The following is a 56695-nucleotide window of genomic DNA, read 5'->3' as shown; positions in this document are numbered from 1 at the left end:
CAGTTCGGTGACGGTGATCCGGGATCTGGGCGATGCCGCCGACGACGTGGCCGAGCAGATCCTGGCGATGGCCGCCCAACCCCATCCCGACGCCGCGCTGGTGCTGGTGCCCTCAGCGGGCAACAAGGGACGCGGCGTGCTCACCAAGCTCAAGAAGGCCAAGGTCAAGGAGATCGCCTGCCCGAAACCGAAGCACTACGAGGTGCCGAAGTTCGTTCAGCAGGAGGTGCGCTCGGCCGGCGGACGCATCGACTCCGAGGCCGCGGTGGCCTTGGTGGACGCGGCCGGCACCGACCTGCGCACCCTGGCCAGTGCGGTCAGCCAACTCGTGGCCGACGCGGACGGGAACGTCATCAGCGAGCACTTCGTGCACCGGTATTTCGCCGGGCGGGCCGAGGTGACCAGCTTCGCGATCGCCGATGCCGCGATCAACGGACGCCCCCAGCAGGCGCTGGGTCAGTTGCGCTGGGCGTTGGCCACCGGGGTGGCGCCGGTGCTGGTGACCAGCGCCTGTGCGTCCGGACTGCGCGGGTTGGCCAAACTTGCCGGGGCACGCCGCGGCGGCCGCGATGCCGATGTCGCCGCCGAGGTCGGGGTGCCCCCGTGGAAGCTGAAGACGATGCGCCAGCAACTGCGCGGCTGGCAACCCGACACCCTGGCCAAGGCACTGCTGATCACCGCCAGTGCCGATGCCGACATCAAGGGTGCCGCCAACGACCCCGAGTACGCCCTGGAACGAATGGTGTTGCAGATCAGCGGCCTGGTGCGGCGCTGACCTTCGCCCCGGGTGCCGGCGCCTGGCGCTTGTGCAGCAGCCAAGCCGCCAGGACGCCACCGAGTGCCCCACCCAGGTGTGCCTGCCAGGACACCCCGGCGGTGGTCGGCAGCACGCCCAGCAGCACCGAGCCGTAGGCGATGAAGACCACTACGGCGACCAGTATCTGACCGATGTCGCGGCTGAAGATGCCGCGGGCCAGTAGGTAGGTGAGATATCCGAAGATCACCCCGCTGGCGCCGGCCACGATCGTGTACAGCGGGGAGAGCAGCCAGGCCGTCAATCCCGAGACCACCGCGGTGATCACGGTGGTGATCAGCCACCGCCCGAAGGAGGTGGTCACCCGAATCAGGAAACCCAGCACCGCGAACGGAATCGTGTTCGCCAGCAGGTGGGACCAGCCGAAATGCAGCCACGGCGCGACCAGGATCATCGGCAGCGAGGAGGGCTGCCAGGAGCGAATGCCGAACTGGTCGAGGAAGCCGAAGGTGACGGTGTCGATCAGTTCGAGGGCATACATAGCCAGCACCAAGCCGCCGATCAGCAGGGCGGCCCGCTTGGGCTGTTCCCAGCGTGAGGGGGTGGTGACGGGGGAGTGGCTCATATCGTCCATTGTCCCCGCCGGCAGGTCAGGCACAAGTCGTGCGCGGGGCCGGGGTACGGGCCGCTGCGGGTGGACGCCAAAAACCGGCGTCCCCGAAGGGAACGCCGGTCAACCCGAAGTAGGTTCGTGGGCGGCGGAGGTCGCCGATCAGATCAGAGCGCGGCGGCCTTGCTGGCGATGGTCGACTTGCGGTTCGCGGCCTGGTTGCGGTGGATGACACCCTTGCTCGCGGCACGATCCAGCGCACGGGTGGCGACGCGGGCCAGCTCCTGGGCCTTCTCGGTCTCGCCGGCCTCGACGGCCTCGTTGAACCGACGGGCGTGGGTACGCAGGGCCGACTTCACGGCCTTGTTGCGCAGCCGCGCCTTCTCGTTGGTCTTGTTGCGCTTGATCTGGGACTTGATATTCGCCACGGGGCAAGCCTCTGCTTCGTTGGTTTCTTCGGGTCTGGTGCGTCCTGGAGGCAAGCACGCGGGCTCGCCGTCTCGCGACGCGACGACCTACTTTAACAACCCGCCCCCGGATGCGCCAATCGGATGTGACAGCCTGACAACCATGAGCGAGCAAGCCATCGTGGTGCGGCGCCGGGGGGCATTTCCTCGGGGAGGCGTGACGCTGCGGGGTTTCGCCGTGTTGTTCACCCTCACCGCCCCGGACGGAACCGTACTGGCCGAGGCCGATGAGGTTGCCCGACCCGGCAGTGACGATGTGATCTTCCGCGACCGTTCCGGTGCCGAACTCCTGGCCGTGCGATGGGCGCCGGATGAGCAGCGCATCAGTATCGGCGGCGAGGAGCGGGCGGTCTTCACCCGCAACGGCCGGGCGATGCAGGTGCATCTTGCGGGTGAGCCGGACGACATCGTCCTGCGCGGTGGGCCGGTGCGCCCGCCGTGGTGGAGTCTGCGCCGGCAGATGCGGGTGCCGGGCGACACCCGGTGGAAACTCGACGATCCCACCGGTCGGGCCGCGCTCGGCATCGAACTGCGCCGCAACAACTTCCACGCCCGGTTCAGCGGGATGGACCACCTCATGGCCGCGGGCCTCACCGTTGCGGTGACCCGCAGCCGCTGAACGAGTCGGACACGCCCGCTGACCGGGTCGGACACACCCGCTGCCTGCGAGGGCCCAGCGGCCCGGCCCCGTCCCCTCCCATCCCGCAGATGCAACCCGGACTCGTTCCTGCACCACGTAGTAGGCCACGCAGGAACGAGTCCGGGTTGCATGTCGGAGATTGTGGGTTTCGGGGACAGCGCTTTCAGGCTTCAGCGCATCCGAGCTACCGCCGGGGTTTGGTGCGGGCGGTGGCCGGTGCCGACCAGGGGTCCTCCGGCCAGGGGTGTTTGGGGTAGCGGCCGCGCATTTCGGCGCGCACCTGGGCATAGGGCCCGGCCCAGAAGGACGCCAGATCATCGGTGATCGCCAGGGGCCTGCCCGCCGGTGAGAGCAGGTGGAACAGCACCCGCACCCGACCGTCGACCAGGGTCGGTGAGGACGCCAGCCCGAAGCACTCCTGCAACTTCACCGCACACACCACTGCGGCATCGTCGCCGACCGGGGGATAGTCCAGTCGGATCTTCGACCCACTCGGCACCTCCAGCCTCTCGGGGACGAGATCGTCGAGCCGGTGTGCCTGCTGCCAGGGCACCAGCCGGCGCAGTGGCCCGGCCAGATCGATACCCGCCAGGCGTCCGGTGCGGGCTGCCTCGGCCAGTTCCGGGGCCAGCCAATCGTCCAGCCGACCCAGCAGCGACGCATCGTCGACCGCCGGCCAGGGCTCACCGAGTTCACTGTTTTTGCCGAGCACGCGGTGGAGCAGGGCGAGTCGGCGCCGGAGCCCCTCGGCGGCGGGCGACCAACCGATCACCGACAGGCCGCGGTCTTGCAGCACCGCACGGACGGCATCGGCGCCGAGCTGCTCGGCCGGCACCGGCGTGGAAGTCAGTTCGATCGCACCCAGAGCGGTGACCCGTCGCGCCCGCAGCCTGCCCTCGGTCAGTTCGGCGCGCACCTCGTCGGTCAGCAGGTGACCGGCAGCGGCCCGGGCTGTGGCTTCGTCGATGGCCATCGCCGACCTGATCACCGCGCCGGTTCCGGCCGCGGCGGCGCCGGACGCCCTGGACACATCAGCCACCGCCAGCCACTCCGAACCGGCCAGCCCCGCCGGTGCCGCGGCCCGGGTGCCGGAGGCGAGCAGGTGGGAGTCGCCGACCTTGCGGGCGATCCGTTCCGGATGGGCCAGCGCCACCACGGTGCCGGGTTCGGCGCCGTCGCCTCCTCGCCCGGCCCCGACGAGCCGCTCCAACCGGTCGGCCTCGGCAGCCCAACGCCGTGACTCCGCGGTGCCCCGACGCAGCGCGGGCAGCACCGCGGCCAAGTCACCGTCGATATCCAGTTCCGCGGCAGCGACGATCTCGGCGGCGAGTCGGCCACCCACCTGTTCGGCGCCGTCCAGCAATGCTCGGGCCCAGCGTGGGGCGGCCGGGATCTCGACCAGTCGGCGTCCCTGGGCGGTGATCCGGCCGTCGGCATCGACCGCATCCAGCATCCGCAGCACCTCTTCGTCCTCACGCACCGCCGCGGTCGGCAGTGGGCCGGGCAGGCGCAGGCCCGCACCCCGTGGGGCACCCCAGGCCGCCAGGGTGAGCAGGGCGCCGGTGAGATCGGCCGACTGGGCCTCCGGAGTCGCCTGGGCGCGAAGACCGGAAAAAGTGGTCTCGTCGTAGCACCGCCACACCGTGCCGGGCCCCTGGCGGGCGGCACGTCCGGCCCGCTGCTCGGCCGACGACTTGGAGCAGCGCACCGTCACCAGCCCGGCCATCCCGCGTCCGGAATCGCGGCGGGGTTCGCGGGCCAGCCCGGCATCGACCACCACCCGCACGCCGTCGATGGTCAGCGACGACTCTGCGATATTGGTCGCCACCACCACCCGGGGCGGGTCGCCCGCCTCTCGACCCGACACGGCGCGGTCCTGCTCGCGGGCCCCGATGCGGCCGTGCAACTCCAGCACCTCGGCCGACAACCGACCACGCAGCGCCTCGGCAACGACCCGTACCTCCCGCATTCCGGGCAGGAAGACCAACACATCACCACCGTCGCGACGTTCGTCGACAGCGCGCACAGTGGTGGCTGCGACATGGTCGAGAAAGTCGCGCGCGGTACCTCGGGCATCCAGCGGCGCGGGCCCCGGGGCCCACCGCACCTCCAGGGGATGCAACACCGCCGGTACCCCGACCACCGGTGCCGGGGCATCGCCACCGAGCAGCCCGGCGAATCCGGCGGCATCGAGTGAGGCCGACATCGCGACCACCACCAGGTCATCGCGCAGCGAACGCACTTCGGTCAGCAGACCGCTCAACAGGTCGGTGTCCAGGCTGCGTTCGTGCACCTCGTCCAAAATCACCGCGCCCACCCCGTCCAGGGCCGGGTCACGCAACAGTCTGCGCAGCAGCACCCCGGGGGTGACCATCTCGACCCGCGCGCCGGCTTCGACGACCCGCTCCCCGCGCACGGTGAAACCGGCCACCTCGCCGACCCGGGTGCCGGTCAGCGAGGCGAGTCGACGGGCGGCAGCCCTGGCGGCAACCCGGCGGGGTTGGGTGACCACCACCCGTCCGCTCACCTGCTCGGCCACCACCGCCGGGGCCAGGGTTGTCTTGCCGGTGCCCGGTGGGGCCTCCACCACCGCCACCCCGGCGTCGATCACCGCCGCGCGCAACGCATCGGTCGCCGCGGCGAACGGCAGCCCACAACCGTCGGCGACCACCTGGGCGAGAGAGGGCATTGCTCCACGCTACTGGACCGGCCGCTGCCGACCGCCGAGCCGCGGTGATCGGGCGATACGCGCTTTTCGGTGCAACATGCGAGAATGTGCATTCCGCACCCAATCGACCCGATGGATCCGCATGAGTTCACCGCTTCCCGGTCATACCGACCCGGCGATCATCCGCAACTTCTGCATCATTGCCCACATCGACCACGGCAAATCGACCCTGGCCGACCGGATGTTGCAACTGACCGAACTCGTCGACGACCGGACGATGCGTGCCCAGTACCTCGACCGGATGGACATCGAGCGCGAACGCGGTATCACCATCAAATCCCAGGCCGTCCGGATGCCGTGGACGGTCGACGGCAGCACCCACGTGCTGAACATGATCGACACCCCCGGTCACGTCGACTTCACCTATGAGGTGTCCCGGTCGCTGGCCGCCTGCGAGGGCGCGATCCTGCTGGTGGACGCCGCTCAGGGCATCGAGGCGCAGACCCTGGCGAACCTGTATCTGGCGATCGACGCCGACCTGAGCATCATTCCGGTGCTGAACAAGATCGACCTGCCCAGCGCCCAGCCGGAGAAGTTCGCCGAGGAACTCGCCGGCATCATCGGCTGCGACCCCGACGACGTGCTGCGGGTGTCGGCCAAGACCGGTGTCGGCGTGCCCGAACTGCTGGACGCGATCGTGGAGCAGATCCCCGCCCCGGTCGGCGATCCGCAGGCCCCGGCGCGGGCGATGATCTTCGACTCGGTCTACGACACCTACCGGGGTGTGGTCACCTACGTGCGGGTGGTGGACGGTGAGCTGTCGCACCGCGAGAAGGTGCTGATGATGTCCACCGGCGCCACCCACGAAACCCTCGAGGTCGGGGTGATCGCCCCCGAACCGACGAAGAGTTCGGCTCTCGGGGTCGGTGAGGTGGGATACCTGATCACCGGGGTGAAGGAGGTGCGCCAGTCGCGGGTCGGTGACACCGTGACCAGCGCCGCCCACCCGGCCGAGAAGGATCTGGGCGGCTACCAGCCGCCGAACCCGATGGTCTACGCCGGGCTGTACCCGATCGACGGGGACGACTTTTCGCTCTTGCGCGAGGCACTCGACAAACTGCAGCTCAACGACGCCGCGCTGACCTATGAACCGGAGACCTCCGGTGCGTTGGGCTTCGGATTTCGGATCGGCTTCCTCGGTCTGTTGCACATGGAGATCGTCCGGGAGCGGTTGGAGCGGGAGTTCAATCTCGACCTGATCTCGACCGCCCCGAACGTGGTGTACCGGGTGGTGCTCGAGGACGGTACGGAGCACACCGTGACCAATCCCTCGGAGTACCCGACCAGCGGCAAGATCGCCGAGGTCTACGAGCCGATGGTGAAGGCCACGATCCTGGCCCCGGCGGAGTACATCGGCACCATCCTCGAGCTGTGTCAGACCCGGCGCGGGGTGCAGTTGGGCCTCGACTACCTGTCGGAGGACCGGGTCGAGATCCGCTACAGCCTGCCGCTGGCCGAGATCGTGTTCGACTTCTTCGACCAGTTGAAGTCGCGGACGAAGGGCTATGCCTCCCTCGACTACGACGAGGCCGGTGAGGAGGCCTCCGATCTGGTGAAGGTCGACATCCTGCTGCACGGCGATGCGGTGGATGCCTTCTCCGCGATCGTGCACCGCGACAACGCGTACTCCTACGGGCTGATGATGGCCGGCAAGTTGAAGGACCTGATTCCGCGCCAGCAGTTCGAGGTGCCGATCCAGGCCGCCATCGGGTCGCGGGTGATCGCCCGCGAAACCATTCGGGCGCTGCGCAAGGATGTGTTGAGCAAGTGCTACGGCGGTGACATTTCGCGTAAGCGCAAGCTGCTGGAGAAGCAGAAGGAAGGCAAGAAGCGGATGAAGATGGTCGGCCGGGTCGAGGTGCCCCAGGAGGCCTTCGTCGCCGCCCTGTCGACAACCGAGGTCAAGAAGCGCGACTGAACGGGCGGAGCGTCCGCGTCCGACTCGGTACCTCCGAGCGACTCAATACTTCCGAAACAACTCAGGGCCGCACGGTATTCGCGCGGCCCTGAGTTGTTCGTTCGCGCGACCTCAGCCCTTCATCGCCTCGTTGGCGGCCGACTGGGCGCTGGCCAGACCCTGCTCGACCGGGGTGCGACCCAGGAAGATCTCGTCGAAGACCGGCTTGAAAGCCTCCACCGCGGCGCCGTAGTTCTCACCGGACGGGGCGCCGATCGACTCCTCGTTGCCCTGCTTGACGAACTGGCTCGGATCGACCTTCTGCTCTTCCCAGTACTTGTTGTAAGCGTCCTGGGCGCTGATCACAGCGGGCAATGCCGCCCCGGATTCACCCAGGTACTTCGCGCCGTCGCTACCCAACCAGCGCAGCACCCGCTTGGTTTCCTCGGGGGAGTCGCTGCCGGCGTTACCGGCCACCACCACGGTGTTGACCACCGACACCCGGCCCTTGGGTCCGGCCGGGATCGGGGCGATACCCCACGTGAAGTCGGCGCCGTCGGCGACGTTCTTCAGGTTGTAGATGCCCGACTGGAAGAGCACGATCTTGCCCTGCAGGAACTGGTCGCGGGTGAAGTCACCGTTGTTGTTGGTGTTGGACGCGGCCGGGGCGACCTTGTGCTTGTTGATCAGGTCGACCAGGTACTGGAAGGCACCGGCGGCCTCGGGGGAGTCGAAGACGAAGTTGCCGTCGTCGTCCTGGAACTTGCCGCCGTTGGAGCCGACGAAGTTGTAGTAGATGCCCTGCAGGTCCTGGGCGGCGGAGTATCCCCACACCCCGGGCTTCGAACCGTCGAAGCCGGACTCGTCCCCGCGCTTGCCGGAAGCATCCTTGGTGAGCTTCTGGGCCACCGGCAGGAAGGTGTCACCCTGGCCGTCGGGGTTCCAGGTGAGATCGGCCAGATCCTCGGGGGTGAGCCCGGCCTCGGTGAGCAGGTCTTCGTTGTAGTAGACCGCGATCCCACCGTCGGTGAGCGCCGGCACCCCCCACAACTTGTCGTCGTGGGTGTACTGCTCGACTGCGGCCGGTACCCAGTCTTCCTTCAGGTCGTCGAAATCGGAGCCGATCTCGACCAGGTTGTTGTTCTTGATATACGGCTGGATGTACGAGCTGTTGATCATGAACAGGTCGTCGGCATTGTTGCCCGACATGTCGGTGCGCAGCTTGGTGAAGTAGTCCGCCCACGGCACCAACACGGTGCGCACGTCGATGTCGTCGTTCTGCTTCTCGAATTCCTCGAAGCTCTTGTCGTAGGCCTTCTTGATCTGCTCGTCCCACAGTCGAACCGTGACCACGGTCTTCTCACCGTCGGAGCCGCCGCCTCCGTTGTTGCCCGAGGGTGAGCACGCGCTCAGGGCCAGCCCGGTGGCGATCGCCACCGCAGCCAGTGCCTTGGGTCGAATCATGGGTATTCTCCTTGTTGGATGGGCTTCTACTTGAAGCCGGTGAGGGAAATCGAGTTGATGATGTGGCGCTGGAAAATCGCGTAGAGCACCAGCAACGGAGCCATCGCCACGGTGGTCGCGGCCATCACCAGCGTCCAGTTCGCGTTGTGCTGGGTCTGCAGGGAGGCGGTCGCGACGGTGATCACCTGCCAGGTATCACCGGTGGTGATGATCAGCGGCCACATGAAGTTGTTCCAGTGGGTGACGATCGTGATGATCACCAGCGTCGAAATGATCGGACGCGACATCGGCACCACGATCTGCCACAGGATGCGCCAGGTACCGGCGCCGTCGATCCGGGCGGCGGCGATCAGGTCGTCGGGGATGCCCTTGAAGTACTGGCGCAGCAGGAATACCGCATAGGGCGAGGCGAACATCCACGGCAGCACCAGGGCCCAGAAGGTGTTGCGCAGATCCATCTGGGTGAACATCGTGAACAGCGGGACGACCAGCACCACCTGGGGCACCATCAAGGTGGCCAGATACAGCCAGAACAGGGTGTCGCGCAGCGGGAACTGCAGCTTCGCGAAGGCGAAGGCCGCCATGATCGAGAACACCATCTGCCCGATCAGCACCACCAACACGACCTGGGCGGTGACCGCCACCGGGGTGATGAAGTTGTGGTCGGTGACCAGCCGGGTGAAGTTCTCGAAGGTCACCGGGTTGGGGGCGGCCAGAGCCGGTTCGTTCGCCATCTGCCGTGGGGTCTTGAAGGCGGTCATGAAGCTGAGTGCGAACGGGGCCAGGGTCAGCGCGGCCGCACCGAGCAGCAGCAGGTAGGTGGCCACGATGCCGGCGGTGCGGCGCAACCGGTGGCTTCCGGCATGACGCAGCGTGGCCGAGCCGGTCAGGGTCGGGGCGCTGATCGAGGTATCGAGCGAGGTGTCAAGAAAGGTCATAGGTCACCCGCTTGTTGAAGAACCGCTGCTGCAGCAGGGTGATCACGATCAGGATCGCGAACAACACCAGAGCCATCACCGAGGCCCGTCCGATCTGGTAGCTGCCGCCGAAGGCCTCCAGGTAGATGCGGGTGGCGATCACGTCGGTGGCGAACTGGGGGCCACCGTTGGGGGTGAGGGCGTAGATGTGGTCGAAGGCCTGGAAGCTGGCGATCACCCCGGTGACCAGGACGAAGAACATCGTCGGGCCCAGCAGCGGAACCTTGATCCGCCAGAAGATCTGCCAGGCGTTCGCACCGTCGATCTCGGCGGCCTCGACCACCTCCTGGGGAATGCCGCTGAGGCCGGCGATGAAGAACAAGGTGGTGTAGCCCACCTGTGACCAGATGCTGACGAAGGCCACCGCGGGCAGGGCCAGATTCGGGTTGGTGAGCCACTCGACGTTGGTACCCAGCAGGGTGTTCAGGGCGCCGTTGTGGGGGGCCAGGATCCACTTCCAGACCACACCCAGCGCCAGCGGTGCGGCCACCCATGGGATCACGAAGATCACCCGGAACAGGGTGGAGCCGGGCAGGCCTCGGGTCAGCAGGGTGGCCAGTAGCAGCCCCAGCGCGGTCTGCAGCGGGATCACCATCGCGACGAAGAGCAGAGTCACCAGCAGGGAATGACCCATCCGTCCGTCGGTCAGCACGCGGGTCCAGTTGTCCAGGCCCACGAACCGCATCGGACCCAACATGTCCCAGTGATGGAAGGACAGGAAGATCACGACCAGGGTCGGCACCACCAGGAATACCAACAGCCCGAGCAGGCTCGGGGCCAGATAAGCCCAGCCCACGGCGGCTGTTCGCAGTTTCCTGCCAGATGACATGTCGGCAGCATAGTTGAAATTTCTACACTCACCGCAAGGGTTCGGGTCACAATTCCGCCACGGCAGGGATGTGGCCGGTACGGCCCGCCGGGGACGGGGCCGGTCACCCGAACCGCGTCCCGTTCCACGGGATCAGAAGCCGGGGAAGGGCATCTCCGGGGCGCGGGCGATCATCATCGCCTCCGGCGGGGCGGCCCGGCTGTCGGAGCTGACCTCCAACTCGGTACGAATCACATCGCCATCGACCTCGGGCGTGGCGGCCTGCACGTCCGGGCTGTTCGGCTTGATCGTCGCTGCCAGCTCTTCGGCCTGTCCGGGGGCGTGGATGCACGACCAGGCCTCGGCCGTGCCGTCGGAATCGACCTTGACCGCCAGAGCGGTTGTGAAGTCGCGGTTCGGCGTCGACACCAAGACCATCATGTGCGGGTTGTCGAGGCACTTCAGCAGTGCCTGCACCCGCGAGTCGTCCAGCGCCGAACGCTCGGCGTCGGGCTCGACGGTGATCGATCCGTCCTTCGGCAGCACCTGGATGTCGGTGTCGGTGATTCGCATACCGAACTTCTGCCAGCCGGGATGCTCGTCGGTGTGCCACAGGTCGCCGTCGGCCGACCAGCCGGCTTCGGTGAGGGCGTCCTCGGCCGTCTTCGCATCGGGGGTGTCGTGCACGATCGCGGCCCGTCCGAAGTAGTCGAGCGACCACGCCATCGTGGGGCCGTTCAGTACCGGCGGCAGGTTGGGCCGGTTCAACGACATCGGCACCGCTTGGCGGGTGGCGGCCAGACCCCAGGCCACGCTCGGGTCGGTGTTGCCCGGTTCGCTCTTCTCGGTGCCGTCGCCCTCGTAGCCGACGGTCTCCCGGATTCCGGCCACGTCGTGGAAGGTGATCGCGAAGCGCTCCTCGTCCTGAACCCCGCCCAGTGATCCCAGGGCGGTCTCGAAGGGTGAATCGTTCTGGTTCGAACAGGCGGCCAGACCGAGACCGAGGGACAGGACGGAGATGACGGTGAACAGGCGCTTCATGGGGCGCAGGGTAACCGACCTGAGTTTCGGCAATCGGTACCGACGGTTACCTCGACCGGCCGTGCGGGTGGGGCATCTACGATCGGGGCATGCCATCTCTGCCGCCACCAGGTGAACCCGTGCCCGATGACGGGGCACTGCCCGAGATGGCACTGGCCGAGGCGCCCGACCGGGACTTCGGGATCTACCTGCACGTACCGTTCTGCGCCTCCCGGTGCGGGTACTGCGACTTCAACACCTACACCTCCGACGAACTCGGGCCCGGGGCCGACCGGGGTTCCTATCCCGCAACGGTGTTGGCCGAGATCGCCCTGGCCCGGCGCGTGGTGGCAGACCGGGTGCCTGCGGTGTCGACGGTTTTCGTCGGTGGCGGCACCCCCACCCTGCTGCCGTCCGCGGCGCTGGTCGAGATGCTCGCTGCGATCGACGACACCTTCGGGCTCGCCCCCGACGCCGAGGTGACCACCGAGGCCAATCCCGAATCGGTCACCGAGGAATCCATGGCCGAACTGGTGGCAGGCGGTTTCACCCGGATCTCCTTCGGCATGCAGTCGGCCCGGTCACACGTGCTGCGGGTGCTCGATCGCGAACACACCCCCGGCCGGGCGGTGGCCGCAGTGGCCGAGGCCCGGGCCGCCGGATTCGGTCAGGTCAGCCTCGATCTGATCCATGGCACTCCCGGGGAAACCCTCGACGACTGGCGGGCCAGCCTGGAGGTGGCGATCGAGGCCCGGCCCGATCACATCTCGGCCTATTCGCTGATCGTGGAGGAGGGCACCCGGCTCGGAGCTCTGGTGCGCCGGGGTGAGCTGCCCGCCCCCGATGAGGACGAACAGGCCGACAAGTACCTGCTGGCCGAAGAACTGCTCACCGCCGGGGGCTACCACGCCTACGAGATCAGCAACTGGGCGTCCGGCCCCGACACCCGGTGCCGGCACAATCTGGCCTACTGGCGGGGTGAGCACTGGTGGGGTTTCGGCCCCGGCGCGCACAGCCACATCGGGGGAGTGCGCTGGTGGAATGTGCGTCACCCGGCCCGCTATGCCGAACGTCTGGCCGAGGGGCTGTCCCCGGCCGAAGGACGGGAGTTGCTGGACACCGAAACCCGCCGGATCGAACGGGTGCTGTTGGAACTGCGCCTCGACACCGGTTTGCCCCTGGCAGTGCTCACCGCGACCGAACGGGCCCGGGTGCCCGAACTGGTGCGCGAAGGCCTGGCCACCGTCGCCGAGGAGCGGCTGCGGCTGACCCTGCGCGGCAGGCTGCTGGCCGATGCGATCATCCGCGATCTGCTCGATTGACCGACTCACCCGACGACCTTCGGTGCGGCCTGCCGAGCGACGGCCGCCGGACCCGCCATGACCCCGGCGTGCCGTCGGGGCGGACGGGACAGTGTCGCCTACAGTCTGGGCCCATGCGTTACGACCGTGACCCGCTCGCCCCGGGCTGGCAACAAGCCGGCCGCCCGAAATCGGCTCCGGTCACCATCGAGAAGGGTCTGGTCGTTGAGGACCCGACCACCGGATTCGTCGGCGCGGTCACCAGTTGGGAACATGGCGCCTTCGTGCTGGAGGACCGCCGCGGCAAGATCCGATCCTTTCCCTTCGGGCCGGGCTTCTGGATCGACGGCAAGCCGGTGGCCATCACCCCGGCGAACAAGGCCGCCCCCAGGAAACCCACCCACACCCGCTCGGGATCGCGGGTCGGGCCGAGCACCCCGGCCCGGGTGGCGCTACCCAGCCGCATCTACGTCGAGGGCCGCCACGACGCCGAACTGATCGAGAAGGTGTGGGGCGACGACCTGCGCCATGTCGGCGTGGTGGTGGAGTTTCTCGGCGGCATCGACGACCTCGACCAGATCATCAACGACTTCCGCCCCGGCCCCGGCCGCCGGCTGGGAGTGCTGGTCGATCACCTGGTGCCCGGCAGCAAGGAGTCCCGGATCATCGCCGAAGCCGGGCGCGGCTACACCGAGTACCTGATGGTGACCGGGCACGAATACATCGATATCTGGCAGGCGGTGGACCCCAGCCGGATCGGGATCAAGGCCTGGCCACAGATCCCCAAGGGGCAGGACTGGAAGACCGGCACCTGCCGGGCATTGGGCTGGCCGCACGGCTCCCAGGCGGATATCGCCCGGGCCTGGCAGCACATCCTGTCGCGGGTCGACTCCTGGACCGACCTCGACCGGCGGCTGTGCACCGAGGTGGAGAAGCTGATCGACTTCGTCACCGCCGACCACCCGATGCCCTGAGGCCGATCGAATACCTCAAGATCGTGTGACATCCTGCTCGCCTGCCGGACAAGAAATCACACGATCTTAAGGGGCTCACAGCGAGCTTTTGCGTACCCGAGGTCGAGGTCTTCGGTCCCTGCTGCTGCAACCAGCCTGATTTCGGGCCACCACGCTGCATACGTCGATGCCGGCCCACGATCAGGCCGGTTGCAGCAGGGATGGTGACCAACCCCCGGGGATCAGGGGCGGGATGGGGCCGAAGGCCACTGGGCGCAGCGACCCGGGAACTCCCAGCGACCCGGGCACTCTCAGTGCCCGGCGAGCTTGGCCTTCGCCCGTTCTTCGAAGGCCACCCGGCCGTAATCGGTGCCCAACCGGAAGCGGATCCGGCTGATCGCCCCGGTGAAGGCATTGCCCGGGCCCTCGACGTAATCGCGACTCACCGCGGTGCCGCGATCGGCACCGAAATCCATCGTTTCGTCGATCGAGAAGGTGAACTTCAAGGTCTTCGGTAGTCGACCGGAGGCGACCTCGGCCCCGTCGACCAGCAGGGTCACATCGGCCCCCAACCCCAGATCACCACCGTCGTAGTCGAAGCGCAGCTCCGCCTCGTGGCGGCCGGCACCGATCGGTTGCTCGGCGGCGACCGTGTAATGCTCCAGGTCGACGTAGTTGTAGGCATACCGCAGGCAGCCATCGACCAGGTACAACGACCAACCCCCGAAGCGGCCACCCTGGGCGACCAGCACCCCGTTCGCGCTCTCGCCGGCCTCGAAGTCCACCGTCATGGTGAAGCTGCGGTTCTTCACATTCGGCGCGACATCCTCGGTCAGCGCACCGATATTGGGGGTGAAGGACACATCGGTGCGATCACCCAGCAGGGTGTGCCGGTTCGCCAGCGAGGGCACGAAACGCTCATTGAGCCGGTCGTCCAGCGGAAAGACGTGGTACTTCTCGGCCTCGGTGCGGAACAGCTCCTGCAACTCCGCGAGTTTGTCGGGGTACTCCTGCGACAGGTCGCGCAACTGTGCCCAGTCCTCCTCGACGTTGTACAACTCCCACTGATCCTGGTCGAAGGGCGGCAACTCCACCCCACGGATCCACGGGATCTTGTGCACCGTGACCGCTGTCCAGCCCCGGTGGTAGACACCCCGGTTGCCGAAGATCTCGAAGTACTGGGTGGTGTGCTGGTCGGGGGCATCGGCCTCGTTGAAGGAGTAGTTCATCGCGGTGCCCTCGATCGGATCCTGCGGGTGGCCGTCGACCACCTCGGGGGCGGGCAGTCCCGCGGCCTGCAGAATCGTGGGCACCACGTCGATCACGTGATGCCATTGGTGGCGCAACTCCCCGCCGGCGCTGATGCCGGCCGGCCAATGCACGATCAACCCGTTGCGCGTACCGCCGTAATGGGACGCGACCTGTTTGGCGAAGCGGTACGGGGTGTTCAACGCCAGGGCCCAACCGGTGGGGTAGTGGCAGTAGGAATCCGGGCCGCCGATCTCGTCCAGCCGTTGATGAATGCGCTCAGCATTGTCGGTGAGGTGGTTCATGTGGATCACCTGGTTCAAGGTGCCCTCCAGGCCACCCTCGGCCGAGGCCCCGTTGTCGCCGAGCACGTAGAAGATCAGGGTGTTGTCTAGCTGTCCGAGTCGTTCCAGGGTGTCGATCAGGCGCCCGGTCTGCACATCGGAGTGCTCGGCCATCGCCGCATAGGTCTCCATCAACCGCTCGGCGACCACCCGCTGGGTCTCGTCCAGGTCATCCCAGTGCGGAACCCCGTCGTACCAGTCGCTCAGCGTGGTGTGCTCCGGCACCAGACCGAGTTCCTTCTGCCGGGCCAGGATCCGTTCCCGCTGCACATCCCAGCCCTCGGCGAACCGGCCCTGGTACTTCTCCCGCCACCCCGGCGGCACCTGCAGGGGGTCGTGCACCGCACCGTAGGAGACATAGGCGAACCACGGACGACCCGGCTCCAAGGTGTGCAGCGACTCGATCCAGTCGTTCGCACGTTCCACGATGTCCTCGGAGAAGTGGTAGCCCTCCTCGGGAGTCTTCGGCGGTTCGATCCGGGTGGTGCCGTCGATCAGATTCGGACGGAACTGGTTCGTCTCCGCGCCCAGGAAGCCGTAGAACCGGTCGAAGCCCTCACCGGTCGGCCACCGGTGGAAGGGGCCCTGGGCCGAGGTCTCCCAGGCCGGGGTCTGATGCATCTTGCCGAAGGCACCGGTGGCATACCCATTGGCCTGCAGGGTGCGCGCGATCGTGGCCATCGAATCGGGACGAATCGAGTGGTACCCCCGGTCGGAGGTCGCCAACTCCGGAATCGCCCCCATGCCGACACTGTGGTGGTTGCGTCCGGTCATCAAAGCCGCCCGGGTGGGGGCACACAGGGCGGCGGTGTGGAAACGCGTGTACCGCAACCCACCGGCGGCCAGCCGGTCGGCGGCCGGCATCTCACACGGCCCACCGAAGGCCGAGGACGCCGAGTAGCCCATGTCGTCGAACAACACGATGAGCACATTCGGCGCACCTTCGGGCGTGGCGGCCGCGCTCGGTGAGGTGAAGCGGCCATCGGCGGTACCGGGGCTGGGAGGCAGCGTCGTGCGGTCCATGGATCCTCCTGGGTCGAGACCAGCGCATCAACCGGCGCATTCCCCAGTGATACGGGCCACTCCTGCGCAGGTGGCGGGAGCTTCCGGTGAGTGGGCTGCGACCCCCACCGGAGGCACCCGTCGGTCCGCTGACCGCAAACCCCAACCCCGCTTCGAATTCCGAGGCCTAGACTGGGCACATGGATTCGGCTGACGTGCTCGGCATGCTGCAGGAAGTTGCGGCGCAAATCATCACCCCCCACTTCCGTTCCCTCGCCGACGACGAGGTGTTCGAGAAGGCCCCCGGCGACCTGGTCACGGTCGCCGACCGGCAGGCCGAACAGGAGCTGACGCGCAAACTGCGCGAGGCCTTCCCACGGGCGGTGATCGTCGGTGAGGAGGCAAGCGCTGCCGACCCCTCGTTGTTGGAAGGGCTCACCGAACCCGAACAACTCTTCCTGATCGACCCGATCGACGGCACCCGCAACTACGTCCAGGGTCATGACGATCATGCGGTGATGGTCGCCGAGGTACACCGGGGCGAAACGGTGCGCTCCTGGATCTGGCAGCCGATGCACAAGCTGGGCTACGTCGCCGAACGCGGCGCGGGCCTGTGGTGCAACGGGGAACGGGTCACCCGTCCCGAATCCGGTACCGATCCGGCCGACTGGGCCGGGGTGGCCCCGCACAGCGACACCCTCAACGAGGTGAACCACGGCCTGGCGCCGGTGCGCCGCGCGGCCTGGTGCTGCGGGGTCGACTACCCGCGGCTGGCCACCGGTGAGACCGACTACCTGATTTACCGCGGCTCCAAGCCCTGGGATCACCTGCCCGGCGTGCTGATGGTCACCGAAACCGGTGGGGTCGCCCGACGCATCGACGGCGCCCCGTACTCGATCGATACCCGGGGTGGGGGACTGCTCGCGGCCGCCAATGCCGACATCTGGCAGCGGGTGCACGACGGATTGTTCGCCGACTCCGGCATCGGTCCGAAGGATCTCTGAGCTAAATTCTGTCGACATGACGAATGTGCCGCTCACCTCCGGCTGGCAGGTCAACGAGGCGTACGGCCTCGAGGACGAAGCCTTCGGCCCGTTGTTGGTGGCATCGGATGTCACCGTGAGCGAGGTGAACCGCCGCGCCGCCCTCGACGATGCGATCGACGCGGTGAACACCGGGGAGACCACCGACCCGGCGATCCTGTGGGCCGCGGTGCAGGTCGTGGCGCTGATGCGCACCGGACTGGAACCGCTGGACGAGAACGCAGCCGCCGCGGTCGAGAACTGGCTGGTCGAGGGCGAGATCGGCCCACCGCTGACGATGAGCGCACGCACCTTCGGCGAGATCAGCGACCCGGAGGAACGCGCCGGGGTGCTCGCGGCCGTGATCGCTTTCGGGGCCGACGACCCCGCCATCGAGGCCTGGGTGCAGGAGCACGTCTTCGGTGCGGCGCAGTTGGATGTCGCCGCGGCCTGCCTGTGGCTGGAACACGCACAGGACGAGGGCATCGCCGAACGGCTCGATCAACTCGCCCCGATCCTGGGTGGCCTGCTGGACGACTGGGCCCGCTGGTCGGTGGCCCACCGGTTGTACGACGTGGACTTCCCGATCGACCGGGTGCTGGATCAACTGCGCCTGGCCGAGCATCCCGACTACCCGGCCGCGGTCGCGCTGTGCATCACCCACCCTTACGGTCAGCAGGCCGCCGCCCTCTCGTTGACCGAGGATTCCTCCCCGCAGGCGCCGGCCACCCTGCGTGAACTCGTCTTCGCCGGGGTACCGGCCGCCCCGATCGGGCTGGTCGCCAATATCGCCGACCGCTATGACATCAGCCTCGCCCGGGCGATCGTTCCGGCCGCCGAGGGGGCCGACCGGGCCTTCGTGTACGTGCTGGCCGAGGCGGTGCTGGAACAGGAGATGCTCAACGACGCGGCCGTGGACGAGGAAGCCGGTGAGGAGACCCTGATCGACGTGGCCGAGGACGAGTCGGTCGATCCGATGATCCGGGGTGTGATCGCCGGTCTGCTGGTGTCGAACCTGATGGACCTCACCCAGGCCCACGAACTGTCCGACTCGGTGGCCGGCGTGTCGGCCCAGGTCGAGAACATCCTGGACAAACTCGGTGTCGACCGCTCCCAGATTCCGGGTCTACCCGGCCTGCCCGGTATCCCCGATGTCGCTGCCCAGCAGGCCCGGTTGAACAAACTGGCCACCGAGGTGACCGCCTTCATGCCCGGGGCGGTGCCGGATTGGTTCACCGGACGCTGGGACGATCTCTACCCACCGGAAGCCCTGGCCGTGGAGGTCGGGGAGGCCCAATCCGTCCTGGCCGCTGCGGAGGACGACCGGGTGGGCGAGCCGAGCACCGAGATGTTGACCCCCGAGGTGCTGAACGCCGAGAACCCCGAGGGCACCGATCAGACCGGGCCCAGCGGAAGCTGACGGCGCCGGCGCAGGGTCGGCAACTCCCGCTCGACATAGGCCCGCACCCGCTCGTAATCCCAGGGCCAGTGCCCGGCCTCGGCCGCCTCGTCCACGCCGACACCCTCGCGGCCCAACCGGTGGGTCTCACCGTGCACCACCGCATGCAGGCCGCGCTGCCAGGAGACCTCCTCCTTGTCGAGCAGCGGGCCGTGACCCGGTACCGCGCGCCAACCCGGCTTGGTCATTGCGCTGACCACCGCATCGACCGCCAGCGACCAGGGTTCGGCCTGCGAATCCGGCCCGTATTCGGGTGCCGGACGATTCTGTGAGTCCGGCGTGCCCTCCACGACATCGCCGGCGAAGACCAACTGCTCGGCGCCGACCACCACGATCACATCGTGCGGTGAATGCCCGGGCCCGACATGCAATGCCTCGATCCACTGATTGCCCAGGTCGATCCCGGCGACCAGCGACAGCGGCCGGGAGGGGACGCGCAACTCCTCGGCCGCGACTCCGAGGTCGGCGGCGTCGGCGAGCAGAGCGGCATCCTCGCGGGCCTCGGCCAGACCTTCGTGACCCCAACTGTCCAGGTCGTCGAAGGCCGCCAGCCCGAACCAGTGATCGCGGTGGGCGTGGGTGACGATCACCCCACGCAGCGGCCGGTCGGTGACCTCGGCGACAGCTTGGCGGATCTGGCGGCCTTGGGCCGGGGTGGAGCCGCAATCGATCAACACACAGCCCTCATCGCCGGCCACCAATCCGATGTTGACGCTGTCCGGCTCGGCCACCGCCAGCCAGGTACGGTCGCTCAGTTGTTGCCAGGGGCTCAGGCTGAACTGGGTCATGATCACCAAGGGTAGCGGCTACACTGGCACTCGGGTGTTGTGAGTGCCAACGGGGCGAGAAGGGGAGGGACCGTCCATGGATGACCGCAAGATGCAGGTGCTCCGGGCGATCGTCACCGACTACGTCTCCAGCCAGGAGCCCGTCGGGTCGAAGGCGCTGGTGGAGCGCCACCGCCTCGGGGTCTCGCCGGCGACCGTGCGCAATGACATGGCCGTGCTGGAGGAAGAGGGCTACATCACCCAGCCGCACACCAGTGCCGGACGCATCCCCACCGACAAGGGCTACCGACTCTTCGTCGACCGGATCGCCCAGGTCAAACCCCTCTCGGTGGCCGAACGCCGCGCGATCGGCACCTTCTTGTCCGGCGCGGCCGATCTCGACGACGTCGTGGCGCGCACCGTCCGGCTGCTGGCGCAGGTCACCCACCAGGTCGCGATCGTGCAGTATCCGATCGTGTCCTCGGAATCGCTGCGCCACGTCGAACTGGTGGAGTTGCATCCCGAGCGGTTGATGGTGATCGCGGTGAGTTCCTCCGGACGGGTCGATCAGCGCAGCATCGAGGTGCCCCGGGCCACCGAGGACGACGTGGCCGAGGTCAAGAACCGGATCAACGCCGCGGCGGTCGACCGTCCCGTCCAGGAGGTCGCCGGCCTGCTCGCACCCCTGGTCGACGAGCTGCCCGCGCACCTGACCGCGCTGGGTAGTGCGGTGATCACCGCCCTGCTGCAACTGGTCAGCGCGGAACAGGAAACCCGCGTCGTGGTCGGCGGGGTCACCAACCTGGCCCGCTTCGGCGCCGACTTCGAATCGACCATCGCCCCGGTGCTGGAGGCCCTCGAGGAACAGGTGGTGTTGTTGCGGTTGCTCGGTGAGGCCGCCACGGGTGGTGAGTTGACGGTTCGGATCGGTCAGGAGAATCCTTACGAACAACTGCAGGCCACCTCGTTGATCGCCACCTCCTACGGCTCGCCCGACGACGTGTGGGCCTCGCTGGGAATCGTCGGACCGACCCGGATGGACTACCCGTCCACGATGGCCTCGGTGCGTGCGGTTGCCCGCTACGTCAGTCGTTTTCTAGCCCAAGGATGAGAACCACAACCAGATGAGCAACTACTACGACATTTTGGGTGTCTCCCGCGATGCGTCGGCCGACGAGATCAAGAAGGCCTACCGCAAGATGGCGATGAAGGTGCATCCCGACGTGGCCCCCGGCGAGGACGCAGCCGCCAAGTTCAAGGAGATCAACGAGGCCTACGAGGTACTCAAGGATCCGCACAAGCGCGACATCTACGACCGCGGTGGCGACCCGATGAACGCCGGCGGCATGGGTGGCGGCTTCGGCGGCGGGTTCGGCGGGGCGGCCGGTTTCGACCTGGGCGACCTGATGGGCGCGATGTTCGGTCAGGCCGCCGGGGGCGGGCGTGGCCCCCGCTCCCGGGTGCGCCGCGGCCAGGACGCCCTGGTGCGCACCACCCTGACCCTCGCCCAGGCGGCCTTCGGTGCCACCGTGCCGATCCGGGTCGATACCGCGGTGCTGTGCTCGCACTGCTCGGGCTCCGGTGCCGCCGACGGGGCGACCCCGGTGCGCTGTGCCACTTGTGCCGGCCGCGGTGAGGTGCAGCAGGTGCAACGGTCCTTCCTCGGTGACATCCGTACCCTGTCGACCTGCCCGGCCTGTCGCGGCTACGGCTCGACCATCGCCCACCCCTGCGGTGAATGTGCCGGCGAGGGCCGGGTGCGTTCGGCACGCACCCTGAACGTCAAGATCCCCGCCGGGGTTTCCACCGGCAACCGGATTCATCTGGCCTCCCAGGGCGAGGTCGGCCCCGGCGGCGGCCCGGCCGGAGACATCTACGTCGAACTGGCGGTGGCCGAGCACGACGTCTTCCGCCGCGACGGCGACAATCTCGAGATGGTGGTCAAGGTGCCGATGACCCAGGCGGCGCTGGGCACCGAGGTACGGGTGCCGACCCTGGAGGCCGATCTGGAGGACGCCGACCCCGAGGACACCTCGGTGCTGATCGAGGTGCCCTCCGGCACCCAGTCGGGCACCCGGATCGCGGTCGACGACCGCGGCGTTCCCCGGCTGCGGGGCCGCGGCCGCGGCCAGTTGGGTGTCACCCTGCTGGTGCAGACCCCGACCAAGCTGGACGACGAGCAGCGGGAACTGCTTCGTCAGCTCGCCGATCTGCGTGCTGAGGAGGGGGCCGAGAAGGAGCAGCACAGCCGCGGGTTCTGGGACCGGCTCAAGGGCGCCTTCCACGATCGCTGAGCGTTCGGGACGGGCCGGGGCACGGGATCCGGGGGCGCCGTCTCACTGGGCAAGGAGATGGTTGCACGGACCGCTCGTTGGGATTAGGTTACCCTTACCTTACTTCACCCGAGGAGTTCTTTGATGACGTTCGCCACGTCCCGGCGCCCGCTCGCCGCCCTGAGCGCGCTGCTGCTCGGCCTGTCGCTGGCCGCCTGCAGTAATAACGACACCACCACCGACACCCCTGAGGGGGAAAGCGACAAGAAGCTCACGATCTACAGTGGCCGCGACGAAAAGTTGGTCCAGCCGCTGATCGACGAGTTCAGCGAGAAGTCCGGCATCACCGTCGAGGTGCGTTACGGCAAGACCGCCGAGATGGCCGCCCAACTGATCGAGGAGGGCGACCGTTCCCCGGCCGACCTCTTCCTGGCCCAGGACGCCGGCGCTCTGGCGGCCACCAGCAAGGAGGGCATCCTGACCGCCCTGCCGTCGGAGACCCTCGACCTGGTCGACGAGACCTACCGCGCCAAGGACGGCACCTGGGTGGGGGTCACCGGCCGTGCCCGGGTGCTGGTCTACAACCGCGACAAGGTCTCCGAGGGCGATCTGCCGAAGTCGGTGATGGAGTTGACCGAACCGAAGTGGAAGGGACGGGTCGGGGTGGCCCCCACCAACGCCTCCTTCCAGGCCTTCGTCACCGCGATGCGGGTCGAAATGGGCGATGACCGCACCCGTGAGTGGCTCAAGGCCTTGGCCGCCAACGAGCCGCAGATCCGTGAGAAGAACGGCGCCATCGTCTCCGAGGTGGCCGACGGCACCCTCGACGTGGGCCTGGTGAATCACTACTACGTGGTCGAATCGGCCAAGGAGGCCGGGAAGAGCATCGACGAGTTCCCCGCCGCCCTGCACTTCTTCCCCGACGGTGACGTCGGCGGCCTGATCAACGTCTCCGGTGTCGCCCTGGTCGGCGAGCAGAAGGACGGCGACGCCCAGGAGTTCATCGATCACGTTTTGAGCAAATCGGGTCAGGAGTACTTCCGTGAGCAAACCGGCGAGTACCCTCTGGCCGGTGGGGTCGACGGGCCCGAAGGGGTTCCGCCGCTGAAGGACCTGCAGGCACCCGACGTCGACCTCAACGACCTGGAAGGTCTGCAGGAGACCGTCCAGATGATCAGTGAGGCAGGGTTGAGCTGACTCGAGCACACCGCTTACCACCGGCGCTGACCGCCGCGGCATTGCTCGCCGCGGCGGTTGCGCTGTTGCCCATCGGCTACCTGATCATTCGCACGATCGGTACCGGGCCGGGCGAATGGTGGGAGTTGGTGTGGACGCCGCGGGTCGGCCGGTTGACCGCCACCACCTTGTTGCTGGCTGCGGTGGTGGGCTTCGCCGCGACCCTGCTGGCCGGGGTGTGTGCCTTCCTGGTCACCCGCACCGATCTGCCGTTCCGGCGCTTCTTCGCGGTGCTGATGGCCCTGCCGCTGGCGATCCCGAGCTATGTGGCCGCCTTCAACTGGCTCACCGTGGGCAACCTGTGGGGGTCACCGGCACAGTTCGACGGTTTCTGGTCGGCGGTGGTGGTGCTCACCCTCTACAGCACGCCCTATGTCTTCCTGCCGGTGGCCGCGGCGATGGCCCAGGCCGACGTCTCCCAGGAAGAAGTCGCCCGCAGCCTCGGCCATTCCCCGGTCTCGGTGCTGCTGCGCGTGACCCTGCCGCAGGTCAGTCCCGCGGTGGCCGGGGGACTGTTGCTGGTGGTGCTGTACGTGCTGTCCGACTTCGGCGCGGTGGCGATTCTGCGGGTCGACACCTTCACCCGCGCCATCTTCACCGCCTTCAGCGCCGGCTTCGACCGGCAGAGCGCCTTCGGCCTGTCGACGGTGTTGTTGCTGATCACGGTGCTGTTCCTGCTGATCGAAGCCATCGTGCGCCGCCGCGGGGCCCGGCTGGACACCATCTACCTGAGCCATCCGCGCACCACCCTGCGCCTGGGCAAGGCCCGCTGGGCGGTCTTCGCGGTGATCCTCGCCGGTGGGGTGCTCACCCTGGGGGTGCCGATCGCCAGCACCATCGACTGGTTCCTCGAGGGCACCTCCCGTCCCGATTCGGCCGCCCGATTGATCAGTGCCGCGCTAGGTTCGGTCGGGGTGTCGGCGGCCGGGGCGTTGACCACGGTGGTGTTGGCCCTGCCGCTGGGTGTGCTCGCGGCCCACGCACCCGGCCGGATCGCCCGGTGGACCGAACGCGCCGCCTACCTCGGCCACAGCCTGCCCGGGGTGGTGGTCGGCCTGTCGCTGGTGTACCTGGGCATCAACCTGGTGCGTCCGCTGTACCAAACCACCTGGCTGCTGGCCTTCGCCTACGCCACCTTGTTCATTCCGCTCGCCCTGGCTTCGATCGCCACCGCCGCGGCGAAGGCCTCCCCGGGCCTGTTGGAGGCCGCCGCCAGCCTCGGCGTGGGGCCCCTGGCCCGGTTCCGGCGGATCACCGTGCCCCTGCTGACCCCCGGCCTGGGGGCGGGGGCGGCGCTGGCCTTCCTGGCCTGCATGAAAGAACTCCCCGCCACGTTGATGCTGCGTCCCACCGGTTTGCACACCCTGGCCACCGAGTTGTGGGGTGCCACGACCTATCAGCGCTACGCTGAAGCGGCACCCTATGCGGTGTTGCTGATCCTGTTGGCGGCGGTGCCGATGTGGGTTCTGGTGCACCGCGCCGGCATCGTCGGGAAGGCGGCTACGTGAGCAACGTGCAGATTCGAGGCGTCGACAAGTCCTTCGGCGCCAACCCCGTGCTGCGCGATGTCTCCCTGGAACTGGCCGCCGGCGGGTTCATGGCGGTGCTGGGCCCCTCGGGCTGCGGCAAAACCACCCTGCTGCGTTGCATGGCCGGTTTCGAACGTATCGACGCCGGTGAGATCCGCATCGGCGACCGGCTGGTGGCCGGTACCGGCACCCACCTGCCGGCACACCGCCGCCAGGTCGCGATCGTGCCCCAGGAAGGGGCCCTGTTTCCGCACCTGAGCGTGGGCGAGAACGTCGGCTTCGGACTGACCTCGATGAGCGGCACCGCCCGACGGGCCCGGGTGGAGGAGTGCCTGGAACTGGTCGGCCTGCCCGGTTTCGCCGACCGCCGCCCCGAGGAACTCTCCGGCGGCATGCGTCAACGTGTCGCGGTGGGCCGTGCCCTGGCCCCGCGTCCGCCCCTGGTCCTGCTGGACGAACCCTTCAGCGCCCTGGACGCCGCCCTGCGCGTCGGGCTGCGCAAGGACGTCCGGGCCGCCCTGGACGCCGACGGCGCCACCGGCATTCTGGTCACCCACGATCAGGGTGAGGCCCTGTCGATGGCCGACACCGTGGCGGTGATGAACGCCGGACAGATCCGTCAGTGCGGCACCCCCTCGGAGATCTACCGGCAACCGGCCGACGAATGGGTGGCCCGCTTCGTCGGTGAGGCGAATGTGCTCGAGGTGCTCGACCGGCCGAACCCCCGACAGGTGCACACCGTGTTGGGCACGCTGGCCACCGAACGCTCCGGCGCCCATGTGGTGATCCGTCCCGAACAGGTGCGGCTCACCGAAGAACGTGCCGAGATCAACGGCGAGGTCGATGAACTCGAATACCACGGCCACGACACCACCGTCCGCGTCCTGGTGGGTGACCGGCTGATCGCCGCCCGGGTGATGGCCGGAGCCGGACTGATTCCCGAACCCGGCCAGCGGGTCGGCCTGGAAATCACCGGACCCGCCGTGGGGCTGGACCCCCTGCCCGAGGGCGTCCTCCCCGATGCTGCGACAGCGGCGGACGAAGTCGGCGCCGAATCGCTCGACCTGCCGGCCGACGCATGACCGAGGCCCTCTTCCTGGCCGATTTCGACGGCCGACCACCCCGGGTGGGGGACAGTTGGACCCTGACCGGCCCCGAGGCCCGGCATGCCGCGACCGTACGCCGGATCGGCCCCGGCGAACGGGTCGTGATCGGCGACGGCGACGGATTCGCGGTGGCCGGCACCGTCACCGCCGCCGGCAAAGACACCCTCACCATCGAGGTCGACGAGCACCGCCGGCGTCCACCCGCCGCCCACCGCTGGGTGGCGGTACAGGCCATCGCCAAGGGTGATCGCTCGGAGTTGGCCGTCGAAATGCTCACCGAACAGGGCATCGACGAGGTGATCGCCTGGCAGGCGTCCCGCTCGATCGCCCGCTGGTCGGCCGAGAAGGCACCCAAAGCACTGGCCCGGTGGCGCAACACCGCCCGCGAATCGACGAAACAATCCCGCCGGCTGCGGATTCCCGAGGTCACCGGCCCGATGACCACCAAACAGCTCCTGCCGCGGGTGGCGGCGGCCGACCTGGCGCTGATCTGGCACGAGACCGCCACCGCCCCCCTGGCCGAGCTGCCATTGCCCGAACAGGGCGAGGTGCTGTTCATCACCGGCCCCGAAGGTGGCATCAGTGATGAGGAACTGGAGTTGCTGATCTCGGCCGGGGCCCGGCCCGTCCTGCTGTCGGACGGGGTGCTGCGCACCTCCACCGCCGGCGTGGTCGGCTTGGCCCAACTACAGGTGCTGACCACCCGCTGAAGGGGCCGAAAAGCCCCGAATTGCCCCGATCCGGGCCAAAAAACCCGGCAACACGCCCGATCAGGCCCCGAAATCCTTGGTGTGATGCGGAAATTCAACTACTGTCGCCAACGATCGGGCACACGTCCGATGGAACGTTGAGCCCCTACCTGTCTCAGGAGGAAAGTATGCAGCGCAAGGACCTCGTCGAAGCGATTGCCAAGAAGACCGGTCTGACCCAGAAGGACACCGCCTCGGTGATCGACGCCTTCGGCGAAACCCTCGAGTCGGCCGCCAAGGCCGGCGAGAAGGTGCAGATCCCGGGTCTGTTGACCATGGAGGTCGTCGACCGCGCCGCCCGCAAGGGACGCAACCCGCAGACCGGTGCCGAGATGGAAATCCCGGCCGGCAAGTCGGTGAAGCTCTCGGCCGGCACCACCCTCAAGCGCGCCGTCAAGGGCTGACAGCGCTGAACACCAGCTTCGATTTCGAGACCCGCTCGGCTTTGCCGGGCGGGCTCGGTCGTAGTGGGGTGATTTCCACCCCGCACGGGCAGATCCACACCCCCGCCTTCATTCCGGTCGGCACCAAGGCCACCGTCAAGGCGGTACTGCCCGAAGCGGTGGCCGCGGTCGGTGCCCAGGCGGTACTGGCCAACGCCTACCACCTCTACCTGCAACCCGGCTCCGACATCGTCGACGAAGCCGGGGGCCTGGGCCGGTTCATGAACTGGCCGGGCCCGACCTTCACCGACTCCGGCGGCTTCCAGGTGATGAGCCTCGGGGTCGGGTTCAAGAAGGTCCTGGCGATGGACCACGACGGGGTCGCCGACGACGATGTGATCGCCGAGGGCAAAACCCGGCTGGCCCACGTCGACGACGACGGGGTCACCTTCACCTCGCACATCAACGGTGACCCGCACCGGTTCACCCCCGAGATCTCGATGCGCATCCAGCACGAACTGGGCGCCGACATCATCTTCGCCTTCGACGAACTGACCACCTTGCGCAACACCCGCGGGTATCAGGAACGTTCGGTGGCCCGCACCCACGCCTGGGCCGAACGCTGCCTGCGCGCCCACCGCGAACTCACCGAGCAGCGCACCGGCAAGCCCTACCAGGCCTTGTTCGGGGTGGTGCAGGGCGCCCAACACGAAGACCTGCGCCGGCAAGCCGCCCGCGGCCTGGCCGAGTTGGACGTCGACGGCACCCGATTCGACGGCTTCGGTATCGGCGGTGCGCTGGAGAAGGAGAACCTCGGCACGATCGTCGGGTGGTGCAGCGAGGAACTGCCCGAGAACAAACCCCGGCACCTGCTCGGGATCTCCGAACCCGACGACCTGTTCGCCGCGATCGCGGCCGGGGCCGACACCTTCGACTGTGTGCAGCCCTCCCGGGTGGCCCGCAATGCCGCGGTCTACACCCCCGACGGCCGGTTCAACGTCAACACCTCGGCGCACCGACGGTCGTTCGCTCCGATCGATGCCGATTGCGACTGTTACACCTGCCGCAACTACACCCGCGCCTACCTGCATCATCTGTTCAAGGCCAAGGAGATGCTTGCCGCGACACTGTGCACCATCCACAATGAGCGGTTCGTGATCCGGCTGGTCGACACCATCCGCGAATCGATCGACAACGGCGACTTCGACGCCCTGCGCGAAGACTTCTTGGGCCGGTACTACGCCCGCTGAACCGGCGGCACTGCCTCGGCCAGCACATCGTCCGGTTCATGGGCCCGCACCAGGGCGACCACCCGATAGGTGATCGGCAACAACAGCGCTTCCACCAGCACCTTGTAGAAGTACCCGACCGCGATGTAGTTCAGCAGCGTCGCCCCCGACACCTCCCCGGCGAAGGCGATCGTGCAGAACAGCACGGTATCGGCCGCCTCACCAACCAGGGTGGAACCGATCAGTCGGGCCCAGAGGCTCCGCTCGCCGGTGCGTTGTTTGATCTTCACCAGCACCCAGGCATTCAGCAACTGGCCCGCCAGATAGCCGACCAGCGAGGCCGCGACGATCCGCGGGACGAAGCCCAGCACCGCCTCCCAGGCTTCCTGCTTGGGCCAATCGGCCGCCGGTGGAGAGATCAACACCAGCAGGAAGGTCAGCGAGGCGATGATCGACAACGCGAAACCGAGCACGATCGCCCGCCGAGCCCGCCGCAGTCCGTACACCTCGGCGAGCACATCACCCAGGATGTAGGTGAGCGGAAACAGGAACGCCCCACCGTCGGTGATGATCGGCCCGAACTCGATCAATTTCGTGGCCCCGATGTTCGAGATCAACAGCAGGGCACAGAATCCCGCCACGACGATGTCGTAGTTTCCGCGGCGTACTCGGGTCGGTGGTGGGGTCACGAACCGCGACTGTACCGGGCCGGACGTTTTTGTGGGGTGTCCACAGTCGCGGCTCGAGGTGAAACCAGCTCCTTGGGTGGCATAGGGTATGACCGCACCCCGGATCAAGGAGGGATATGTCCCAGGACACAGCCACGCTGAATCACGGTGACCACACCGTCGAGCTCCCGGTAGTGAAGGCTACTGAAGGCAACGACGGCTACCAGATCAATCAGCTGCTGAAGACTACCGGCAATGTGACGCTCGATCCCGGTTTCACCAACACCGCCAGCTGCCGGTCGGCGATCACCTTCATCGACGGTGACGAGGGCATCCTCCGTTACCGCGGCTACCCGATCGAGCAACTCGCGGAGAAGTCCACATTCACCGAGGTGATGTACCTGGTGATCTATGGCGAACTCCCCACCGGGGAACAACTGACCCACTTCGAAGAGGGCTTGGGCGGTCGCCGGGCGATGATCGACGAGCGGATGCGCGACCTGTTCCGCTGCTTCCCGCGTCGCTCGCACCCGATGCCGGTGCTGTCGGCCGGCCTGATGGCCCTGTCGACCTTCTCCACCGATGTGCTCTCGGTCAGCGACGACGAGCAGATCGAAAAGGCCACCAGCCGCCTGCTGGCCCAGATGCCGACCCTGGCCGCGTACGCGTACAAGAACTCCGTGGGTGAGCCCTTCCTGTACCCGAAGACGCAGCTGTCCTACGTCGAGAACTTCCTGCGCCTGTCCTTCGGTTCGCCGACCGAGGACTACGAACTCGACCCGGCCATCGTCCGCGGTCTCGATGTGCTGCTGATTCTGCACGCCGACCACGAGCAGAACTGCTCCACCTCGACGGTGCGGATGGTCGGTTCCTCCGACGCGAACATCTACAGCTCGATCGCCGCCGGCGTGAACGCCCTGAGCGGCCCGAAGCACGGTGGCGCCAACCAGGCCGTGCTGGAGATGTTGTCGGACATCGACAAGTCCGGCATGGACGTCAAGGAGTTCGTCAAGAAGGTCAAGAACCGTGAGTCCGGCGTGAAGCTGATGGGCTTCGGACACCGGATCTACAAGAACTACGACCCGCGTGCGGCGATCATCAAGAAGCACGCCGACGAGATCCTCAAGTCGCGTGGCACCGACAACAAGCTCCTCGACCTGGCTCTGCAGCTCGAGGAAGCCGCGCTCAACGACGACTACTTCATCGAGCGCAAGCTGTACCCGAACGTCGACTTCTACACCGGTCTGATCTACGAGGCGATGGGCTTCCCGGAGAACTACTTCACCGTGCTCTTCGCCCTCGGCCGGCTGCCGGGCTGGATCGCCCAGTGGCGCGAAATGGTCAAGGACCCGGACAACAAGATCAACCGTCCGCGTCAGGTCTACACCGGTGAGGCCGCCCGGGATTACCCCGGCTGATTCTTCTCCGTACCGTCCACAGCGGTCTTCCCTTCGGGGGAGGCCGCTGTCGGCGTTTCAGGTCGGATCAGAACTCCGAGCGCTGAACGTCCACCCGGAAGTACCGCAGCTTGCTCTGATCGAACAGATTCAGCTCGTCCTCGTGGATCGCCTTGCGGCCCTCGGGGGACTGCTGTTTGGCCAGGGCGGCCTGATAGGCCTCCTCGTTGGGGTAGTCGATGATCGTCACCACGTCGAAGTCCAGCTCGGGGGCGTCCGAGCCGCGGATCACGTCGGTGTGCACCACGAAGTTGCGTTCGTACCCGCAGATCTCGTCGGCGATCTGCTTGATCAACACCGCGTGCTGGGTGCGGTAGTACTCCATGAACTCCTCCCGGCTGATGTCGGGATGCTTGGCCAACAGGGCCATCACGCGAACGGTCATCGAAAGAACCCTCCCCTTGTCGTGTGGCCCAGCCTGACACCGCTGTCGGCCGTTGCCGCTGGTGATTCCCGGTCAGGGGTACCGGCGCACGGGTACCAAAACCGGTCACTCAGCAGGCGTTTTGGCGGAATTCACCGGTGTGTCGGGTTCTGAGTTGCCGGTTTTGGTCCGCCCACCCACCCCGAACCGAGGCGGACGGGGCCGGAAATCAGCAAAAGGGCGGGTGCCGGGGCGCCCGGAGTAGCTAGACTGGCGCTCAACACCCGTCACGTGGAGGAATCCTGACCAGTCCAGAACTCACCCGGATCGGAAGCGACAGCCGGTCGATCACCGTGCCCGCGTCCATCAACATGGTCAACGTCCTCGGCCCGCGGGACGCATTCCTGCGCACCCTGGAACGGGAACTGGCCGCCGATATTCACGTCCGGGGCAACGAAATCACCCTCTCGGGCCCGGACGCCGATCAGGCCCGGGCCGCCGAGGTGATCACCGAGATGATCACCATCCTGCGCACCGGCCAGGGGCTCTCGGTCGACACCGTCGAGCGCCTGGTGTCGATGATGGACAGCACCACCGAGGACGAACGCCCCGCCGAGGTGCTCACCCAGAACATCCTGTCCAACCGGGGCCGCACGATCCGGCCCAAGACCTTGAACCAGAAGCGCTACGTCGACGCGATCGACAAGCACACCGTGGTCTTCGGTATCGGCCCGGCCGGTACCGGCAAGACCTACTTGGCGGTGGCCAAGGCCGTTCAGGCCCTGCAGCGCAAAGAGGTCAACCGGATCATCCTGACCCGTCCGGCGGTCGAGGCCGGGGAAAGTCTCGGGTACCTGCCCGGAACCCTGAGCGACAAGATCGACCCCTATGTGCGTCCGCTCTACGACGCCCTGCACGACATGATCGACCCCGATTCGATTCCCAAGCTGCTCACCTCGGGCACCATCGAGGTCGCCCCGCTGGCCTACATGCGCGGCCGCACCCTGAACGATGCGTTCATCATCCTCGACGAGGCACAGAACACCTCGATGGAGCAGATGAAGATGTTCCTCACCCGCCTGGGCTTCGGTTCCAAGATGGTGGTCACCGGCGACGTCACCCAGGTCGATCTGCCGCGCGGCACCCGCTCGGGATTGCGGATGGTGCAAACCATCCTGGACGAGGTGGACGACATCACCTTCTGCCAACTGACCAACCGCGATGTGGTGCGCAACAAGCTCGTGGGACGGATCGTGGCCGCCTACGACCAATTCGAGGCCACCGACGACAAGCAGGCCCGCCGATGACTGTTGAACTGACCAACGAATCGGGGGCGGAGATCTCCGAGAAGCACCTCGTCGCCCTGGCCGAGTTCGTGCTCACCGAATTGCGGGTGCACCCCCAGGCGGTGCTGTCTCTGCTGCTGGTCGACGAAGCGGCGATGACCTCCTACCACGAACAGTGGATGGGCGAATCCGGCCCGACCGATGTGCTGAGCTTCCCGATGGACGAACTGCGTCCCGGCTACGACCCCGACGACGAGACCGACGACCTCGAGGTGGTGCTCGGCGATGTCGTGCTGTGCCCCCAGGTCACTGACCGGCAGGCCGCCGAGAACGGCCGACGTCCGGAGCAGGAGATGGAGTACCTGATGGTGCACGGCATCCTGCACCTGCTCGGCTTCGATCACGACACCGAGGCCCAACACGCCGAGATGTTCGGGCTGAAGGACCGCCTCCTGGCCGCCTGGGACAAACATCGACCATGAGCACCACCCACATCGTGTTGCTGGCGGTCGCCGGCGTACTCGCGATACTGGCCGGGGTGCTGGCCGCGATCGAATCGGCCCTGCACAATCTCACTCGCTCCCGGGCCAAGGCCCTGGTCGAGGAGGAACGCCGCGGCGCCCAACGGCTGGTCGACATGGCCGAAGACCTGCACCCCTATGTGAACTCGGTGTTGCTGGTGCGTACCGCCTTCGAGGTGGTGTGCGTGGTGATCTTCGCCCTGGTGATCTTCGAATACGTCGACCGAACCTGGCTGCAACTACTGGTGGCCGGCGGGGTGATGGTGCTGGTGTCCTTCCTGGCCTGGGAGGTCGCGCCGCGCACCCTCGGCCGGCAACACGCCCTGAGGGTGGCACTGCTGACCTCGGGTGTGGTCAGCGTGATGGCGACCGTCCTCGGCCCGATCAGCCAGCTGCTGATCTGGGTGGGCAATGCACTCACCCCCGGCAAGGGCTTCGACTACGGGCCGTTCGCCTCCGAGGCAGAACTGCGCGAGATGGTCGACTTCGCCGAGGCCAGCGAACTGATCGAAGACCGCGAACGGCAGATGATCCACTCGGTCTTCGAACTCGACAACACCATCGTCAAGGAAGTGATGGTGCCGCGCACCGAAGTGGTCTTCATCGAGGCACACAAGACGCTGCGGCAGGCCACCTCCCTGGCACTGCGCTCGGGCTTCTCCCGGATTCCGGTGGTCGGTGAGGGCGGTCTGGACGAGGTGGTCGGGATCTGCTTCCTGAAAGACCTGATGAAGCGGATGTACGACAATCCCCAGGCCCAGTCGTCGGAGCGGGTCGAGTCGCTGATGCGTCCGGCCACCTTCTGCCCCGACTCGAAAGCCGCCGACACCTTGTTGAAGGAGATGCAGACCAACCACTCCCACCTGGTGATCGTGGTCGACGAGTTCGGCGGCATGTCCGGGGTGGTCACCATCGAGGATCTGCTCGAGGAGATCGTCGGCGAGATCGTCGACGAGTACGACGAGGAAATCGCCCCCTGGCAGGAACTCAGCGACGAGCGGTACCGGGTGTCGGCCCGGCTGCCGCTGGACGAACTCGGCGTGCTGTTCGGGATGGAACTCGACGACGAGGACGTCGACTCGGTGATCGGCATGATGGCCAAGGAACTCAACAAGGTGCCGATCCCCGGCTCGGTGGTGCACTACCAGGGCCTGGAACTGGTCGCCGAACGCGGCACCGGCCGACGCAACCGGATCGCGACGGTCCTGGCCAGCCGGATGGCCGATGACGCCGACGACATCGGGGCGGAGGCGGCGGCCCGCCTGGCCACCGAATCGGCCCAACGCCGAACCTGACGAAACGAACCTGACAAGGAGACCGATGTCCGAATTCCGTTCCGGGTTCGCCTGCTTCGTGGGCCGGCCCAATGCCGGCAAATCCACCCTGACCAATGCCCTGGTGGGGCAGAAGATCGCGATCTCGTCGTCGAAACCGCAAACCACCCGCCATGCGATTCGCGGCATCGTGCACCGCGAGGACGCCCAACTCGTCCTGATCGACACCCCGGGGCTGCATCGTCCGCGCACCCTGCTGGGGGAACGGCTCAACGACATCGTCTACGACACCTGGGCCGAGGTGGACGTGATCGGGGTGTGCTTCCCGGCCTCGCAACGCATCGGCCCCGGTGACACCTACCTGGTGCAACAGATCGCCGAACTGCCCAAACGTCCCAAGCTGGTGGCGATCGCCACCAAGGCCGACCTGGTCGGCGGGGAGCGGATGCGGCGGCACCTGATGGCGATTCAGGGCCTGGAGGAAGAACTCGGCATCGAGTGGGAGCACATCGTGCCCTGTTCGGCGGTGTCGGGGGAGCAGGTCGAGGTGGTCGCCGATGTGATCATCTCGCTGCTGCCCGAGGGACCGGCCTACTACCCCGACGGCGAGATCACCGATGAACCGACCGAAACCCTGGTTGCCGAACTGATCCGCGAAGCGGTGCTGGACGAGGTGCGCGAAGAACTGCCGCACTCGATCACCGTGGTGGTCGACGAGATGCTGCCCCGCGAGGGTCGCCCCGAGGACAAACCACTACTGGACGTCTTCGCGACGATGGTGGTGGAACGCGATTCCCAGAAGGGCATCGTGATCGGTCATCAGGGTTCGCGGCTGCGCGAGGTCGGCACCCGGGCCCGCAAACAGATCAACGCCCTGCTCGGCACCCCGGTGCACCTGTCGCTGAAGGTCAAGGTGATGAAGGACTGGCAGACCGACGCCAAACACCTCAACCGGCTGGGTTTTTGATGCGGCCGGTCGAACCCGTCGTCCTGGCCGGGCGGGGAGTGCTGATCGAGCCCTTGACGCTCGACCACGTCGAGGCCCTGACCAAGGTCGCCCGCGACGGCGAACTGTGGAACCTGCGGATCACCTCGGTGCCCGAACCCGATGCCGTCGAGGCCTACGTGCGCGGCGCGGTGGAACAGTCGGACCGGCTGCCCTTCGTGGTCACCGACACCAACACCGACCGAGTGGTCGGGTGCACCAGCTACTACGCGATCGACGTGCCCCTGAGCCGGATCGGCATCGGTTACACCTGGTACGGCGCCTCGGTGCAACGCACCCACGTGAACACCGCGACGAAGCTGGCGCTGATGACGCATGCCTTCGAGACCCTCGAAGCGGCGGTGATGGTGTGGCACACCGACAACTTCAACTACGCCAGCCAACGGGCGATCGAACGACTCGGCGCCAAACTGGACGGGGTACTGCGCCGCGACAAGCTCCGCCGCGACGGCACCGTCCGGGATACCTACTGGTACTCGATGCTGGCCGGCGAATGGCCCGAATCGAAGGCGCAACTGGAATACCTGCTCCGACGCCGTCCGACGCCTCAGCACTAGCCGGCACGCGCCCGGGACCGCCGGGATCCGTCCCCTCATCCGTAGATGCAACCCGTACTCACTCCTGCGTGGCCAACTAAGTGGCGCAGGAACGAGTACGGGTTGCATGTGCGGAACGGGAGGCGGGGGTGGCTCCCACTCTGGTGTGGTCAGGACGCGAGGCGATGGATGCCGCGGGCGGCGAACCAGCGCGGCACCTCGGCCGAATCGGTGTCGAACTCGACGGTGACGACGCTGACCGGGAAGATCTCCATCTGGGTGATGCGCTGGGCGACCAGCCGGAAGCCGACACCGACTTCGGCGGTGAACTGGGCGAGGGTGGCCTGGGTGGCGTTGGCGCCGACGAAAGCAAGGTTGAGAGTCATGACGGGGCTCCGGGAAAGATGTTGTTGGGAGGGGGACGAGGTCCAACTCCCGGGAGCGCCCGAGTCTCAGCAGGGCGTCAGGTCAGGAGTTGGTGCGGTGACAACACCGACAACAGCCGACCGAAAAAGCCGACGACAGGAACAGCACGGGGCGCGCGGTCGTCAACATGGCAGAGAAGCTAACCCAGTGCCGCACCGGTCGGCAAGCGCGTCCGTCTGCTGAGCGGGCCGCGGGGGTGACCAAACCGAGCCACGCACGGGATTGGATGCTCGGTAATGGTGTTCCTGCCCGGGGGTGGTGCGTCATGATGAAGCCATGAAACTGCCTACGCCAGTCGAACTGATGCGAGTCGCCCAGCTGGGTACCGAGCAGGCCAAGGAGCTTGTCGACCTCGTCCCGCGGGTGATCAAGGCGGTGGGTCGGATGGAGAAACTCCTCGACGACGCCGAAGCCTTGGTGGCGCGCACCGAAGTGATCATCGACGGGGCCGACCGGGCTCGGGCCGACGCCGAGCAGGTGGCGATCCGGGCCGAGGCGATCGTGACCAAGGCCGAGGACATGGTGAACCGCACCGAGACCATGGTGCAGCCGCTGGAAGAGATCGCCCCCAAGGCCCTGCCGATCATCAAGCAGGTGGTCGACAGCGTGGAATACGAAGAGGTGCAGGCGATGAAGAGCCTGGTCGACCGGCTGCCCGGGGTGGCCGATCAGGTCGAACAGATCGGCCCCGACGTGACCCGGATTCTCGAGGCGGTCACCGATCTGGCCCACGCCGTTCAGGGCATGCCCGGCATGAAGCTGTTCGTGCGCCGCGGGGAGCGCAAGGACGAGGAGGAGGACGACTGACCCACCAGTGTGTCCTACATCTCGTAGTTTTACGGGCTGGGGGCTGGACGACCCGACCGGTTCGGCAGTAACCTGATCGGCGAGCAGAAGTGCTCACACAGGGTTGTTACCCGCAAGGGGCAAGACCTGAGATGCGAATCCGCGTCTCGGGTCTTTTTTATTGCCCGAGCGGGTTCGAACGAAGGGATTTCACCGTGGAACCCAGCACCAAGACCGACGCCCAAGCAATCGTGGACGGCGTCGGCGGGGCCGACAACATCGCCGCCCTCAGCCACTGCGCCACCCGGCTCCGCTTCGAGTTGAAGGATGCCGGCAAGGTCGATGCCGAAGCACTCGATTCCGTCCCGGCCGTGATGGGCTCGCTGCCCCAGGCCGGCGACCGCTACCAGGTCGTCATCGGCGGGGCCGTCCAGTCGGTCTACACCGACATCATGAATCTGCCGGAGATGAAGTCACGCGGCACGATGTCTGATGCCGACGTGAAGGCCGCCGCCCGGTCGAAGGCCCGCGGCAAGGTCGCCTGGCTCGACGCCTTCTTCGAATACCTCTCCGACTCCTTCCGTCCGGTGCTGGGCGTGTTGCTCGGTGCCTCGCTGATCATCGCCGGCGCCGCGGTGCTGGACGCCCTCGGCGTGGTCGACTTCCGGGCCGATGACAAGGCCGCCGGCTGGGTCTTCATCGACGCGATGTGGCGGGCGGTGTTCTACTTCCTGCCGATCATGGTCGCCTACAACGCCGCCAAGAAACTCAACATCGACCCCTGGGTCGGGGCGACCATCATGGGCGCTCTGATGACACCGGAGTTCATCAGCCTCTCCGACACCACCCGGTTCGCCGACACCGTCTGCACCCCGAGCCCGATCCCCGGCGCCGACCCGACCTGTGTGGCCAACATCTTCGGCCTGCCGATGCAGCTCAACGGCTACGGCGGACAAGTGTTCGTGCCGTTGATCATGGTCGCGGTGCTCGCGCTGGTCTACAAACTGCTGCAGAAGATCTTCCCCGAGAACGTGCAGATGGTGTTCGTGCCCTTCTTCTCGATGCTGGTGATGATCCCGGTCACCGCCTTCCTACTCGGCCCGCTGGGGATTTGGCTGGGTACCGGCCTGGGGACCGGATTGGCCTGGTTGAACGGCAACGCCCCCTTCGTCTTCGCCATCCTGATCCCGCTGGTCTACCCCTTCCTGGTGCCGCTGGGCCTGCACTGGCCGCTGAACGCGCTGATGCTCGCCAACATCCAGACCCTGGGCTACGACTTCATTCAGGGCCCGATGGGTGCTTGGAACTTCGCCTGCTTCGGCGCCACCGCCGGTGTGCTGTTCCTGTCGATGCGCGACAAGGACAAGGTGATGCGCCAGACCGCCACCGGTGCCCTCGCCGCAGGTCTGTTCGGCGGTATCTCCGAGCCGTCCCTCTACGGTATTCACCTGCGCTTCAAGCGGATCTACCCGCGGATGCTGATCGGCTGTCTGGCCGGTGGCCTGACGATCGCCATCCTGGGCACCCCCTTCGGTGGCGTGAAAACCAACGCCTTCGCCTTCACCTCGCTGCTGACCATCCCGGTCTTCGACCCGATGTGGGTCTACATGATCGCGATCGCGGTGGCCTTCACCGTGGCGATGCTGCTGATCATCTTCACCGGCTACAAGGACAAGGAAGTGGCCGTGGCCGGTGACGCCGCCCTGACCGCTGATGGGTCCGCCGATGACAACACCGCGCTGGCCGCCGCCCCGGCCGGGGCCGCTGCCGGGGGTGGTACCGCCACAGCACTGGCCACCGCCACCACGGTGCTCGGCTCCCCGGTCGCCGGAACCGCGATCTCGCTGGACGAGGTGAACGACAAGGCCTTCGCCTCCCGCGCCCTGGGTGAGGGCGTGGGCGTGCAACCCAGCGGCAACCGCTTCGTCTCCCCGGTCGACGGTGAACTGGTCACCGTGCCCGGCAGCGGCCACGCCTTCGGCATCAAGACCGATGACGGCGTGGAGGTGCTGGTGCACATCGGCATCGACACGGTGCAGATGAACGGCACCGGGTTCACCGTCGCGGTCGAGAAGGGCCAGCGGGTGAGCAAGGGCGACCTGCTCGTCACCGTCGATCTGGACGAGGTGACCAAGGCCGGTTACGAAACCACCACCCTGGTGACCGTCACCAACACTAAGTCGATCACCGACGGGGGCGGCGAGGTCTCGACCCACGTCGGTGCGGTCTCCGCCGGGGACGCGGTCGTGGAGGTGAATCGCTGACCACCGCCCGGAGGTGGGGCGGGTCGTGATGGCCCGTCCCACCCCTTAGGGTGATCGCATCATGGAGATTTTGCGCGTCTTCAACAACAACCTCGTCCTGGCGCGGGACGAGTCGGGTACCGAGGTGATCCTCACCGGACGGGGGCTGGGCTTCAACGCCAAGCCCGGCCAGATCGCCGACCCGTCCCGGATCGTGCGCACCTTCGTGCCCAGCGACGGCCGCGACCCCGACCACCTGGCCGAATTGCTGGCCGGTATCCCGCCGGAGCAGATCCTGTTGGTCACCCAGGCGATGGTGGCCGCCGGGGCGGGAGAGAACCTCACCGAGAGCGCCACCACCGTGATCGCCCTGGCCGACCACGTCAACTTCGCCCGGCAGCGCCAACAGGCCGGCCTGGAGGTCACCTACCCGCTGCAGGCCGAGGTCTCCCACCTGTACCCCGAGGAATACGACCGCGCCGAGCGCATTCTCACCGAACTGAACTCCCGCCTGGGTGATCCGTTGCCCGACACCGAGGCGGTCGCGATCGCCCTGCACCTGGTGAATGCCGGCTTCACCACCGGCGACCTGTCGTTCACCTACCAGATGACCGGTGTGATTCAGCAGTTGGTGACCGTGATCGAGGAAACCTTCGGGATGAACCTGGAGACCAACTCGGTCGGGGTGGGCCGGTTGATCACCCACCTGCGCTACCTGTTCGTGCGGATCAAACAACACGAACAACTCTCCGGCAACGGGTCGATCATCGGTGACGCGATTCGCGACGCCTACCCGATGGCGGTCGACTGTGCCAAGCGCGTGGCGAACCTGATCGAACTGCGGATGGGCAGCGGGCTGAGCGAGGACGAGGTCTCCTACCTGACCCTGCACATCGCCAACGTCACCCGCAAGGGCGAGCCGGTCTGAGCTCTCAGTCGGCCCGAGCCGAGGGTACCTGCCGGGCCTCGGCGATCTCGGGGGTCAGCAGCGCCCAGCCCAGCACCGCGGTGGCCGTACGGCCCAGCCCGTGCGCCAGCGTCCAGACCGGTGTCGGTGCCCGGAAATCCAACATGTCCCGGGCCCAGCGGGGTAGCAGCCAGATACCGCCGGCGGCGATCATCCAGTAGCCGGGCAGCGCGGGCGCGGGCAGCGGCGCCTCACGCAGCAGAAAGCGGGCGGTGTCGGCAGCGGCCGGGGTCAACGCCAACTCCGGGACGAAACCCTCCAGTTGGTCGCGCAGTTCCCGTACCGAGGTGGGCACCCCCTCGGCTCCCAGCTTCCCGGCGGCGAGCCCGGCCTGGGCGACATACCGATCGGCCTCGGCCGGGGTGAGTCGGGGACGCATCCAGGTCTGGTGGGCGGTCAGGAAGGAATAGATCTCGGCGACGTGCACCCAACGCAACAGGTGTGGATCACCGGCGGCATAGGCCACCCCGTCGGCCCGGGTGCCGGTGATGAAGGTGTGGATCCGCCGAACCTGGGCGATCATCGCCTCGGCGTCGTCGATCACCCCGTAGGTGGTGGTGGCGATGTAATCGCTGATCCGCTGCAACCGGCCCCACGGGTCGCCGCGATACCCGCTGTGATCGGCCACCCCGGCCATCGCCGAGGGATGCAAGGACTGCAACAGCAGTGCGCAGATCCCCGCGGGGTACATCGTCGGCGCCCGATTCACCGTCCAGATCGGATCACCCGGGGCGAACCAGCGTGGCCCGCTGGTGCCCCAGATGCGGTCGGCCCGTTCGGCGTGGTCGGGGCCGGCGACCTTGTCGCGCAGCACCTCGCCCAGCCTTCGGCGCAGGTTCATGGCCGCAGCATCACCTTGGTGGCGCGCCGCTGATCCATGTCGGCGTAGGCATCGGCCACCTCACTGAGCGGACGGACGCGGTCGAAGACCTTGCCCGGGGCGGTCCACCCGTCCCGTACCCGAGCCACCAACTCGGGCAGGTAATGGCGCACCGGGGCCATCCCGCCGGCCAGGCCGACATTGTGGGTGAACATCAACCCCAAAGGCGGCTTGGCATCGTGCGGAATCCCCACGAAGCCGACCTTCGAGCCGGGCCGGGTCATCGCCAGCGCGGAGTTCAGCGATTCGCTGGTGCCGACACATTCCAGCACCGCATCGGCGCCGATGCCGTCGGTCAGATCGAGAATCTCGGCCACCGCCTGGTCACCGCGGCTCTCCAGCACCTCGGTGGCCCCCAGTTCCCGGGCCAGGGCCTGCCGGTCGGGGTACTTCGACATCGCGATCACCCGTTCGGCGCCCTGGGCCACCGCCGAAGCGACCGCCGACTGGCCGACCGCACCGTCGCCGACCACCACCACGGTGTCACCAGGGGCGACCCCGGCGCTGACCGCGGCATGCCAGCCGGTGGTGGTGACATCGGACAGGCCGAGCATCGAGGCGAGCATCGCGTCGTCCTCGGGATGTGGCGCCGCCACCAGAGTGCCGTCGGCCAGCGGGATGCGGATGAACTCGCCCTGACAGCCGTCCACCGGGTGCCCGTGGCGGTCGGGTACGCCGAAGGCGCCACCGTTGGCACACGAGGAGGTGATGCCGGCCGCGCAGTGGGCGCAGGTGTTGTCCGACCACAGGAAAGGGGTGATCACGAAATCGCCCGGACGCACCGTCCGTACCTCGGAGCCGACCTCCCGCACCACCCCGACCGCCTCATGGCCGATGATCCGGGGCTTGTCGGCCCGGTGCACCCCACGGAACCACCACATATCCGAACCGCATACGCAGGTGGCCAGCACCTCGATGATCGCGTCGGTGGGGGCGTGGATGCTCGGGTCGGGACGCTCGTCGAGCCGGATATCACCCGGACCGTGCAGAACCGTGCCTCGCATGGCTCCACCATACGACCGGGCGCCGTGCGAGCCGGACGGGGGAGAAGCCCGGGGCGCTGGGCGATAGGATCGCGAACATGTCCAAGGTTCTGACTTCACTTCCTGTCGGCGAGCGCGTCGGCATCGCCTTCTCCGGTGGCCTCGACACCTCCGTGGCGGTCGCCTGGATGCGTGAGAAGGGTGCGATCCCGTGCACCTATACCGCCGACATCGGCCAGTACGACGAACCCGATATCGAGTCGGTACCGGGCCGGGCCTTGGAGTACGGCGCCGAGATCTCCCGGATGGTCGACTGCACCGAAGCGCTGGTCGAGGAGGGCCTGGTCGCGCTGCAGTGCGGCGCCTTCCACATCCGCAGCGCCGGCCGTACCTACTACAACACCACCCCATTGGGACGTGCGGTCACCGGCACCCTGCTGGTGCGGGCGATGAAGGACGACGGCGTCGACATCTGGGGTGACGGGTCGACCTACAAGGGCAACGACATCGAGCGGTTCTACCGCTACGGGCTGATGGCCAACCCGAACCTGCGCATCTACAAGCCCTGGCTGGACGCCGACTTCGTCCGCGAACTCGGTGGCCGCCAGGAGATGAGCGAGTGGCTCGGGGCCCGTGACCTGCCATACCGCGACTCGGCCGAGAAGGCCTACAGCACCGACGCGAACATCTGGGGCGCCACCCACGAGGCGAAGAACCTCGAAGACCTGGACGTCGGGGTCGACATCGTCGAACCGATCATGGGCATCAAGACCTGGGACGAATCGGTCGAGGTGACCACCGAAGAGGTCAGCATCCGCTTCGAGCAGGGCCGTCCGGTGGAGATCAACGGGCAGACCTTCGCCAACGGCGTCGCCCTGGTGCACGAGGCCAATGCGATCGGCGGCCGGCACGGGCTGGGGGTGTCGGACCAGATCGAGAACCGGATCATCGAGGCCAAGTCGCGCGGTATCTACGAGGCGCCGGGCATGGCGCTGCTGCACATCGCCTACGAGCGCCTGCTGAACGCGATCCACAACGAGGACACGATCGCCAACTACCACTCCGAGGGACGCCGGCTGGGCCGGTTGATGTACGAGGGTCGCTGGCTCGACCCGCAGTCGCTGATGCTGCGCGAATCGCTGCAGCGTTGGGTCGGCTCGGCGATCACCGGTGAGGTCGTGCTGCGGCTGCGTCGCGGTGACGACTACACGATCGTGTCGACCGACGGTCCGGCGCTGAGCTACCACCCCGACAAGCTGTCGATGGAGCGGGTGGGCGATGCCGCTTTCGGCCCCGAGGACCGGATCGGCCAGCTCACGATGCGCAATCTGGATATCGCCGACTCCCGCTCGCGGCTGGAGTTGTACGCCCAGCAGGGCATCGTCGGCGGAGCCACCGCCGAACTCGTCGGCGGCCTCGAAGCCGGTGGCGCACGCGCGATCGCCGGAGGCGTGGGGCCCGACGACGATCAGGAACTACTGGACCGGGCGGCGATGGAGTCGGGCACCGACTGACATTTTCCGACCGCACGCATACCGAGAGGGATCAGCATGGGCAAGTCGGCGAAACGAATCGGCATCCTCACCGCGGGGGGTGACGCACCGGGCCTGAATGCCGCTATCCGAGGCTTCGGTAAGGCGGCGATCAGTGAATACGGCATGGAGCTGGTCGGCTTCCGGGACGGCATTCGCGGGCTGGTCGAGAACCGCACCGTGGAGCTGGATTCGGACGGTCTGGCCAACATCCTGACCGTGGGCGGCACGATCCTGGGCACCTCGCGCGACAAGCCGCACAAGATGGTCGTCGACGGCGAAACCCGCGACATGATCCCGACGATCGTGGAGAACGTCGAGAAGAACAAGCTGGACGGGTTGGTGATGCTCGGTGGCGGCGGCACCGCGAAGAACGCGCTGCGGTTGTCGCAGGCGGGCATCGACGTGATAACCCTGCCGAAGACGATCGACAACGACATCGCCAAGACCGACTCGTCCTTCGGTTTCGCCACTGCCCTGGAGATCGCGACCGAGGCGGTCGACCGGCTGCACTCCACCGCGCATTCCCACCACCGGATCATCCTGGCCGAGATCATGGGTCACAAGGCCGGTTGGTTGGCACTGGGTGCCGGCATTGCGGGCGGGGCCGATGTGATCCTGCTGCCGGAGATTCCGTATTCGGTGGAGTCGGTCGCGTCCAAGATCAAGCGGCGGATGTCGCACGGCCGCGGGTTCTCGGTGGTCGCCCTGGCCGAGGGCGCGATGGAGCAGTCCGACTACACCCGGTACTCCGCCGCCCAACAACTGGTCAAGGACGCCAACACCCCCGAGGCGAAGGCCCAGGCCAAACAGCATCTGGCCGCGGTCGAGGAGGGGCATCGGGAGAACCCGATGAAGCTCGCCCACCAATTGGAGGAGGCCACCGGCCTGGAAACCCGGGTGTCGATCCTGGGCTACATGCAGCGCGGTGGCACCCCTTGTGCGGTCGACCGGGTGCTGGCCACCCGGCTGGGGACGGCCGGGGCGAAGCTGGTTGCCGAGGGCAAGTTCGGAAACATGGTGGCGGCCCGCGGCGAGGGCACCGAGCCGGTGCCGCTGACCGAGGTGGCCGGCAAACTGAAACTGGTACCGGCCGACCACCCGTGGGTCACCGCCGCGCGTGAGGTCGGCACCGCGCTGGGTGACTGAGGTTTCCCCGGGTGGTGTTCGCCCTGTGAGCCCTTCCTTGACAGTGCTGAGGCAGCGACTACGCTTGCAAACGTGTCATGGGTGAACCTCCTGCTTCCCTGCCGCAGCGAGTCCCGCTGAGAATCGGGCCGGCTACCTCGCTGCGGAGTCGCGTCGTGCCATTGGCCCACACCCCTTAGACCAGCGAGGAAGACACCCGAACCATGAGTAATCGTTTCGGCACCAAGCCGCAATCCGTCCCGGTGCAGCAACCGTCCCCGATGCCGTACAGCCGGTACAAGCCCTTCCAGCCGATCGACCTGCCCGATCGCACCTGGCCCACCAAGCGCATCGAGAAGGCTCCCCGGTGGCTGTCCACCGACCTGCGTGACGGCAACCAGGCCCTGATCGACCCGATGACCCCGGCCCGCAAGCGCCGGATGTTCGACATGCTGGTGCGGATGGGTTACAAGGAGATCGAGGTCGGTTTCCCCTCGGCCTCCCAGACCGACTTCGACTTCGTCCGGCAGTTGATCACCGACGACGCCATTCCCGACGATGTCACCATCTCGGTGCTGACCCAGGCCCGCGAAGACCTGATCGAGCGCACCGCGGAATCGCTGAAGGGCGCCGACAACGCGACCATCCACATGTACAACGCCACCGCGCCGATGTTCCGTCGCGTGGTCTTCGGGATGGACGAGGCCGAGTGCATCGCCCTGGCCACCCGCGGCACCGAACTGGTGATGAAGTTCGCCGAGCAACACCTGGGCGATGTGCACTTCGGCTACCAGTACTCGCCCGAGATCTTCACCCAGACCCCGACCGACTACGCCGTCGAGGTGTGCAATGCGGTGATGGATGTCTGGCAGCCCGAGGACGGTCGCGAGATCATCCTGAACCTGCCGGCCACCGTCGAGGGTTCCACCCCGAACGTCTACGCCGACCAGATCGAGTACTTCGGCCGTCACGTGCGCAACCGCGACAATGTGGCGATCTCGCTGCACCCGCACAACGACCGGGGCACCGCGGTGGCCGCCACCGAACTGGCCCTGATGGCCGGCGCCGACCGGGTCGAGGGCTGCCTGTTCGGGCACGGGGAACGCACCGGAAACGTGTGCCTGGTGACCCTGGGCCTGAACCTGTTCAGCCAGGGCATCGATCCGCAGATCGACTTCTCCGACATCGACGAGATCCGTCGCACCGTCGAGTACTGCACCAACCTGCCGGTTCACCCGCGCCACCCATACGCCGGTGATCTGGTCTACACCGCCTTCTCGGGCTCCCACCAGGACGCCATCAAGAAGGGACTGGAAGCCCTGGACCGTCAGGCCGAGGCCGAGGGCCGTCCGGTGTCGGACATCGACTGGGAAGCCCCCTACCTGCCGATCGACCCGCACGATGTCGGCCGCACCTACGAGGCCGTGATCCGGGTCAACTCGCAGTCGGGCAAGGGTGGGGTTTCCTACATCATGAAGGCCGACCACAGCCTGAACCTGCCGCGCCGGCTGCAGATCGAGTTCTCCCGGGTGGTGCAACAGCACACCGACACCTCGGGTGAGGAGATCAGCTCCGAGAGCCTGTACCGGATCTTCATGGACGAGTACGTCGAGACCACCGGCCCGATGTCGGTGCACGGGGTTCGTACCGCCAACAACGGGGTGGACACCGTAGACGTCGACATCGAGATGAACGGTGAACAGTTCACCGTGCACGGCGAGGGCAACGGCCCGGTGTCGGCCTACGTCGATGCGCTGTCGAGTTTCGGCCACCGCGCGGTACGGGTGCTGGACTTCTCCGAACACGCCCTGAGTGCCGGCGGTGATGCGACCGCTGCGGCTTATGTGGAGTGCGAGGTCGGTTCCGGTGATGACGCCCGGATCGTGTGGGGTGTCGGCATCCACGAGAACATCATCACCGCCTCCCTGCAGGCCGTGACCCACGCGGTGAACCGCGCCATCCGCTGAACCTGTCGCGGCAACAGCCACCGACCTCCTGCAGGCCCGTGCTCAACGGCGAGATCCGCCGAGCGTCGGGATCCACGCAACCAGCGCTCTCCTGCAGGCCCTCGGTGAACCGTGGCTCAGTGTCGGTCGGGTCGCCCCGGAGATCCCGGAGCAGCCGTACTGGGTTCAGTCGGTCGGGTCGGGTGTGTGTCCCACGAGGTCGCCGAGCGGGTCGGCGTGACCATATTGGCTGCGCCACCTCGCTCAGCGTCCTGGTAGGACACCCCCGCCGATCGGGGCCACAAGCCCGAACCCACTTCTGAACCGCTTGCGGTCGCGGCACCAAAACCCCCAACTCACTGTCGGGATCTGGCCGGTTCCGGCTCTTTCGCCGGGATGAGTTGGGGTTTTTGGTACCGCATAGCAGCGGCCGGAGCCTGTGCGTACTCTCCTGGTGGCCCTGCGGTCCGACCAGTGCCGGTTACCCGCGCAGGTGTGCAGCCCTCCCCGACTCATCTTCTGGCCGGCCCCCGAACGCCTGAGCGGTACGTAAACCTCCAACTCACCGTCCGGATCTGGCCGATCTCGGCTCTTTCGCGGGGTGAGTTGGGGGTTTTGGTACCCCTGTCGGGGTTTGGGGACGGGATAAATGGTTCCGATTCCCGATCTTGGCGACCCCGGGCCGGGCGAAGCCCAGCGAGTTCAGGTGCTGCCGCCAGTGCGGGGGGCTGTCCGGGAGGATCACCGGTGCTTGCAGTGCCTGGTGGGGGTACGTAAATCTCCAACTCAGAACCCGAACTGGGCTGGTCTGGACACTCCTGCCGGGGTGAGTTGGGGGTTTTGGTACCGCGTGTCAGCGGCCCGACCGCCAGAGGTGGTCACCTCGGGCGATGACCTTACCGATCAGCTCGGCGGTCTCGGGCCAGTCGTAGATCACTTGGTGGTAGGTCAGCCGGATCACCCGGTAACCCAGCGCGGCGAGCCGCAGATCGCGCCAGCGGTCATTGCGGTAGTTCTCGAGCGTGGTGTGATGCTCGATCGAATCAACCTCGATCACCAAGCGCTCACCGACCAGAAGGTCGACCCGCCCGATCCGTCCGATCGGCACCTGCGGCGTGACCTGCAGGCCCAGCGCCGCCAAGCGCAGCCGCACCATGGTTTCGGTGCCGGATTCGGCACTCGGATCGATCGCGGTGTTTGCCGTGCAACTGCTTGATGACCGCGATCAGGTCCGAGACGGGCAATAGGTCGCGATGCAGAATCGAGTCGAGCACCACCACACTGTGCTCGAAGGACAAACACCGCAGGGCGGCCTCCAGCGCAAACGGCAGCGGATCAACCGCGAGCTTGGGGGCCGGCTGGTGCGTGAATCCACGGCAGAGTCGCACGCCGGGCGGCAGCACCGCCGGGGCGGCGTCACTCGGACGGATGTGCAGTTCCGAGGTGTGCGGTACCCAGACCCACTGTTTTTGCAGGGCCGAGGCGCAACTGAGCGCACCACCGCAGCGCACCGCCCGGGCCACGTGGGGGTCGGCATGGGGCAGCGCGAACCACCCTCGTCGCAGCCGGGTGAGCTGCCCGTTGTCGACGGCACGGCGGATCTGCTTCCTGGACCAGTCCTGCTCCAGGAGCTGTGCGGTGGAGGCGACGCCGAACTCCATGACACAAGCACAGCGGATCGCGCTCGCAAACGCCTACTCGGCGACCAAACCGCATCCCCGGTCACCGGCCACACCTTTCCGGGTGCCAAAACCGCCAACTCACCCCGGCATATCCCCCGGAACCGCCGCGAAACCGGGGCTGAGTTGGGGATTTTGGTACCAGCCACCCTGATAGGGGGCGACTGAATGCGGGGGAAGGCACCAGGGCGACCCGGTGGCCCGGGTGTCGGTGGGCTGGGCACGGCCAGGGCGGGCCTGCGGGGGAGTCGTCGGCAGGAGCAGGTGCAGAGATCCGGGGCGGGCGGACCTAGCCGGAGCTGGGCTCGTTCGGGATCGCGCCGCCGTAACGGCGATCCCGGTGCACGTAATGCTCGATCGCCCGCCACAGGTCGCGGCGGTCGGCATCGGGCCACAGCACATTGCTGAACACCATCTCGGCGTAGGCCGACTGCCACAGCAGATAGTTCGAGAACCGCTGCTCGCCGCTGGTGCGCCAGAACAGGTCGACATCGGGAATGTCGGGCTCGTCCAAGTAACTCCGGAAGGACTTCTCGGTGATCCGGGACGGATCGAGTTTGCCCTCCGCGGCCAGTTGGGCGATCCGGCGGGTGGCGTCGACGATCTCGGCCCGTCCGCCGTAGTTGACGCAGAACTGCAGGGTCAGCACGTCGTTGTGGCGGCTCTGCTCCTCGGCCGATTCCAGTTCGTTGATCACCGATCGCCACAGTCGGGGACGGCGTCCGGCCCACCGGATCCGCACCCCCATCGCGTGCAGTTCGTCGCGGCGCCGGTGGATCACATCGCGGTTGAAGTTCATCAGCCAGCGCACCTCGTCGGGGGAGCGCTTCCAGTTCTCGGTCGAGAAGGCATAGGCCGACAGGTACTTGACCCCGATCTCGATCGCACCCTCGATGATGTCCATCAGCACGGCCTCGCCGCGGGCATGGCCCTCGGTGCGCTTCAGGCCGCGCTGTTTGGCCCAGCGGCCGTTGCCGTCCATCACGATGGCGACGTGTTTGGGCAGCAGATTGGGGGTGATCTGCGGTGGACGCGCACCGCTGGGGTGCGGACGGGGCGGTACGGGGTCAGGACGTCGGGCCACCCGGCAAACTTACCGCGCGACGTGACCACACCGGCACGGGCACGCGAAAAAGCCTGCCCTCCACAGGGGAGAACAGGCTCGCCGCGGCGGCAGGATCAGGCGTTGACCTTGCCGGCCTTCAGGCACGAGGTGCAGACGTTCATTGCCTTACCACGGCCGGACACCTTGGCGCTGACCCGCTGGATGTTCGGGTTCCAGCGACGCTTGGTCTTCTTCTTCGACCAGGGCACGTTGTGGCCGAAGCCGGGGCCCTTGGCGCACACGTCACATACGGCAGCCACTGCAGTACTCCTTGGTTTCGATCAGGGTTCCACGACGGGAACCGGTCGATCATAGCCGACCGATTCCCGGGTTGGCGAATCGAGCGTCGGGTCACAGGTCCCGGCACGGGGTGCTCGGGAATCCGTCGACCTGTCGGAGGCACACACTAGGGTAGTCGACGTGAGCCAACCCCCCAGCCGCTGGCAGTCCGACGCCTACCGGGTGCTGGCCACCAAGGTGGATCACGTCGTCGGTGGCCCCACCGCGAAGGCGCTCGGCGCCCTCGGCGTGGAGACGCTCGGTGATCTGCTGCGCCACCTGCCGCGCCGCTACCTGTCGAGCACCGATACCTCCGATCTGTCCCGCCTGCGGATCGGCAACGAGGTGGCGGTGCTGGCCCGGGTGACCCACTCCGCGGTGCGGGGTGCACCGGGAAAGCAGCGGCTCGAGGTGACCCTGAGCGACGGCTCCGCCGAACTACCCCTGACCTTCTTCGGCGGCAAGCGCCGCAAACTGGTCGAGCACTGGCACTCGGAGTTGCGCACCGGGGCCCTGGTGATCGCCACCGGCAAGGTCAGCGAGTTCAAGAACCAGCCCCAGATGACCCACCCCGACTTCGTGGTGATCGATTCCGGAGGCCAAATCATCGGCGGGGCAGTCCGCAATCGGACGATGGGGCGGGTCACCCAATCGGGTGGCCTGATCGGCATCTATCCCGCCTCGGCCAAGATCACCACGTGGGAGATCGCCGAATCGGCCAGGCTGGCCCTCGACCACGTCCGCAACCTGCCCGACCCCTGGCCGGACTGGGTGGCCGACGAAGCCGGCTACCCGAGCCTGAGCGAGGCCTTCACCGCCGTGCACCAGCCCAGCGACCGGGAACAGGCCAAGCTGGGGCAGGACCGGCTGCGCTTCGACGAGGCCTTCGCAGTACAACTGACCATGGCCCACCGCCGCGCATCGGCCGCGGACGGAGTGGCCGTGCCCCGCCCCGCGGTCTCGGGGGAATTACTCGACACCTTCGACGCCCGGATGCCGTTCACCCTGACCGACGGCCAGCAGCAGGTGTCCGAGGAGATCTTCGACGACCTGGCCCTTCCGCACCCGATGCAACGGCTACTGCAAGGTGATGTCGGCTCGGGCAAGACGATCGTGGCGCTGCGGGCGATGTTGCGCACCGTCGATGCCGGCGGCCAGGCGGTGCTGCTCGCCCCGACCGAGGTGCTCGCGGCCCAACACCACCGCACGATCACCGGGCTGCTCGGCGACCTGGCCGAGGGCGGCACCCTGGCCGCACCCGAACACGCCACCGAAGTGGTGTTGCTCACCGGCTCGATGCCGGCAGCGGAGAGGAAACGCGTGCTGCTGGCGATGGCCTCGGGTACTGCGGGCATCGTGATCGGCACCCATGCGGTGTTGAGCGAGCAGGTGCAGTTCGCCGATCTCGGCCTGGTGGTGGTGGACGAGCAGCACCGCTTCGGGGTGGAGCAACGGGCCGCGTTGAACGCCAAGGCAGAGCATCGTCCGCACCTGCTGGTGATGACCGCCACCCCGATTCCGCAATCGGTGGCGATCACGCTGTTCGGTGACCTGACCGTGTCCACCCTGCGCGAACTGCCCGCCGGACGCGCCGAGATCACCACGGTGGCGATCGACGTCACCGCCCAACCGGCCTGGGTAGAACGCGCCTGGGAACGGATCACCGAAGAGGTCGCGGCCGGCCGGCAGGCCTATGTGGTGTGCCCCCGGATCCACGACAAGGACAACAGCTCCGAAGGCCTCGGCGGGGGAGCGACGGTGCTCGACACCTACGCCGAACTCACCTCAGGGCCGTTGAAAGACCTGCGGGTCGGGCTCCTGCACGGCCAACTGCCCACCGAGGAGAAGGACGCCACCATGCGCGCCTTCGCCGCCGGGGAACTCGACGTGCTGGTCGCCACCACCGTGATCGAGGTCGGAGTCGACGTGCCCAATGCCACGATGATGGTGATCCGCGACGCCGACCGCTTCGGCATCTCGCAGTTGCACCAGTTGCGCGGCCGGATCGGACGTGGTGGACATGCCGGGCTGTGTCTGCTGATGACCGCGGCCGAAACCCGTCAACTGGGTCGCCACGGATGGGAGGAAACCCCGGTCTGGCAGCGCCTGTCGGCGGTTCAGGCCACCCGGGACGGGTTCGAGTTGGCCGAGGCCGACCTGGCCCAACGCCGCGAGGGCGACATCCTGGGTACCACGCAGGCCGGTCGGCGCTCCAGCCTGCGGTTGTTGAGCGTGGTCGAACACGCCGACCTGGTGGTCATGGCCCGCGATCTGGCCGAACGAGCCCTGGCCGAGGATCCGGAATTGACCACCCCGGGGTTCGCCGATGCGGTGGCCACGATCGAAGAGCTCATGCAGGACGCCCACTGACGGGCATGAATCGTCCGCGGCCGAGCCCTCGATGCAGCCAACCCGGACCGGCTCACCTCACCAGTTGGGCGGCTCCTCGCCGAAGCGGAAGCGGCGCCCGCTGATCGCGATCGGACGGATCCGCACATAGGTCTTCTTGATCGTCGGCACCCACGGCTTCAGCGGCAGTTTCTCGGCCTCGTCGATCTCGTCGGTGTGCTCCAGCACCTCGCACTGACCGCGCACCAACACGCTCCAGCCGCTCACGCCGTCCCACCCGTCGACCTCGAAGGCCACCTTGTTGTTGACGGTCAACCCGAGAAGTTTGCTGCCCTCGGCGGTGCGAAACACGATGGTCTTGTCGTCCACCACGAAGTTGACGGGGTAGATCTCGGGTTCGTTCACCACCGCGGTCGCCAGCCGGCCGAGTTCCTCGGCCGACAGCAACTCCCACGACTCCTGCTCGCTCAAGTTGGTCACTGCACCGGATTCGTCGAAGGCCATGTGCACATTGTCTCCCATGCCCGGCTGGCTAACCTTGCGGGGTGTCCAGAATCATCGCCGGTAGCCGCAAGGGACGACGCCTGCAGACCCCCGAGGGTGACCCGACCCGTCCCACCACCGATCGGGTGCGTGAAGCGGTGTTCTCGGCCCTGGCCTCCTGGGCGGGCACGGTGGACGAACCCACCGAGTCCGCACTGGCCGGCATCGGCTTCGTCGACCTCTTCGCCGGCTCGGGTGCGATGGCACTGGAGGCCGCCAGCCGGGGCGCCCACCCGGTGCTCGCGGTGGAGGCCGACCGGGCGACCGCCGAGTTGATCCGGCGCAACGCCGAAACCGTCGATCTGCCGATCCGGGTGCTGAACCGCCGGGTCGAACACCTCACCGCGCCGGCCACCGCGGCCGATGTGATCTGGGCCGATCCGCCCTATGACATGTCCACCGACGAACTCGGCGAGCTGACCGACCGTCTGGTCGCCGACGGTTGGCTGGTGCACAACGGGCTGCTGGTCATCGAGCGCGGGGCCCGCGAGGAGCCCTGGCATCCACCGGCGGGATGGGATTCGTGGAACCGCAGATACGGTGAGACGATCATTTATTACGCGCAACCCAGTGATGAGGAGTAAACCCGATGGGTAAGGCGATCTGCCCAGGTTCGTTCGATCCGGTCACCCACGGCCACCTGGACATCATCGAACGCGCATCGAAGCTCTTCGACGAGGTCATCGTCGGGGTCGGCACGAACACCTCCAAGAACACCCTGTTCAACGCCGAGGAACGCGTCGAGATGATCACCGCGGCCACCGCCCACCTGCCCAATATCGTGGTCAGGCGGATCTCGGGGTTGCTGGTGACCTACTGCGAGGAAAACGGCATCGGGTCGATCGTGAAGGGCCTGCGCTTCGCCGGCGACTTCGAGTACGAACTGCAGATGGCCCAGATGAACGCCCGGATGTCGCAGGTGGAGACGATCCTGTTGCCCACCTCCTCGGAGTGGTCGTTCATCTCCTCCACCCTGGTGCGCGAGATCGCCAAGGTGGACGGCGACATCTCCGAGTTCGTTCCCGATGTGGTCGCCCAGCGGTTGGCCGAACGCAAGAACGCCTGAGGAGACGGTCGTCGCTTTTGCGAGCCCGGCCCGCCACAGGTATGGTTGTGCGTCGGTCGTGTCGCTGTCGTGCCATCACGCCCGAGGAGGAATGCCATGACGTCCGGTCTGGTCATCGATACCCGCGATCTCGGTCGCCGGTCCGGTGCCGCGAAGACGGTTCGGCTCACCACTTCGGCACCCGAGGGCATCGGCACCGAGATGATCGGAGTACCACCCGAATCCCCGATCGATCTGGACGTTCACGTCGAGTCGGTGGGGGAGGGAATCCTGGTGAGCGGAGACGCCACGGTGCAGATTCGGGGGGAGTGCGCTCGCTGTCTGGGTGAGGTCACCGACGAGGTGACCGTCGACCTGCAGGAGCTGTTCCTCCACCCCGGTGTCGAGCCCGATGACGAAGAAGCCCACCGCGTGCAGAACGAACTCGTCGACGTCGAGCCGGTACTGCGTGATGTGGTGGTGCTCGACCTACCGTTCACACCGCTGTGCCGTCCGGACTGCGCCGGGTTGTGCCCCACTTGTGGGGTCGACCGGAATGCCGACCCGGGCCACCAACACGGCGATGCGATCGATGCCCGTTGGGCCCAGTTGACCGAATGGTCGGCCGAGTCCGACTGACCAGCTTTCAGTTAGATAGTTTCCGAGGAGAAGACGTGGCTGTTCCGAAGCGGAAGATGTCCCGCAGCAACACGCGGCACCGCCGTAGCCAGTGGAAGGCCGCTCTGCCGTCCCTGGTGACCTGCGCCAACCCCGCCTGCCGGGCCAAGCACCTGCCGCACACCGCGTGCCCCGAGTGCGGCCAGTACGGCGCTCGCAACGCGCGTCGCCAGGTTCTCGACAACTGACCCTGCACGAACTCTTCGACGAGCTGGGCGTCCAACCGGACGTCCAGCTTTTCGAGCTTGCCCTGGTGCACCGGTCGTGGGCCTACGAGAACGGCCAGGTGCCCACCAACGAGCGGCTCGAATTCCTGGGTGACTCGGTACTGCAACTGATCGTCACCGACCACCTCTACCGGGCCCACCCCGACCTGCCCGAGGGCAAACTGTCCAAACTGCGCATTGCGGTGGTCAATACCCATGCCCTGGCCCGGGTCGCCCGCAGCCTCGAACTCGGCCCGCTGATCAAGCTGGGACGCGGTGAGGTCGCCACCGGCGGCCACGACAAGGATTCGATCCTCGCCGACACCACCGAAGCGGTGATCGGCGCGGTGTATCTCTCCGGCGGCTATGCGGCGGCCGAGAAACTCATCCGGCACCTGTTCGTGCCGATGCTGGACGCCGCCCTGGCCCAGGGGGCCGGACTGGATCACAAGACCGCCCTGCAGGAGATGGCCGCCGAACAGGGATTCACCGTGACCTACGAGGTCACCGGCACCGGCCCCGACCATGCCCGCGAGTTCACCGCCCACGTGCTGATCGACGAGCAACGCTTCGGGCCCGGCACCGGCACCACCAAACGGCAGGCCGAACAGATCGCCGCCCGGTTCGCGGTGACCGAACTGACCGGCGCGGCCGGCGCGCCCACTACTGCCGGTAGCCCCGACACCGCGACCGACAACGCCGAGCCCGCCGACGGCGCCGCGGCCAACGATCCCGGCGAGACGGTCGCGGCCGCCGAGAGTGCCGAACCCGCGGACCTCTGATGCCCGAACTTCCCGAGGTCGAGGTCGTCCGCCGCGGCTTGGCCACCCACCTCACCGGCCGCACCATCGCCGACGTGGACGTGCTCCACCCCCGTCCGGTACGTCGCCACCTCGCCGGCGCCGAGGACTTCGCCGCCCGCCTGCGCGGTCTGACCGTGGCCGAACCCCGACGCCGCGGCAAGTACCTGTGGTGGCCGCTGTCGAACGACGACGCCCTGATCGCCCACCTCGGCATGAGCGGCCAGTTCCGGGTCGACGGGGCCGGTGCGCCCGACCAACGACACCTGCGGGTGCGGTTCCGCTTCGACGACGGCGGCCCCGAGGTGCGGTTCATCGACCAGCGCATGTTCGGGGGCCTGGCGATCTCGGTCGACGGAGCCGAACTGCCCGGCGAGATCTCCCACATCGGCCCCGACCCCTTCGAAGCCGCCTACGACCAGGCCGCCATCATTCGCCGGCTGCGCACCCGCCGCAGCGGCATCAAACGAGCCCTGCTCGACCAAACCCTGGTCTCGGGCATCGGCAATATCTATGCCGACGAGGCCCTGTGGCGGGCCCGGGTGCACCCCGAAACACCCACCAACACGATGTCACCGGCCCGCATCCGGCGGGTTCTGGACGCCGCCTTCGAGGTGATGAACGAGGCCCTGGCCCAGGGCGGCACCTCCTTCGACGCGCTGTACGTCAACATCAACGGCGAATCGGGATACTTCGCCCGCTCCCTGGATGCCTACGGGCGGGTCGATCAGGCCTGTCGCCGGTGCGGCCGGCCGATCGTGCGCGAGCAGTTCATGAATCGCTCCTCCTTCCGATGCCCGACCTGCCAGCCCCGGCCGCGGGTTGGCACTAGGCTGGCCGAATCGTGACCACCCAGCCCACCGCACCGCGCAACCGTTTGTGGAAGCGCTACCGACGCAGCCTGATCCAGTTCGTGAAGTTCGGCACCGTCGGCGGCTCCGGCGTGCTGGTGAACATGATCGTGGCGATCATCTGCAACAAGGTGGGCCCGTTGGAGACCGATCCGGCACTGCCGATCGTGTTCACCGACTTCAACGTCCGCTGGTATCACGTCTACGCGATGGTCGCGTTCGTGGTGGCGAACCTGTGGAACTTCCAACTGAACCGCTGGTGGACCTTCCAATCCCACCGTTCGGCCGGCTGGTTCAAGGAGTACTTCCCCTTCGTCGTGGTGGGCCTGATGGGCCAGTTCGTCAGCTTCATCGTGCTCACCCTGCTGATGCACACCGGCTCACCGGTGCACCTGCCGCGGTCGTTCTTCGACGGCTCGACCGGCTTCCGCACCCCCTTCTACTGGGCCCAGTTGATCTCGGTGTTGGTCGCGGTGCCGGTCACCTTCCTGGTGAACAAGGTGTGGACCTTCAAGGCGGTGCGCGGCGGCCCCGTCCAGCCCGACCGGAAAGCCACCGACCCCGACGAGCCGTGGGTGGTCGACAACACGTCGGTGCCCGAGGAGCCGTTCGAAACGGCACCGGAGGGTTCCGACCGGGGTGAGGCCTGATGTACCTCAAACGGCTCACCCTGCGCGGCTTCAAGTCCTTCGCCTCGGCCACCACCCTGGATTTCGAGCCGGGCATCACCTGCGTGGTCGGGCCCAACGGCTCGGGAAAATCCAATGTGGTCGATGCGCTCAGTTGGGTGATGGGCGAGCAGGGCGCGAAATCCCTGCGCGGCGGCAAGATGGAGGACGTCATCTTCGCCGGCACCTCCGGACGTGCGCCCCTGGGCCGCGCCGAGGTGGTACTGACCATCGACAACTCCGACGGTGCCCTGCCGATCGAATACTCCGAGGTGACCATCGCCCGCACGATGTTCCGCAACGGGGGCTCCGAATACGCGATCAACGGTGCCACCGCCCGGCTGCTGGACGTCCAGGAACTGCTCAGCGATTCGGGTATCGGTCGCGAGATGCACGTGATCGTCGGCCAGGGACGGCTCGACTCGATCCTGCAGGCGACCCCCGAAGACCGCCGCGGCTTCGTCGAGGAAGCCGCCGGGGTGCTGAAACACCGCAAACGCAAAGAACGCGCCCTGCGCAAACT

Annotated in this window: 55 protein-coding genes (2 of these 55 only partly in view); 36 read left to right on the top strand and 19 right to left on the bottom strand. The window is 67.3% G+C overall.

Going from position 1 to position 56695, the window contains the following annotated elements:
• Positions 1-775, top strand: partial view of a DNA polymerase III subunit delta gene (gene holA / locus ACR4XW_RS11985; RefSeq protein WP_434760788.1) — the 3' portion only. Its footprint begins 191 nt before the window's first position; only the last 775 of its 966 coding nucleotides appear in the window; its start codon lies off the left edge, out of view; its stop codon occupies positions 773-775.
• Here holA and ACR4XW_RS11980 read toward each other — a convergent pair.
• Entirely contained in the window at positions 753-1379 is a 627-nt protein-coding gene (locus ACR4XW_RS11980; protein ID WP_434760787.1) for a rhomboid family intramembrane serine protease, read from the bottom strand. The genes holA and ACR4XW_RS11980 overlap by 23 nt on opposite strands.
• 152 nt (positions 1380-1531) lie before the next feature.
• Complete coding sequence (gene rpsT, locus ACR4XW_RS11975) at positions 1532-1792, bottom strand: 30S ribosomal protein S20 (protein WP_434760786.1); 261 nt, start codon at positions 1790-1792, stop codon at positions 1532-1534.
• 142 nt (positions 1793-1934) lie between these two features.
• On the opposite strand from rpsT, the gene ACR4XW_RS11970 reads away from it, so the two are divergent.
• The gene (locus tag ACR4XW_RS11970) at positions 1935-2450 is read left to right on the top strand and encodes a hypothetical protein (RefSeq protein WP_434760785.1); all 516 of its coding nucleotides are present in this window, start codon (positions 1935-1937) and stop codon (positions 2448-2450) included.
• A gap of 205 nt (positions 2451-2655) precedes the next feature.
• Here the strand turns inward: ACR4XW_RS11970 and hrpB are convergent, their stop codons facing one another.
• Positions 2656-5160, bottom strand: coding sequence for an ATP-dependent helicase HrpB (gene hrpB, locus ACR4XW_RS11965; protein WP_434760784.1), 2505 nt, complete (start codon positions 5158-5160; stop codon positions 2656-2658).
• 121 nt (positions 5161-5281) lie between these two features.
• On the opposite strand from hrpB, the gene lepA reads away from it, so the two are divergent.
• Entirely contained in the window at positions 5282-7117 is a 1836-nt protein-coding gene (lepA, locus tag ACR4XW_RS11960) for a translation elongation factor 4 (RefSeq protein ID WP_434760783.1), read from the top strand.
• A 111-nt stretch (positions 7118-7228) separates the two neighbouring features.
• Here lepA and ACR4XW_RS11955 read toward each other — a convergent pair whose 3' ends face one another.
• The 4 genes from ACR4XW_RS11955 to ACR4XW_RS11940 all read right to left on the bottom strand — a co-directional run bounded on the left by ACR4XW_RS11955 (position 7229) and on the right by ACR4XW_RS11940 (position 11386).
• Positions 7229-8560 carry an ABC transporter substrate-binding protein gene (locus ACR4XW_RS11955; RefSeq protein ID WP_434760782.1) on the bottom strand — a complete coding sequence of 444 codons (1332 nt, stop codon included), beginning with the start codon at positions 8558-8560 and terminating at the stop codon, positions 7229-7231.
• A 26-nt stretch (positions 8561-8586) separates the two neighbouring features.
• Positions 8587-9498 (bottom strand): carbohydrate ABC transporter permease, encoded by a 912-nt coding sequence (locus ACR4XW_RS11950; protein ID WP_434760781.1) that lies wholly within the window; start codon positions 9496-9498, stop codon positions 8587-8589.
• A complete protein-coding gene (locus tag ACR4XW_RS11945) occupies positions 9485-10366 on the bottom strand; it encodes a carbohydrate ABC transporter permease (RefSeq protein ID WP_434760780.1) in 882 nt (293 codons plus the stop codon). Before ACR4XW_RS11945 ends, ACR4XW_RS11950 begins: the two co-directional genes overlap by 14 nt.
• 132 nt (positions 10367-10498) lie before the next feature.
• Entirely contained in the window at positions 10499-11386 is an 888-nt protein-coding gene (locus tag ACR4XW_RS11940) for a hypothetical protein (protein WP_434760779.1), read from the bottom strand.
• Between the two features lie 89 nt (positions 11387-11475).
• On the opposite strand from ACR4XW_RS11940, the gene hemW reads away from it, so the two are divergent.
• Both hemW and ACR4XW_RS11930 read left to right on the top strand, forming a co-directional pair.
• Positions 11476-12687 (top strand): radical SAM family heme chaperone HemW, encoded by a 1212-nt coding sequence (gene hemW, locus ACR4XW_RS11935; RefSeq protein WP_434760778.1) that lies wholly within the window; start codon positions 11476-11478, stop codon positions 12685-12687.
• 113 nt (positions 12688-12800) lie between these two features.
• Positions 12801-13640 carry a DUF3097 domain-containing protein gene (locus ACR4XW_RS11930; RefSeq protein WP_434760777.1) on the top strand — a complete coding sequence of 280 codons (840 nt, stop codon included), beginning with the start codon at positions 12801-12803 and terminating at the stop codon, positions 13638-13640.
• A 290-nt stretch (positions 13641-13930) separates the two neighbouring features.
• Here the strand turns inward: ACR4XW_RS11930 and ACR4XW_RS11925 are convergent, their stop codons facing one another.
• Complete coding sequence (locus ACR4XW_RS11925) at positions 13931-16234, bottom strand: arylsulfatase (protein WP_434760776.1); 2304 nt, start codon at positions 16232-16234, stop codon at positions 13931-13933.
• A 179-nt stretch (positions 16235-16413) separates the two neighbouring features.
• On the opposite strand from ACR4XW_RS11925, the gene ACR4XW_RS11920 reads away from it, so the two are divergent.
• Both ACR4XW_RS11920 and ACR4XW_RS11915 read left to right on the top strand, forming a co-directional pair.
• Complete coding sequence (locus tag ACR4XW_RS11920; protein ID WP_434760775.1) at positions 16414-17217, top strand: inositol monophosphatase family protein; 804 nt, start codon at positions 16414-16416, stop codon at positions 17215-17217.
• Between the two features lie 16 nt (positions 17218-17233).
• Positions 17234-18655 carry a hypothetical protein gene (locus tag ACR4XW_RS11915; RefSeq protein ID WP_434760774.1) on the top strand — a complete coding sequence of 474 codons (1422 nt, stop codon included), beginning with the start codon at positions 17234-17236 and terminating at the stop codon, positions 18653-18655.
• Here the strand turns inward: ACR4XW_RS11915 and ACR4XW_RS11910 are convergent.
• On the bottom strand, positions 18631-19482 hold the full coding sequence (locus tag ACR4XW_RS11910) for an MBL fold metallo-hydrolase (RefSeq protein WP_434760773.1): 852 nt from the start codon (positions 19480-19482) through the stop codon (positions 18631-18633). The two genes, ACR4XW_RS11915 and ACR4XW_RS11910, sit on opposite strands and share 25 nt — an antisense overlap.
• Before the next feature lie 76 nt (positions 19483-19558).
• Here ACR4XW_RS11910 and hrcA point away from each other — a divergent pair, with 76 nt between their 5' ends.
• The 8 genes from hrcA to tgt all read left to right on the top strand — a co-directional run bounded on the left by hrcA (position 19559) and on the right by tgt (position 27987).
• Positions 19559-20572, top strand: a complete 1014-nt coding sequence (gene hrcA / locus ACR4XW_RS11905; protein WP_434760772.1) for a heat-inducible transcriptional repressor HrcA — start codon at positions 19559-19561, stop codon at positions 20570-20572.
• 13 nt (positions 20573-20585) lie between these two features.
• Positions 20586-21755, top strand: a complete 1170-nt coding sequence (gene dnaJ / locus ACR4XW_RS11900) for a molecular chaperone DnaJ (RefSeq protein WP_434760771.1) — start codon at positions 20586-20588, stop codon at positions 21753-21755.
• A gap of 123 nt (positions 21756-21878) precedes the next feature.
• The gene (locus tag ACR4XW_RS11895; protein WP_434760770.1) at positions 21879-22931 is read left to right on the top strand and encodes an iron ABC transporter substrate-binding protein; all 1053 of its coding nucleotides are present in this window, start codon (positions 21879-21881) and stop codon (positions 22929-22931) included.
• Positions 22932-22996: 65 nt separating this feature from the next.
• A complete protein-coding gene (locus ACR4XW_RS11890; protein ID WP_434760769.1) occupies positions 22997-24478 on the top strand; it encodes an ABC transporter permease in 1482 nt (493 codons plus the stop codon).
• The gene (locus tag ACR4XW_RS11885) at positions 24475-25581 is read left to right on the top strand and encodes an ABC transporter ATP-binding protein (protein WP_434760768.1); all 1107 of its coding nucleotides are present in this window, start codon (positions 24475-24477) and stop codon (positions 25579-25581) included. The genes ACR4XW_RS11890 and ACR4XW_RS11885 overlap by 4 nt, the downstream gene beginning before the upstream one ends.
• On the top strand, positions 25578-26315 hold the full coding sequence (locus ACR4XW_RS11880; protein ID WP_434760767.1) for a 16S rRNA (uracil(1498)-N(3))-methyltransferase: 738 nt from the start codon (positions 25578-25580) through the stop codon (positions 26313-26315). The genes ACR4XW_RS11885 and ACR4XW_RS11880 overlap by 4 nt, the downstream gene beginning before the upstream one ends.
• A gap of 167 nt (positions 26316-26482) precedes the next feature.
• The gene (locus ACR4XW_RS11875) at positions 26483-26758 is read left to right on the top strand and encodes an HU family DNA-binding protein (RefSeq protein ID WP_491777826.1); all 276 of its coding nucleotides are present in this window, start codon (positions 26483-26485) and stop codon (positions 26756-26758) included.
• 5 nt (positions 26759-26763) lie between these two features.
• Positions 26764-27987 carry a tRNA guanosine(34) transglycosylase Tgt gene (tgt, locus tag ACR4XW_RS11870; RefSeq protein ID WP_434760849.1) on the top strand — a complete coding sequence of 408 codons (1224 nt, stop codon included), beginning with the start codon at positions 26764-26766 and terminating at the stop codon, positions 27985-27987.
• On the opposite strand, the gene ACR4XW_RS11865 is transcribed toward tgt, so the two are convergent.
• Entirely contained in the window at positions 27975-28655 is a 681-nt protein-coding gene (locus ACR4XW_RS11865) for a queuosine precursor transporter (RefSeq protein ID WP_434760765.1), read from the bottom strand. The two genes, tgt and ACR4XW_RS11865, sit on opposite strands and share 13 nt — an antisense overlap.
• A gap of 116 nt (positions 28656-28771) precedes the next feature.
• On the opposite strand from ACR4XW_RS11865, the gene ACR4XW_RS11860 reads away from it, so the two are divergent.
• Positions 28772-30052, top strand: a complete 1281-nt coding sequence (locus ACR4XW_RS11860) for a citrate synthase (RefSeq protein ID WP_434760764.1) — start codon at positions 28772-28774, stop codon at positions 30050-30052.
• Positions 30053-30119: 67 nt separating this feature from the next.
• On the opposite strand, the gene ACR4XW_RS11855 is transcribed toward ACR4XW_RS11860, so the two are convergent.
• Positions 30120-30476 carry an EthD domain-containing protein gene (locus ACR4XW_RS11855; RefSeq protein ID WP_434760763.1) on the bottom strand — a complete coding sequence of 119 codons (357 nt, stop codon included), beginning with the start codon at positions 30474-30476 and terminating at the stop codon, positions 30120-30122.
• A 350-nt stretch (positions 30477-30826) separates the two neighbouring features.
• Between ACR4XW_RS11855 and ACR4XW_RS11850 the strand changes: the two genes are divergently transcribed.
• The 5 genes from ACR4XW_RS11850 to ACR4XW_RS11830 are packed head-to-tail and all read left to right on the top strand — an operon-like array spanning position 30827 to position 35099.
• Complete coding sequence (locus tag ACR4XW_RS11850) at positions 30827-31762, top strand: PhoH family protein (protein ID WP_434760848.1); 936 nt, start codon at positions 30827-30829, stop codon at positions 31760-31762.
• Positions 31759-32223 carry an rRNA maturation RNase YbeY gene (ybeY, locus tag ACR4XW_RS11845; RefSeq protein WP_434760762.1) on the top strand — a complete coding sequence of 155 codons (465 nt, stop codon included), beginning with the start codon at positions 31759-31761 and terminating at the stop codon, positions 32221-32223. The genes ACR4XW_RS11850 and ybeY overlap by 4 nt, the downstream gene beginning before the upstream one ends.
• The gene (locus ACR4XW_RS11840; RefSeq protein ID WP_434760761.1) at positions 32220-33557 is read left to right on the top strand and encodes a hemolysin family protein; all 1338 of its coding nucleotides are present in this window, start codon (positions 32220-32222) and stop codon (positions 33555-33557) included. The genes ybeY and ACR4XW_RS11840 overlap by 4 nt, the downstream gene beginning before the upstream one ends.
• 25 nt (positions 33558-33582) lie before the next feature.
• Positions 33583-34503, top strand: a complete 921-nt coding sequence (gene era / locus ACR4XW_RS11835) for a GTPase Era (RefSeq protein WP_434760760.1) — start codon at positions 33583-33585, stop codon at positions 34501-34503.
• Positions 34503-35099, top strand: coding sequence for a GNAT family N-acetyltransferase (locus tag ACR4XW_RS11830; protein ID WP_434760759.1), 597 nt, complete (start codon positions 34503-34505; stop codon positions 35097-35099). The genes era and ACR4XW_RS11830 overlap by 1 nt, the downstream gene beginning before the upstream one ends.
• Before the next feature lie 149 nt (positions 35100-35248).
• On the opposite strand, the gene ACR4XW_RS11825 is transcribed toward ACR4XW_RS11830, so the two are convergent.
• Positions 35249-35464, bottom strand: a complete 216-nt coding sequence (locus ACR4XW_RS11825) for a hypothetical protein (protein ID WP_434760758.1) — start codon at positions 35462-35464, stop codon at positions 35249-35251.
• Between the two features lie 343 nt (positions 35465-35807).
• Between ACR4XW_RS11825 and ACR4XW_RS11820 the strand changes: the two genes are divergently transcribed.
• From ACR4XW_RS11820 to ACR4XW_RS11810, 3 genes are all read left to right on the top strand, one after another.
• Positions 35808-36311, top strand: a complete 504-nt coding sequence (locus ACR4XW_RS11820; protein ID WP_434760757.1) for a hypothetical protein — start codon at positions 35808-35810, stop codon at positions 36309-36311.
• Positions 36312-36505: 194 nt separating this feature from the next.
• Positions 36506-38554, top strand: a complete 2049-nt coding sequence (locus ACR4XW_RS11815; RefSeq protein ID WP_434760756.1) for a glucose PTS transporter subunit IIA — start codon at positions 36506-36508, stop codon at positions 38552-38554.
• 61 nt (positions 38555-38615) lie between these two features.
• Complete coding sequence (locus tag ACR4XW_RS11810) at positions 38616-39461, top strand: PRD domain-containing protein (RefSeq protein WP_434760755.1); 846 nt, start codon at positions 38616-38618, stop codon at positions 39459-39461.
• 4 nt (positions 39462-39465) lie between these two features.
• Here the strand turns inward: ACR4XW_RS11810 and ACR4XW_RS11805 are convergent, their stop codons facing one another.
• Positions 39466-40341 carry an oxygenase MpaB family protein gene (locus ACR4XW_RS11805; protein WP_434760754.1) on the bottom strand — a complete coding sequence of 292 codons (876 nt, stop codon included), beginning with the start codon at positions 40339-40341 and terminating at the stop codon, positions 39466-39468.
• Positions 40338-41384, bottom strand: coding sequence for a zinc-binding dehydrogenase (locus ACR4XW_RS11800; protein WP_434760753.1), 1047 nt, complete (start codon positions 41382-41384; stop codon positions 40338-40340). The genes ACR4XW_RS11805 and ACR4XW_RS11800 overlap by 4 nt, the downstream gene beginning before the upstream one ends.
• Before the next feature lie 77 nt (positions 41385-41461).
• Between ACR4XW_RS11800 and argG the strand changes: the two genes are divergently transcribed.
• From argG to leuA, 3 genes are all read left to right on the top strand, one after another.
• Positions 41462-42877, top strand: a complete 1416-nt coding sequence (gene argG, locus ACR4XW_RS11795) for an argininosuccinate synthase (RefSeq protein WP_434760752.1) — start codon at positions 41462-41464, stop codon at positions 42875-42877.
• A gap of 36 nt (positions 42878-42913) precedes the next feature.
• A complete protein-coding gene (locus ACR4XW_RS11790; protein ID WP_434760751.1) occupies positions 42914-44044 on the top strand; it encodes a 6-phosphofructokinase in 1131 nt (376 codons plus the stop codon).
• A gap of 203 nt (positions 44045-44247) precedes the next feature.
• On the top strand, positions 44248-45990 hold the full coding sequence (leuA, locus tag ACR4XW_RS11785) for a 2-isopropylmalate synthase (RefSeq protein ID WP_434760750.1): 1743 nt from the start codon (positions 44248-44250) through the stop codon (positions 45988-45990).
• A gap of 832 nt (positions 45991-46822) precedes the next feature.
• On the opposite strand, the gene ACR4XW_RS11780 is transcribed toward leuA, so the two are convergent.
• The 4 genes from ACR4XW_RS11780 to rpmB all read right to left on the bottom strand — a co-directional run bounded on the left by ACR4XW_RS11780 (position 46823) and on the right by rpmB (position 49013).
• Positions 46823-47125, bottom strand: coding sequence for an endonuclease domain-containing protein (locus tag ACR4XW_RS11780; protein WP_434760749.1), 303 nt, complete (start codon positions 47123-47125; stop codon positions 46823-46825).
• Entirely contained in the window at positions 47034-47630 is a 597-nt protein-coding gene (locus tag ACR4XW_RS11775) for a type IV toxin-antitoxin system AbiEi family antitoxin domain-containing protein (protein WP_434760748.1), read from the bottom strand. Before ACR4XW_RS11775 ends, ACR4XW_RS11780 begins: the two co-directional genes overlap by 92 nt.
• A gap of 307 nt (positions 47631-47937) precedes the next feature.
• On the bottom strand, positions 47938-48732 hold the full coding sequence (locus ACR4XW_RS11770; protein ID WP_434760747.1) for an isoprenyl transferase: 795 nt from the start codon (positions 48730-48732) through the stop codon (positions 47938-47940).
• A 95-nt stretch (positions 48733-48827) separates the two neighbouring features.
• Positions 48828-49013 carry a 50S ribosomal protein L28 gene (rpmB, locus tag ACR4XW_RS11765; protein ID WP_434760746.1) on the bottom strand — a complete coding sequence of 62 codons (186 nt, stop codon included), beginning with the start codon at positions 49011-49013 and terminating at the stop codon, positions 48828-48830.
• 160 nt (positions 49014-49173) lie between these two features.
• Here rpmB and ACR4XW_RS11760 point away from each other — a divergent pair, with 160 nt between their 5' ends.
• Positions 49174-51402 (top strand): ATP-dependent DNA helicase RecG, encoded by a 2229-nt coding sequence (locus ACR4XW_RS11760; RefSeq protein ID WP_434760745.1) that lies wholly within the window; start codon positions 49174-49176, stop codon positions 51400-51402.
• Between the two features lie 57 nt (positions 51403-51459).
• Here ACR4XW_RS11760 and ACR4XW_RS11755 read toward each other — a convergent pair whose 3' ends face one another.
• Positions 51460-51903, bottom strand: coding sequence for a pyridoxamine 5'-phosphate oxidase family protein (locus ACR4XW_RS11755; protein WP_434760744.1), 444 nt, complete (start codon positions 51901-51903; stop codon positions 51460-51462).
• A gap of 23 nt (positions 51904-51926) precedes the next feature.
• Between ACR4XW_RS11755 and rsmD the strand changes: the two genes are divergently transcribed.
• The 8 genes from rsmD to smc form a co-directional block, all read left to right on the top strand.
• Positions 51927-52508, top strand: coding sequence for a 16S rRNA (guanine(966)-N(2))-methyltransferase RsmD (rsmD, locus tag ACR4XW_RS11750; RefSeq protein WP_434760743.1), 582 nt, complete (start codon positions 51927-51929; stop codon positions 52506-52508).
• 5 nt (positions 52509-52513) lie between these two features.
• Positions 52514-52990 (top strand): pantetheine-phosphate adenylyltransferase, encoded by a 477-nt coding sequence (coaD, locus tag ACR4XW_RS11745; RefSeq protein ID WP_434760742.1) that lies wholly within the window; start codon positions 52514-52516, stop codon positions 52988-52990.
• 96 nt (positions 52991-53086) lie between these two features.
• Positions 53087-53608, top strand: coding sequence for a YceD family protein (locus tag ACR4XW_RS11740; protein ID WP_434760741.1), 522 nt, complete (start codon positions 53087-53089; stop codon positions 53606-53608).
• A 35-nt stretch (positions 53609-53643) separates the two neighbouring features.
• Complete coding sequence (gene rpmF, locus ACR4XW_RS11735; RefSeq protein WP_434760740.1) at positions 53644-53835, top strand: 50S ribosomal protein L32; 192 nt, start codon at positions 53644-53646, stop codon at positions 53833-53835.
• Positions 53836-53900: 65 nt separating this feature from the next.
• A complete protein-coding gene (gene rnc, locus ACR4XW_RS11730) occupies positions 53901-54635 on the top strand; it encodes a ribonuclease III (protein WP_434760847.1) in 735 nt (244 codons plus the stop codon).
• Positions 54635-55501 (top strand): bifunctional DNA-formamidopyrimidine glycosylase/DNA-(apurinic or apyrimidinic site) lyase, encoded by an 867-nt coding sequence (mutM, locus tag ACR4XW_RS11725; protein ID WP_434760739.1) that lies wholly within the window; start codon positions 54635-54637, stop codon positions 55499-55501. Before rnc ends, mutM begins: the two co-directional genes overlap by 1 nt.
• Positions 55498-56154, top strand: coding sequence for a GtrA family protein (locus ACR4XW_RS11720; RefSeq protein WP_434760738.1), 657 nt, complete (start codon positions 55498-55500; stop codon positions 56152-56154). Before mutM ends, ACR4XW_RS11720 begins: the two co-directional genes overlap by 4 nt.
• A protein-coding gene (gene smc / locus ACR4XW_RS11715; RefSeq protein ID WP_434760737.1) for a chromosome segregation protein SMC crosses the window boundary here: on the top strand, positions 56154-56695 show its 5' portion. The gene runs 3022 nt beyond the window's last position; the window shows 542 of its 3564 coding nt (coding positions 1-542); its start codon is at positions 56154-56156; the stop codon falls past the right edge of the window. The genes ACR4XW_RS11720 and smc overlap by 1 nt, the downstream gene beginning before the upstream one ends.

It is taken from the genome of Pseudenemella bisphenolivorans, from assembly GCF_051133435.1.
GTDB lineage: Bacteria > Actinomycetota > Actinomycetes > Propionibacteriales > Propionibacteriaceae > JAAYAO01.
The sequence above is the reverse complement of the archived record's forward strand: the minus strand, read 5'-3'. Positions and strand labels throughout refer to the sequence as shown.

Excerpts from the sequence above, each read along its gene's own strand:
- coaD (WP_434760742.1), top strand. The coding sequence starts at position 52,514 with ATGGGTAAGGCGATCTGCCCAGGTTCGTTCGATCCGGTCACCCACGGC.
- ACR4XW_RS11950 (WP_434760781.1), bottom strand. The coding sequence starts at position 9,498 with ATGACCTTTCTTGACACCTCGCTCGATACCTCGATCAGCGCCCCGACC.
- ACR4XW_RS11830 (WP_434760759.1), top strand. The coding sequence starts at position 34,503 with ATGCGGCCGGTCGAACCCGTCGTCCTGGCCGGGCGGGGAGTGCTGATC.
- ACR4XW_RS11840 (WP_434760761.1), top strand. The coding sequence starts at position 32,220 with ATGAGCACCACCCACATCGTGTTGCTGGCGGTCGCCGGCGTACTCGCG.
- era (WP_434760760.1), top strand. The coding sequence starts at position 33,583 with ATGTCCGAATTCCGTTCCGGGTTCGCCTGCTTCGTGGGCCGGCCCAAT.
- ACR4XW_RS11980 (WP_434760787.1), bottom strand. The coding sequence starts at position 1,379 with ATGAGCCACTCCCCCGTCACCACCCCCTCACGCTGGGAACAGCCCAAG.
- ACR4XW_RS11860 (WP_434760764.1), top strand. The coding sequence starts at position 28,772 with ATGTCCCAGGACACAGCCACGCTGAATCACGGTGACCACACCGTCGAG.
- hrcA (WP_434760772.1), top strand. The coding sequence starts at position 19,559 with ATGGATGACCGCAAGATGCAGGTGCTCCGGGCGATCGTCACCGACTAC.
- ACR4XW_RS11780 (WP_434760749.1), bottom strand. The coding sequence starts at position 47,125 with ATGGTGCGGCTGCGCTTGGCGGCGCTGGGCCTGCAGGTCACGCCGCAG.
- ACR4XW_RS11875 (WP_491777826.1), top strand. The coding sequence starts at position 26,483 with ATGCAGCGCAAGGACCTCGTCGAAGCGATTGCCAAGAAGACCGGTCTG.
- ACR4XW_RS11805 (WP_434760754.1), bottom strand. The coding sequence starts at position 40,341 with ATGAACCTGCGCCGAAGGCTGGGCGAGGTGCTGCGCGACAAGGTCGCC.
- lepA (WP_434760783.1), top strand. The coding sequence starts at position 5,282 with ATGAGTTCACCGCTTCCCGGTCATACCGACCCGGCGATCATCCGCAAC.
- ACR4XW_RS11740 (WP_434760741.1), top strand. The coding sequence starts at position 53,087 with ATGACGTCCGGTCTGGTCATCGATACCCGCGATCTCGGTCGCCGGTCC.
- ACR4XW_RS11790 (WP_434760751.1), top strand. The coding sequence starts at position 42,914 with ATGGGCAAGTCGGCGAAACGAATCGGCATCCTCACCGCGGGGGGTGAC.
- ACR4XW_RS11910 (WP_434760773.1), bottom strand. The coding sequence starts at position 19,482 with ATGACCCAGTTCAGCCTGAGCCCCTGGCAACAACTGAGCGACCGTACC.
- ACR4XW_RS11810 (WP_434760755.1), top strand. The coding sequence starts at position 38,616 with ATGGAGATTTTGCGCGTCTTCAACAACAACCTCGTCCTGGCGCGGGAC.
- ACR4XW_RS11850 (WP_434760848.1), top strand. The coding sequence starts at position 30,827 with ATGGTCAACGTCCTCGGCCCGCGGGACGCATTCCTGCGCACCCTGGAA.
- ACR4XW_RS11925 (WP_434760776.1), bottom strand. The coding sequence starts at position 16,234 with ATGGACCGCACGACGCTGCCTCCCAGCCCCGGTACCGCCGATGGCCGC.
- ACR4XW_RS11940 (WP_434760779.1), bottom strand. The coding sequence starts at position 11,386 with ATGAAGCGCCTGTTCACCGTCATCTCCGTCCTGTCCCTCGGTCTCGGT.
- ACR4XW_RS11945 (WP_434760780.1), bottom strand. The coding sequence starts at position 10,366 with ATGTCATCTGGCAGGAAACTGCGAACAGCCGCCGTGGGCTGGGCTTAT.
- ACR4XW_RS11915 (WP_434760774.1), top strand. The coding sequence starts at position 17,234 with ATGACGAATGTGCCGCTCACCTCCGGCTGGCAGGTCAACGAGGCGTAC.
- ACR4XW_RS11920 (WP_434760775.1), top strand. The coding sequence starts at position 16,414 with ATGGATTCGGCTGACGTGCTCGGCATGCTGCAGGAAGTTGCGGCGCAA.
- ACR4XW_RS11930 (WP_434760777.1), top strand. The coding sequence starts at position 12,801 with ATGCGTTACGACCGTGACCCGCTCGCCCCGGGCTGGCAACAAGCCGGC.
- mutM (WP_434760739.1), top strand. The coding sequence starts at position 54,635 with ATGCCCGAACTTCCCGAGGTCGAGGTCGTCCGCCGCGGCTTGGCCACC.
- ACR4XW_RS11970 (WP_434760785.1), top strand. The coding sequence starts at position 1,935 with ATGAGCGAGCAAGCCATCGTGGTGCGGCGCCGGGGGGCATTTCCTCGG.
- ACR4XW_RS11895 (WP_434760770.1), top strand. The coding sequence starts at position 21,879 with ATGACGTTCGCCACGTCCCGGCGCCCGCTCGCCGCCCTGAGCGCGCTG.
- hrpB (WP_434760784.1), bottom strand. The coding sequence starts at position 5,160 with ATGCCCTCTCTCGCCCAGGTGGTCGCCGACGGTTGTGGGCTGCCGTTC.
- dnaJ (WP_434760771.1), top strand. The coding sequence starts at position 20,586 with ATGAGCAACTACTACGACATTTTGGGTGTCTCCCGCGATGCGTCGGCC.
- ACR4XW_RS11755 (WP_434760744.1), bottom strand. The coding sequence starts at position 51,903 with ATGGGAGACAATGTGCACATGGCCTTCGACGAATCCGGTGCAGTGACC.
- ACR4XW_RS11955 (WP_434760782.1), bottom strand. The coding sequence starts at position 8,560 with ATGATTCGACCCAAGGCACTGGCTGCGGTGGCGATCGCCACCGGGCTG.
- argG (WP_434760752.1), top strand. The coding sequence starts at position 41,462 with ATGTCCAAGGTTCTGACTTCACTTCCTGTCGGCGAGCGCGTCGGCATC.
- ACR4XW_RS11880 (WP_434760767.1), top strand. The coding sequence starts at position 25,578 with ATGACCGAGGCCCTCTTCCTGGCCGATTTCGACGGCCGACCACCCCGG.
- ybeY (WP_434760762.1), top strand. The coding sequence starts at position 31,759 with ATGACTGTTGAACTGACCAACGAATCGGGGGCGGAGATCTCCGAGAAG.
- ACR4XW_RS11775 (WP_434760748.1), bottom strand. The coding sequence starts at position 47,630 with ATGGAGTTCGGCGTCGCCTCCACCGCACAGCTCCTGGAGCAGGACTGG.
- hemW (WP_434760778.1), top strand. The coding sequence starts at position 11,476 with ATGCCATCTCTGCCGCCACCAGGTGAACCCGTGCCCGATGACGGGGCA.
- ACR4XW_RS11800 (WP_434760753.1), bottom strand. The coding sequence starts at position 41,384 with ATGCGAGGCACGGTTCTGCACGGTCCGGGTGATATCCGGCTCGACGAG.
- ACR4XW_RS11820 (WP_434760757.1), top strand. The coding sequence starts at position 35,808 with ATGCGAGTCGCCCAGCTGGGTACCGAGCAGGCCAAGGAGCTTGTCGAC.
- ACR4XW_RS11855 (WP_434760763.1), bottom strand. The coding sequence starts at position 30,476 with ATGACCGTTCGCGTGATGGCCCTGTTGGCCAAGCATCCCGACATCAGC.
- leuA (WP_434760750.1), top strand. The coding sequence starts at position 44,248 with ATGAGTAATCGTTTCGGCACCAAGCCGCAATCCGTCCCGGTGCAGCAA.
- ACR4XW_RS11825 (WP_434760758.1), bottom strand. The coding sequence starts at position 35,464 with ATGACTCTCAACCTTGCTTTCGTCGGCGCCAACGCCACCCAGGCCACC.